At 71.4% G+C, this 57,671-nt stretch carries 43 protein-coding genes, 2 pseudogenes and 2 riboswitches (1 of these 47 running past the window's edge); of the genes and pseudogenes, 25 read left to right on the forward strand and 20 right to left on the reverse strand.

Going from position 1 to position 57,671, the window contains the following annotated elements; translation table 11 throughout:
- Nucleotides 1–148 precede the first annotated feature (148 nt).
- Nucleotides 149–2,638 carry a glycoside hydrolase family 78 protein gene (locus tag HNR61_RS44550; protein ID WP_182849204.1) on the reverse strand — a complete coding sequence of 830 codons (2,490 nt, stop codon included), beginning with the start codon at nt 2,636–2,638 and terminating at the stop codon, nt 149–151.
- 208 nt (nt 2,639–2,846) lie between these two features.
- Complete coding sequence (locus HNR61_RS44555) at nt 2,847–5,279, reverse strand: glycoside hydrolase family 3 N-terminal domain-containing protein (RefSeq protein WP_182849205.1); 2,433 nt, start codon at nt 5,277–5,279, stop codon at nt 2,847–2,849.
- A gap of 359 nt (nt 5,280–5,638) precedes the next feature.
- Between HNR61_RS44555 and HNR61_RS44560 the strand changes: the two genes are divergently transcribed.
- From HNR61_RS44560 to HNR61_RS44570, 3 genes are all read left to right on the forward strand, one after another.
- Nucleotides 5,639–6,376, forward strand: coding sequence for a TetR/AcrR family transcriptional regulator (locus HNR61_RS44560; protein WP_182849206.1), 738 nt, complete (start codon nt 5,639–5,641; stop codon nt 6,374–6,376).
- Nucleotides 6,377–6,839: 463 nt separating this feature from the next.
- On the forward strand, nt 6,840–8,012 hold the full coding sequence (locus HNR61_RS44565) for a glycoside hydrolase family 1 protein (protein ID WP_182849207.1): 1,173 nt from the start codon (nt 6,840–6,842) through the stop codon (nt 8,010–8,012).
- A gap of 280 nt (nt 8,013–8,292) precedes the next feature.
- Nucleotides 8,293–9,840 (forward strand): glycoside hydrolase family 43 protein, encoded by a 1,548-nt coding sequence (locus tag HNR61_RS44570; protein WP_182849208.1) that lies wholly within the window; start codon nt 8,293–8,295, stop codon nt 9,838–9,840.
- A gap of 35 nt (nt 9,841–9,875) precedes the next feature.
- On the opposite strand, the gene HNR61_RS44575 is transcribed toward HNR61_RS44570, so the two are convergent.
- The 4 genes from HNR61_RS44575 to HNR61_RS44590 form a co-directional block, all read right to left on the reverse strand.
- Nucleotides 9,876–10,313: a nitroreductase family deazaflavin-dependent oxidoreductase gene (locus tag HNR61_RS44575; RefSeq protein ID WP_182849209.1), complete on the reverse strand. Its 438-nt coding sequence runs from the start codon at nt 10,311–10,313 to the stop codon at nt 9,876–9,878.
- Nucleotides 10,314–10,366: 53 nt separating this feature from the next.
- The gene (locus HNR61_RS50345; protein ID WP_182849210.1) at nt 10,367–11,362 is read right to left on the reverse strand and encodes a LacI family DNA-binding transcriptional regulator; all 996 of its coding nucleotides are present in this window, start codon (nt 11,360–11,362) and stop codon (nt 10,367–10,369) included.
- 115 nt (nt 11,363–11,477) lie between these two features.
- Nucleotides 11,478–14,429, reverse strand: coding sequence for a glycoside hydrolase family 2 TIM barrel-domain containing protein (locus tag HNR61_RS44585; protein ID WP_220510553.1), 2,952 nt, complete (start codon nt 14,427–14,429; stop codon nt 11,478–11,480).
- A 52-nt stretch (nt 14,430–14,481) separates the two neighbouring features.
- A complete protein-coding gene (locus tag HNR61_RS44590) occupies nt 14,482–16,731 on the reverse strand; it encodes a glycoside hydrolase family 3 C-terminal domain-containing protein (protein WP_182849211.1) in 2,250 nt (749 codons plus the stop codon).
- A gap of 386 nt (nt 16,732–17,117) precedes the next feature.
- On the opposite strand from HNR61_RS44590, the gene HNR61_RS44595 reads away from it, so the two are divergent.
- The 3 genes from HNR61_RS44595 to HNR61_RS44605 all read left to right on the forward strand — a co-directional run bounded on the left by HNR61_RS44595 (nt 17,118) and on the right by HNR61_RS44605 (nt 21,601).
- Nucleotides 17,118–18,437, forward strand: coding sequence for an MFS transporter (locus tag HNR61_RS44595; RefSeq protein ID WP_220510554.1), 1,320 nt, complete (start codon nt 17,118–17,120; stop codon nt 18,435–18,437).
- A 684-nt stretch (nt 18,438–19,121) separates the two neighbouring features.
- Complete coding sequence (locus HNR61_RS50635) at nt 19,122–19,475, forward strand: glycoside hydrolase family 3 C-terminal domain-containing protein (RefSeq protein ID WP_182849212.1); 354 nt, start codon at nt 19,122–19,124, stop codon at nt 19,473–19,475.
- Between the two features lie 740 nt (nt 19,476–20,215).
- On the forward strand, nt 20,216–21,601 hold the full coding sequence (locus tag HNR61_RS44605) for a GH1 family beta-glucosidase (protein ID WP_312898402.1): 1,386 nt from the start codon (nt 20,216–20,218) through the stop codon (nt 21,599–21,601).
- Nucleotides 21,602–22,102: 501 nt separating this feature from the next.
- Here HNR61_RS44605 and HNR61_RS44610 read toward each other — a convergent pair.
- On the reverse strand, nt 22,103–22,786 hold the full coding sequence (locus HNR61_RS44610; RefSeq protein ID WP_182849214.1) for a GNAT family N-acetyltransferase: 684 nt from the start codon (nt 22,784–22,786) through the stop codon (nt 22,103–22,105).
- 178 nt (nt 22,787–22,964) lie between these two features.
- Nucleotides 22,965–24,095 carry an o-succinylbenzoate synthase gene (menC, locus tag HNR61_RS44615; protein WP_182849215.1) on the reverse strand — a complete coding sequence of 377 codons (1,131 nt, stop codon included), beginning with the start codon at nt 24,093–24,095 and terminating at the stop codon, nt 22,965–22,967.
- A gap of 140 nt (nt 24,096–24,235) precedes the next feature.
- Between menC and HNR61_RS44620 the strand changes: the two genes are divergently transcribed.
- Entirely contained in the window at nt 24,236–25,042 is an 807-nt protein-coding gene (locus tag HNR61_RS44620) for a nucleotidyltransferase domain-containing protein (protein WP_182849216.1), read from the forward strand.
- A gap of 203 nt (nt 25,043–25,245) precedes the next feature.
- On the forward strand, nt 25,246–25,737 hold the full coding sequence (locus HNR61_RS44625; protein ID WP_182849217.1) for a DUF4396 domain-containing protein: 492 nt from the start codon (nt 25,246–25,248) through the stop codon (nt 25,735–25,737).
- Between the two features lie 56 nt (nt 25,738–25,793).
- Here HNR61_RS44625 and HNR61_RS44630 read toward each other — a convergent pair.
- Nucleotides 25,794–26,090 (reverse strand): annotated as a pseudogene (locus HNR61_RS44630) (metal-sensitive transcriptional regulator).
- A gap of 173 nt (nt 26,091–26,263) precedes the next feature.
- Here HNR61_RS44630 and HNR61_RS44635 point away from each other — a divergent pair.
- On the forward strand, nt 26,264–27,436 hold the full coding sequence (locus tag HNR61_RS44635) for an NAD(P)/FAD-dependent oxidoreductase (RefSeq protein ID WP_182849218.1): 1,173 nt from the start codon (nt 26,264–26,266) through the stop codon (nt 27,434–27,436).
- A 135-nt stretch (nt 27,437–27,571) separates the two neighbouring features.
- Nucleotides 27,572–29,260 (forward strand): VanW family protein, encoded by a 1,689-nt coding sequence (locus HNR61_RS44640; protein WP_182849219.1) that lies wholly within the window; start codon nt 27,572–27,574, stop codon nt 29,258–29,260.
- A 30-nt stretch (nt 29,261–29,290) separates the two neighbouring features.
- Here HNR61_RS44640 and HNR61_RS44645 read toward each other — a convergent pair whose 3' ends face one another.
- Both HNR61_RS44645 and HNR61_RS44650 read right to left on the reverse strand, forming a co-directional pair.
- Complete coding sequence (locus HNR61_RS44645) at nt 29,291–29,965, reverse strand: hypothetical protein (protein ID WP_182849220.1); 675 nt, start codon at nt 29,963–29,965, stop codon at nt 29,291–29,293.
- A gap of 86 nt (nt 29,966–30,051) precedes the next feature.
- The gene (locus HNR61_RS44650) at nt 30,052–30,459 is read right to left on the reverse strand and encodes a nuclear transport factor 2 family protein (RefSeq protein ID WP_182849221.1); all 408 of its coding nucleotides are present in this window, start codon (nt 30,457–30,459) and stop codon (nt 30,052–30,054) included.
- A 1,471-nt stretch (nt 30,460–31,930) separates the two neighbouring features.
- Between HNR61_RS44650 and HNR61_RS44660 the strand changes: the two genes are divergently transcribed.
- Entirely contained in the window at nt 31,931–32,404 is a 474-nt protein-coding gene (locus HNR61_RS44660; RefSeq protein ID WP_182849223.1) for an NUDIX hydrolase, read from the forward strand.
- Nucleotides 32,405–32,417: 13 nt separating this feature from the next.
- Here HNR61_RS44660 and HNR61_RS44665 read toward each other — a convergent pair.
- The 4 genes and pseudogenes from HNR61_RS44665 to HNR61_RS44675 all read right to left on the reverse strand — a co-directional run bounded on the left by HNR61_RS44665 (nt 32,418) and on the right by HNR61_RS44675 (nt 35,690).
- A pseudogene (locus HNR61_RS44665) lies at nt 32,418–32,989 on the reverse strand (transposase family protein).
- A 1,175-nt stretch (nt 32,990–34,164) separates the two neighbouring features.
- Nucleotides 34,165–35,073, reverse strand: a complete 909-nt coding sequence (locus HNR61_RS44670; protein WP_182849225.1) for a F510_1955 family glycosylhydrolase — start codon at nt 35,071–35,073, stop codon at nt 34,165–34,167.
- Nucleotides 35,074–35,087: 14 nt separating this feature from the next.
- On the reverse strand, nt 35,088–35,219 hold the full coding sequence (locus HNR61_RS49735) for a hypothetical protein (RefSeq protein WP_281400753.1): 132 nt from the start codon (nt 35,217–35,219) through the stop codon (nt 35,088–35,090).
- Nucleotides 35,220–35,327: 108 nt separating this feature from the next.
- Nucleotides 35,328–35,690, reverse strand: coding sequence for a DUF6153 family protein (locus tag HNR61_RS44675; protein ID WP_182849226.1), 363 nt, complete (start codon nt 35,688–35,690; stop codon nt 35,328–35,330).
- 188 nt (nt 35,691–35,878) lie between these two features.
- On the opposite strand from HNR61_RS44675, the gene HNR61_RS44680 reads away from it, so the two are divergent.
- From HNR61_RS44680 to HNR61_RS44700, 5 genes are all read left to right on the forward strand, one after another.
- Nucleotides 35,879–36,259: a BlaI/MecI/CopY family transcriptional regulator gene (locus tag HNR61_RS44680; RefSeq protein ID WP_182849227.1), complete on the forward strand. Its 381-nt coding sequence runs from the start codon at nt 35,879–35,881 to the stop codon at nt 36,257–36,259.
- Between the two features lie 2 nt (nt 36,260–36,261).
- The gene (locus tag HNR61_RS44685; RefSeq protein ID WP_182849228.1) at nt 36,262–37,194 is read left to right on the forward strand and encodes a M48 family metalloprotease; all 933 of its coding nucleotides are present in this window, start codon (nt 36,262–36,264) and stop codon (nt 37,192–37,194) included.
- A gap of 141 nt (nt 37,195–37,335) precedes the next feature.
- Nucleotides 37,336–38,256 carry a C40 family peptidase gene (locus HNR61_RS44690; protein WP_182849229.1) on the forward strand — a complete coding sequence of 307 codons (921 nt, stop codon included), beginning with the start codon at nt 37,336–37,338 and terminating at the stop codon, nt 38,254–38,256.
- A gap of 868 nt (nt 38,257–39,124) precedes the next feature.
- Nucleotides 39,125–39,303: riboswitch (cyclic di-AMP (ydaO/yuaA leader) on the forward strand.
- Nucleotides 39,304–39,312: 9 nt separating this feature from the next.
- Nucleotides 39,313–39,978 carry a M15 family metallopeptidase gene (locus HNR61_RS50350; RefSeq protein ID WP_312898403.1) on the forward strand — a complete coding sequence of 222 codons (666 nt, stop codon included), beginning with the start codon at nt 39,313–39,315 and terminating at the stop codon, nt 39,976–39,978.
- A gap of 383 nt (nt 39,979–40,361) precedes the next feature.
- Nucleotides 40,362–40,507: riboswitch (cyclic di-AMP (ydaO/yuaA leader) on the forward strand.
- Nucleotides 40,508–41,536 (forward strand): CHAP domain-containing protein, encoded by a 1,029-nt coding sequence (locus HNR61_RS44700; protein WP_182849230.1) that lies wholly within the window; start codon nt 40,508–40,510, stop codon nt 41,534–41,536.
- 137 nt (nt 41,537–41,673) lie between these two features.
- Here the strand turns inward: HNR61_RS44700 and HNR61_RS44705 are convergent, their stop codons facing one another.
- The 3 genes from HNR61_RS44705 to HNR61_RS44715 form a co-directional block, all read right to left on the reverse strand.
- Nucleotides 41,674–42,378: a GAF and ANTAR domain-containing protein gene (locus HNR61_RS44705; protein WP_182849231.1), complete on the reverse strand. Its 705-nt coding sequence runs from the start codon at nt 42,376–42,378 to the stop codon at nt 41,674–41,676.
- 306 nt (nt 42,379–42,684) lie between these two features.
- Nucleotides 42,685–43,092: an STAS domain-containing protein gene (locus tag HNR61_RS44710; protein WP_182849232.1), complete on the reverse strand. Its 408-nt coding sequence runs from the start codon at nt 43,090–43,092 to the stop codon at nt 42,685–42,687.
- Nucleotides 43,093–43,516: 424 nt separating this feature from the next.
- A complete protein-coding gene (locus HNR61_RS44715; RefSeq protein WP_182849233.1) occupies nt 43,517–43,891 on the reverse strand; it encodes a BlaI/MecI/CopY family transcriptional regulator in 375 nt (124 codons plus the stop codon).
- A gap of 306 nt (nt 43,892–44,197) precedes the next feature.
- On the opposite strand from HNR61_RS44715, the gene HNR61_RS44720 reads away from it, so the two are divergent.
- Nucleotides 44,198–45,478, forward strand: coding sequence for an amidohydrolase family protein (locus HNR61_RS44720; protein WP_182849234.1), 1,281 nt, complete (start codon nt 44,198–44,200; stop codon nt 45,476–45,478).
- A 428-nt stretch (nt 45,479–45,906) separates the two neighbouring features.
- On the opposite strand, the gene pdxR is transcribed toward HNR61_RS44720, so the two are convergent.
- Entirely contained in the window at nt 45,907–47,301 is a 1,395-nt protein-coding gene (gene pdxR, locus HNR61_RS44725) for a MocR-like pyridoxine biosynthesis transcription factor PdxR (RefSeq protein ID WP_182849235.1), read from the reverse strand.
- Nucleotides 47,302–47,348: 47 nt separating this feature from the next.
- Here pdxR and HNR61_RS44730 point away from each other — a divergent pair, with 47 nt between their 5' ends.
- The 8 genes from HNR61_RS44730 to HNR61_RS50360 all read left to right on the forward strand — a co-directional run bounded on the left by HNR61_RS44730 (nt 47,349) and on the right by HNR61_RS50360 (nt 56,445).
- Nucleotides 47,349–48,524, forward strand: coding sequence for an MFS transporter (locus tag HNR61_RS44730; protein WP_182849236.1), 1,176 nt, complete (start codon nt 47,349–47,351; stop codon nt 48,522–48,524).
- 95 nt (nt 48,525–48,619) lie between these two features.
- On the forward strand, nt 48,620–49,243 hold the full coding sequence (locus HNR61_RS50355; RefSeq protein ID WP_182849237.1) for a TetR/AcrR family transcriptional regulator: 624 nt from the start codon (nt 48,620–48,622) through the stop codon (nt 49,241–49,243).
- Between the two features lie 705 nt (nt 49,244–49,948).
- The gene (locus HNR61_RS44740) at nt 49,949–51,298 is read left to right on the forward strand and encodes a Vgb family protein (protein ID WP_220510555.1); all 1,350 of its coding nucleotides are present in this window, start codon (nt 49,949–49,951) and stop codon (nt 51,296–51,298) included.
- Nucleotides 51,299–51,390: 92 nt separating this feature from the next.
- Nucleotides 51,391–53,478, forward strand: coding sequence for an ATP-binding protein (locus tag HNR61_RS44745; protein WP_182849238.1), 2,088 nt, complete (start codon nt 51,391–51,393; stop codon nt 53,476–53,478).
- Nucleotides 53,475–54,713, forward strand: coding sequence for an MFS transporter (locus tag HNR61_RS44750; RefSeq protein WP_344456577.1), 1,239 nt, complete (start codon nt 53,475–53,477; stop codon nt 54,711–54,713). The genes HNR61_RS44745 and HNR61_RS44750 overlap by 4 nt, the downstream gene beginning before the upstream one ends.
- Nucleotides 54,714–54,818: 105 nt before the next feature.
- Nucleotides 54,819–55,193: a group I truncated hemoglobin gene (locus HNR61_RS44755; RefSeq protein WP_182849240.1), complete on the forward strand. Its 375-nt coding sequence runs from the start codon at nt 54,819–54,821 to the stop codon at nt 55,191–55,193.
- Between the two features lie 389 nt (nt 55,194–55,582).
- Complete coding sequence (locus HNR61_RS44760) at nt 55,583–55,768, forward strand: YegP family protein (RefSeq protein ID WP_067819719.1); 186 nt, start codon at nt 55,583–55,585, stop codon at nt 55,766–55,768.
- Nucleotides 55,769–55,791: 23 nt separating this feature from the next.
- Nucleotides 55,792–56,445 (forward strand): phosphatase PAP2 family protein, encoded by a 654-nt coding sequence (locus HNR61_RS50360; RefSeq protein WP_312898404.1) that lies wholly within the window; start codon nt 55,792–55,794, stop codon nt 56,443–56,445.
- A 100-nt stretch (nt 56,446–56,545) separates the two neighbouring features.
- On the opposite strand, the gene HNR61_RS44770 is transcribed toward HNR61_RS50360, so the two are convergent.
- Nucleotides 56,546–57,671 carry the 3' portion of an NAD(P)/FAD-dependent oxidoreductase gene (locus tag HNR61_RS44770; protein ID WP_182849241.1) on the reverse strand. The gene runs 29 nt beyond the window's last position, so the window shows 1,126 of its 1,155 coding nt (coding positions 30–1,155); the start codon falls outside the window, past its right edge — the gene reads right to left on this strand; it ends in the stop codon at nt 56,546–56,548.

A 57,671-nucleotide genomic window follows, 5' to 3' on the forward strand; every position in this document is an offset into this window, starting at 1 on the left:
GGTGAGCTCATGACGACGCACCATGGCCACCATCACAACCCGGCCCACTGATCAACCTCAGCCAAACACCAAGATCTGCCGGACACGACCTAGCGTGACGGCAGCAGGGGTCGGCACTCAGGAGCATGGAGAGGCCCGGCAGTCCTGTTCAACGGGTTCCCTCTCCGCGGGCGAGGGCGGCGCTGAAGTCGGCTTTCAGCTCGTCCGACGCGCCGGGGAGGTATCCCAGGACGGTGTTGAGGGACACGCCCGCGGCCTCGGGGGCGGTGCCGTCGATCGGGATGCCCGGGAAGTGCCTGGTGAACACCTGGCTGAGGGCGTGCCACACGGCCGGATCCTCGGCGAGCGTTCGGAGCGGGGTGTCCAGGGTGTACTCGGGACGGGAGCCGTGACCGTCCGGCAGGTCGTACCGCCAGGAGTGGGTTCCGCCCGTCACGTCCACGACGAGGGAGCCGGGGTGCAGCGGGAGCACGACCTTCGCCTCGGTGCCGTCAGGGATCGTCGCCTCGACGCTCATACGCCGGTCGGTGATGCGCCAGGCCACTTCGACGCGGCCGTGCACCGTGTCGTGGCGAACGGTCGCGTGGGTGAGACCGCCACCGGGCCGGGGGGCGATGCTCATCCTTCGGTATCCGGGGTCGACGGCGCTGAGTCCGCCGACCACGCGGTGCAACCAGTCGGCGACGGCGCCGAAGGCGTAGTGGTTGAGCGAGGTCATGCCGGAGGGATTGAGCGTTCCGTCGGGGCGGATGGCGTCCCAGCGCTCCCAGATCGTCGTCGCGCCCATGGTGACCGGGTACAGGAACGACGGGCAGCCGGTTTCCAACAGGAGCAGATACGCCTCCTCCAGATGGCCGGTGTCGCTGAGCGCGTGCAGGACGAGCGGGGTCCCGGCGAAGCCGGTCGAGATCCGGTACCCGGCCTTGGCCACCAGCTCCGCCAGCAGGACACCGGCCCGGACCTTCTGGTCGGCGTCGAGGATGTCGAAGGTGATCGCCAGGGCGTAGGCCGTCGCCGTCTCACCGGCGACCCGTCCCGCCGGAGTGATGTACTCGCGGCGGAACGCCTCACGCACCCGCTCCGCCAGAGCGGTGAAATGCGCGGCGTCCTCGTCCTCGCCGAGCACGGCAGAGGTTTCGGCCATCTCCCGGGTGACCTTGCACAGGTACGCGGAGGCCACGAGGTGACGGTCGGTCTTACCGCCTGCGGCGTTGTCCATGGGGGCGTCGGGGTCCAGCCAGTCCCCGAACTGGAATCCGCTGCTCCAGAGCCCGTTCTCGTCCAGCCGCTCCTCGACGTCGCGGACGAACATGGTCATCGACGCATAGCTGCGGCGCAGGATCTCGACATCTCCGTACTCGCGGTACAGCGTCCAGGGCAGGCTCACCGCCGCGTCGCTCCAGAGCGCGGTCGGCGGTGACGGCGTGGACAGCACGTCGGGCACCACCCACGGGACGTAGCCCTTCGCCCGCTGCTCGGCCGCCAGGTCGGCCAGCCAGGAGCCGAGCACGCCCCGGACGTCGTACAGGAAGGCCGCGGTGGGCGCGAACGCGTTGAGGTCGCCGGTCCAGCCCAGCCGCTCGTCCCGCTGGGGGCAGTCGGTCGGCACGCCCACGAAGTTGCCCCGCATCGACCACACCACGTTGTCGTGCAGCTTGTTGACCAGCGGATGCGACGTCTCGAACCAGCCGGTGCGCGGCATGTCGCTGTGCACGACCACGGCGGTGACGTCCTCCCGGTCCAGGCCGCCGGGGTGGCCGTCCACCTGCACGTACCGGAAACCGTGGTAGGTGAACCTCGGCTCCCACACCTCCGTGGCCTCGCCGCGCGGGATGTAGCGATCGGTCGCCGCCGCGGTGCGCAGGGTCTCGGTGCCCAGTTCACCCTCGACGAGGACTTCCGCATGGCGGAGCGTGACGGTGCGGCCGGCTTCTCCGGTGACCGTCAGCCGCACCCAGCCGGAGATGTTCTGGCCGAAGTCCACGATCGTCTTACCGCTCGGGCTGGTCGAGATGTCGACCGGCGGCAGTTCCTCCACGCGCCGGATGGGGGGTGCGGAGCCGAGGACGAGCGTCGCCGGATCCCGGTCCAACGGCTCCGCCGGCGACCAGGAAGCGTCGTCGAATCCGGGCCGGTTCCACCCGTCCGGTTCCAGGCGCGCGTCGTAGGTCTCACCGTCGTACAGGCCGTTGACCAGAACCGCGCCGGTGCTGGTGGTGAAGCTCCGGTCCGTCCCGATGATCTCGGTGCGGTCGTCGTACTCCAGCTCGAGCTGGAGGAACAACGCGGGCCGGCCGGCGTAATGCTCGCGTTTGCCCTCCCAACCGAGACGGCCGACCGCCCATCCCTCGCCGACGACCGCTCCCAGCGCGTTCGCCCCGGGTGCGATCAGTTCCGTGACGTCGTAGCGGCTGACACTGAGCCGGTGGCGGTAGGACGTCCAGCCCGGCGCCAGGACCTCGTCCCCCACCCGGGTTCCGTTGACGTACGGCTCGACGATACCGAGCGCCGTCGCGTAGAGCGTGGCCCGCCGCGGCTGTCCGTCGCTGACGAACTCGCGCCGGAAGTACGGCGCCGCGCCCCCCGGCTCACCGGGTGCCGGAGCCGCGATGAAGCCTGCCTGCCAGGCATGTGACATGGTGACACTCCTTGATGCTGAGCGGACGGACATCACGGCGCTCCCGGGACCCAATCATTTTGATCACCGCGGACGGGGCGTGGACGTCCGCTCGCACGGAACCAGCCGTCGCCCGCGTCCGCCTCGACAGCACCCGGGCGCCTGGCCGACGCGTGGGTAGCGCGCGACGGCCGGGGCAGGCGCGGCCTCACTCGTCAGGTTTCGAGAATCAGGGCACGAGGAAGCGCTCGTGGGGCGGGACCTCGGTGAGCGCGCCCATGATGCGCGCGGACGTGCGGCACCGGATGTCGGACGAACTCGCTCCGATCATGAGCTGCACCTCCCCGGGTTCCAGCACGAGCCGTCCGGTGCGGTCGACGAGGGCCAGGGCGTTGATGGGGGCGGTCATGCGTACCCGGCGCGAGGCGCCGGCCGCGACGGCGACGCGGGCGAAGGCGAGGAGTTGCCGCGCGGGCCGGGTCGTGGAGGCCAGGACGTCTCGCGCGTAGAGCTGGACGACCTCCTCGCCGTCGCGGTCGCCGGTGTTGGTGATGGTGACGGTCAGTTCGACGACGTCTCCGGCTTGGAGTTCCGCTGTGGCCAGTTCGATGTCGCCGTACTCGAAATCGGTGTAGGTCAGGCCGTGGCCGAAGCAGAACAGCGGGCGGGCGGATCCATCGATGTAGCCCGCGGCGTCCGCGCCGCCGAGGCGGTCGTATCCGCTGCCGGCGCGCGCGCCATGGAAGACGGGGATCTGGCCCATCGACGCGGGGAAGGACACGGGGAGGCGGCCGCTCGGTGACGTCCTGCCGGTGATGATGTCGGCGATCACCTCCCCGGCGGCGGGGCCGAGCAACGGCGCCCACAGCACGGCGGCGGAATGCTCGGCGATCCGGCCGAGCAGGAGCGGGCGGCCGGAGACGACGACGGTGACGACGGGAGTCCCGGTGGCCGCGGCCGCCTGGATGAGGCGTTCCTGGTCGCCGGGCAGGCACAGGTCCTGGCGGTCGTATCCCTCTCCGGCGGTGATGCCGCCGACCCAGCCTGCGCGTTCTCCGACCACGACGACGGCGACGTCGGCCTGGACGGCGGCCTCAGCGGCCCGGTCGGCGTCCTCGGTGGAGGTGCCTTCCGGGCCGCCCGCCGCAGTGACGACCACGTCGGCGTCCGGCAGGGCTTCCTGGAGGGCCTGGGCGACGGAGCGGGATGCGGGCTCGGCCTCGCGGGCCATCTCCTCGAACCGGGTGGGGAATCCCGGGGTGGGGATGAGCCGCATGCCCATGGCGTCGTCCAGTCCGGCGCTCGCCGGATCATCGCCTTCACCGCCGACGGCGGTCGGGGGATCCGCAGCGATGTCGCCGGCCGCCGTCAGGTCGGCGATCAGCGTCTGGAGTTCGGCGACGGAGGTGTTGAGTTCGGCGGCGGCGACGCCGGAGTACCCGCCGTAGTGGATGCGCACCTCGGTGGCGGGCCCGCCGATCACCGCGATGCGCCGTGTCGTCGGCGCCAGCGGGAGTGCGCCGTTGTTGGTGAGCAGAACCGCGGCCTGTCCGGCCATGGCGCGCGAGGTCGCACGGTCGGCGTCGCGGTCCGGAACCGGGGCGCTCCACCCGGGATGGACGGTGACGCCGAACAGATCGTCCAGGAGCCCGAGGCGTTCCTTGAGTTCCAGGCAGCGTCGGGCGGCGCGGTCGAGAAGGGCGACGTCCAGCTTGCCGCTGCGAACCAGTTCTGGCAGGTGCGCGTAGCCGCGGGCGTCGGGGAACTCGATGTCGAGCCCGGCCTCGATGGCGAGACACGCGCCCTCGGGGAAGCCGTCCACGAGTCGGGTGCGCGAGAGCAGATGGTCGATCGAGCCGTAGTCGCTGACCACCGCGCCGTCGAAGCCGAGTTCGTCGCGCAGCAGCGCGGTGAGGATGTCGGGGTCGGCGACGACGGGAACACCGTCGATCTCGGAGTAGGAGTTCATGACCGTCGCGATCCCGGCTTCGCGGATGACCGCCTCGAAGGGACGGGAGTATTCCTCACGCAGCGTCCGTCGCCCGAGGTGCACCGCGGCCAGGTTCATGCCGGCCTGCGAGACCGAATAGCCCAGGAAGTGCTTCGCGCAGGCCGCCACACCACCGCGCAGGTCCTCGCCCTGCAAGCCGCGGACGAACGCGACCCCCATCGCGGCGGACAGATCGGGGTCTTCGCCGAAGGTCTCATGGACCCGGCCCCATCGCGGGTCGCGGGCCAGATCCAGCACCGGGGACAACGCGTGGCGCACGCCCGCCGAGAGCAGGTGATCCCGGGTGAGCTCGGCCATCTTCCGGATCAGCGCCGGATTCCAGGTCGCGGCCTGCGCGACAGCGGTGGGGTAGGCCGGAGCTCCGGGGATGACGGCGCCGTTGAGGGCTTCGAGGTGGACGAGCGCGGGGATCGGGATGCGGCTGGTTTCGGCGAGCACCTTCTGCAGCGTCGAGATGAAATCCGCCATCGCGTCGAGATCGGGGCACAGCGTCCAGCCCAGGCCCAGGTGACCCATCCCGTCCGGAGCCAGATCGATGAGGCACCCGGCGAGCGCGGTGCGGAGGTCCTGGCCCTTTTCGGAAGCAGCCTCCAGCCTGGGGCCGAGTTCGGACGCGCTCGGTCCGCTCAGCTGCGCGGCCTTCTCCTCCACGGTGAGCTCGTTCAGCAGGTCATCGACAGACTTCATGACAGGTCCTTGAGGTGAGGAGAAGGGCGGGAAGCCATCCGGGGACCGTGCTGCAGCGCAGACCACGCGGGCCGTCCGCCTGATTTAACGTAACTATTACGCTAAACATCGTCCGGATTCAAGATCCGTCGTCCGCGACCGGCGGGCGGCGGCGTCACCGCGGCTGCCGCGCTCAGCGGCCGGCCGTGCGGGCGCCCTGCGCGTTCGGGGCTCCGTGGCCTGCGGTGACGCCCCGCCGCTCCGGACATCGGGCGGTGGGCGATCCCTGTTCGACTATCCTTGAGAGGCTCGCGGCAGGTAATCGAGCGGTGAGAGGGACGTCAGTGACTCGGTCATCACCAGGCGCGCCCCCGCGCGGCCGCGGCCGCCCGGCCCGGTTGTCCCGCGACGAGATCATCGACGCCGCCGTGGCGCTGGTCTACGAGGACCCGCGGAGGCCACTGACGATCAAGCGGGTGGCGGCCGCCGTCGAGTCGGCCCCCATGGCGCTGTACAGGTATTTCCCGGACCGCGACGACCTCCTCCAGGCAGTCGCGGATCGGGTGGTGGCGGGCATGCGGTTCGACCGGCCGGCCGGCGCGACCTGGCAGGAACAGCTGCGCGACTGGATGCTGACGAGCATGCGGCACCTGCGGCCGTATCCGCAGTTGCTGCCCTATATCGCCGCCCCCAGCAAGGCGAACTGGCTGCCGTCGCTCATCGTGCTGACAGAGATGTTGCGGCCGCTGGCGCTCAGCGACGACGACCTGGCACTGGCGATCACGTTCATCAGCACGACGACCGTCGGCCATGCCACCCTGGCCTCCCGGGAGGCCCCGCCGGGCGAGCCCTATGCGGTCTTGCGCGAGGCGCTCCGCGAGGAAAGCGAGGAGGACCGCGCTCGCGTGGTTCCGGTCCTCGACTCGATGCCCAGAGCTTACGAGCGCCTCTACGACATGGTCATCGACAGCGCGATCGCCGCGGTCGAATCGTTGGGTGCCGGCTCGACGCGCGGTGCCCGCAGCGAGGCGGCGCAGAGCCGCCCGGCGCCGTTGGCACCGATCTTCAGGCCCCCGACGTAGCGCCCAAGGTCGGGGCCCTCCGGAACCGCGATCCCGTCCTTCATCGCGTACCTGCTACACAAAATGTCTCCCCCGTCCTTCGCCTCGTCGAAATCCGATGGTCCGGGCGGCAGAGGATCCAACAGACCGGGCGGAGTCTGCCCGGGTGGCGAACGGGGGCTCCGCGCCGACGCGATCCGTGGACACTCGCCCTGATCCAGGTCTGACAAGGACTTGCGCGGGCAAGTGGGACGCTCGTACCATTCGGCATATCAGAACTTGCGCGCGTAAGTGACGTCCTCGGTCACGCCCCTCACTCGCAAAAGCGCCGCGAGGGCCCCGCCTCACGCCGGTCGCACGGCTGAAGGCGGGACAGCGGATCGACGGATGAGAGAGCCGCCGCGGCCTCCAACATGACCTTGAGCCTGTTGTTCGTGCATCCGCCCACGCCGATCCCGAGGAACGCCCGAAGGAGAGCAGCACCATGCCCAGGACCTTCCCTCAGAGCTTTCTCTGGGGTGCGGCGACCGCCGCGCACCAGATCGAAGGAAACAACCTCAACAACGACTGGTGGCAGCTCGAGCACACCGCCGCCGAGTATGGCGTCCAGTTCAGCGGCGACGCCGTCGACAGCTACCACCGGTACGAGGAGGACATGACCCTCCTGGCGAATGCCGGCCTCAACGCCTACCGCTTCAGCATCGAATGGTCACGGATCGAGCCGAGCCCCGGAAAGTTCTCCCGAGCGGAACTGGCGCACTATCGCCGCATGATCGACACTGCGAACCGGATGGGCCTCACCCCTGTCGTCACCTTGCATCACTTCACTCACCCCATTTGGTTCGGCGAGAACGGGGCATGGCTCGCCAAGGACGCCGTCGAGGTCTTCACCCGTTATGTCGAGCAGGCGTGCGCGATCCTCGACGGGGTCGAGTGGGTGTGCACCATCAATGAACCGAACATCGTCGCGGTGAACCATGGGCAGCAGCGACGGATCGCCGAAGGCAAGGACTACCAGTTCGTCGGCGCCCAGCCTGACGCCGAGATCGGCGAGGCCCTCATCGCCGCTCACCGCGTCGTCGCGCCGCTGGTTCGCGAGGCGACCGGCGCGAAAGTCGGATGGACCGTGGCCAACCAGGCGCTCCTCCCCGCGCCGGGCGCCGAGGCCAGGCACGCCGAGGTGCAGCACCTGTGGGAGGACATGTACCTTGAGCCGGCACGCGACGACGACTTCGTCGGCGTGCAGTCCTACACCAGCCAGATGGTCACTGAGGACGGTGTCGTCCCGCACCCCGAGCACCCCGACAACACCCTGATGGGTTGGGCTTACCGGCCCGACGCGCTCGGCATCGCCCTGCGCCACACCCATGCCGTCGTCGGCGAGGTCCCGATCCTCGTCACCGAGAACGGCATCGCCACCGCCGACGACGACCGACGCGTCGCGTACACGACCGCAGCGCTGAACGGCCTGCTCGACGCTGTCGAGGACGGCATTGATGTGCGGGCCTACCTGCACTGGAGCCTGCTGGACAATTTCGAGTGGGGGCGCTGGGAGCCGACCTTCGGGCTCATCGCGGTCGACCGGACCACATTCGAACGCCACCCAAAACCCAGCCTCGCATGGCTCGGGCAGGTCGCGAAGGCGAACGCCCTCTGATCAGGGCGGCGAGGTGCGAACCATCGGTCACGCGCGTGCCCGGGGCCGCGACGGTGTCGACCGGTCCTTCGAAGTCGCTGTCCGCGTCGCCGACGGCGTACGCGCACGGATCGTCCCCGATGTGGTCATGAGATCTGCTCGGGATGAGTCTCCAGATCCGCGGGGAGGCCGCGAACCTCCGTGCCTCCTGGCCGTACCACACCAAGAAGCGCTACAAGGCCGCCGAGTTCGAGCCGCGCCCGTGACGCGCCGCCCAATGGCGGCTTAGGAGAGGAACAGGTTGACGACAACGCCCATCATCGCCGGGTTCTATCCCGACCCGTCCATCTGCCGAGCGGGAGACACCTACTATCTGGCGAACTCCAGCTTCGAATACCTACCCGGAGTTCCCATCCACCAGAGCACGGACCTGACCACGTGGACGCCGGTCACGAACGCGCTGCAACGGCCCGACCAGCTCAACCTCGACCTGGCGCCGCCGAGCACCGGTGTGTACGCCCCCACGCTTCGGTACCACGACGGGAAGTTCTGGCTCGTCACGACGAACGTGGTCGAGTTCCATCGGGGCCAGTTGATCGTATCCGCCGACGATCCGGCAGGACCGTGGTCGCCCGCCGTCCACGTTGAGGGCGCCGTCGGCATCGACCCGGACCTCGCCTGGGACGAGACCGGGACATGCCATCTGACGTGGGCGTCCGCGCTCCCGGACCGGCACGGCATCGCCAGTGCACCCCTCGATCTGGAGACGGGCACGCTCCTGTCTCCCCCGCGACTGCTCTGGCCGGGCACCGGGCTGGCCTATCCGGAAGGCCCGCACCTCTACCGGCGGGACGGGTGGTGGTACCTCATGCTCGCCGAGGGCGGCACGGAGCGCGGCCATGTGGTCACCATCGCACGGTCGCCTTCGCTGGACGAGCCGTTCGAGGCCGCACCGGCGAACCCCGTCCTCACTCATCGCAGCACCGGCCACCCCGTCCAGAACACCGGCCATGCCGACCTCGTCGAACTGGCCGATGGCTCATGGGCGATGGTGTATCTCGGCGTCCGCCCGCGTGGTCAGACCCCGATGTTCCACACCAACGGACGGGAGACCTTCATCGCGGGCGTGGAATGGATCGACGGCTGGCCCGTCGTTGACGAGGAGCGCTTCGAGGCGGCTCCGCAGGACCACTCCTTCGTCGATCGATTCGAGACCGCCGACCTCGACGACCGCTGGATCTCCCCCAATCGTCACCCTGGAACGTTCGCCCGGCACGAGGCGGCCGGCCGGCTGGTCCTCACCGCACCCTCGGACCACGCCCCGCGGCCGATGCTGGTCGCGCGCGCACGCGACCTCGAGTGGACCGCCGAGGCTCGCCTCGACACCTCCGCCGGCACCGGCCGGTTCCTCGTGCGCGTCGATCGGGATCACTGGTACGGGTTGACCGCGAGCGCCGAGCACGTCGAGGCGAGCGTGGTGATCGGACCGGCCACCACGACTCTCGCCCGGGTCACTGTGCCTTCTGGCCAGGGGGTGACGCTGCGCATCTCGGCTCGCGAACCCGAGGTGACTCCGCCCATCCCGCGACACGAGCCCGACATCATCGAACTGTCGGTCGTGGCTCCCGACGGGACGTCGCAGGTGCTCGGAACGGTCGACGGACGCTATCTGTCGACGGAGGTGGCCGGTGGGTTCACCGGTCGCACGTTCGGCGTCGAGCCCGTCGCGGGAAGCATTTCGGTGCAGGAAATCTCGTACCGCCCCCATCCACCGGCCGCCGGCCGGTCCGGTGCGCTCACGCCTGACGCGGGCCAGGGCACGGAAAACACCGGAGGTTTCCAGCCCTGACCGGAGTCAGCCCTCACTCAAGGGCGATGCGGCGGTCAGGAAGACGGTTCGAGAACGACCACCGGGATGTCGCGATCGGTCTTCCGGCGGTACTCGTTGTAGTCGGGCCAGACCTCTACGGCCATGGCCCACCATTTCTCGCGTTCCTCGCCCTCGACGCGGCGCGCGACGTAGTCGCGGACGACTGCGCCGTCCTGCAAGGAGACGTGCGGGTCGGCCATGATGTTGGGGTACCAGGAGGGGTGGGTGGGGGCTCCGCCCTGGGAGGCGACGACGGCGTAGCGGGTGCCGTCGGTGACCCGCATCAGCGGAGTTTTCCTGATCTTCCCAGACTTCGCGCCCCTGGTCGTGAGGATGATGACGGGCTTGCCCCGCAGGGTGCCGCCTTCCACGCCGTCGCTGCGCTCATACAGCTCCACCTGCTCGGCGACCGGGGCGTAGGGGCTCGGTTCGTACTCTTCTGGCAGTGGCATTCCAGCTCCTGGTGTTCTGGCGATGACCTGGTGGGAATCGCAGCCGCGCCGCCTCATCGCCCGGTGGATTCCCGGGGGACGACGCGGGCGTGGAGGTCGGGGGCGGCCTCCGGCAGCGGCTCGTCCCGCGCGGTGCGGAGGGCGAGGTCGGCCAGGTGGCGCCCCAGCCCGACGCTGTCGATGCTCACGCTGGACAGGGACGGGTAGAGCATGCCCGCCAGCGGGGTGTCGTCATGCCCGATGACGGCCAGGTCCGCGGGTACGGACAGGCCGGCGCGCAGCGCGGCGGCGACGATCATCGCGGCGATGTCGTCGTTGAAGGCGGCGACGCCGGTGACGCCCTCGTGGTGCCATGCCCGTACGGCTTCGGCGATGCTGTCGTCGCCGTGCTCCACTGACCGGATGTCCAGGACGTCGAGGCCGAGCCGGTCCGCGGCCTGCCGCGCCGCCGCCGCGCGCCCCTGCGACATCAGTGCGACGCGCCGGTCGCTGCTCGCCGCGAAACCGACTCTGCGGTGGCCTCGCTCGTGCAGGTGCTCGATCTGCAGGCGGGTGCCCGCGGTGAGCGTGGGGGAGGCCAGGAAGGAGCGCTGCCGCCGGGGCGCGGGCAGGATCCTGGTGATGCCGCTGGCGCGCATGGAGGCGCGCTCGGCGTCGGTGATGGGCGTCCAGGCGATGACGACGTCGGGGTTGAGCGACTCCCAGAGCGGCCGGGCGTGCCCGCCCTCGTGCCTGGTGTAGGTCACCAGGGAGTAGCCGGCGTCGTCGAGCACCTGGGAGGCCGCCTCCAGGTTCCGGCGCAGGCCGTACTCCAGAGGCCAGTCCGGCAGCACCAACAGGATGATCATGCTGCGGCCGCTGGCCAGGGCCTGGGCCGCCCGGTGCGGCCGGTAGCCCAGGCGCTCGGCCTCGGCCAGGACCCGCTCGCGGGTGGCGGCGGGGATGGTCTGGCCCGGGGTGTTGTTGAGCACGTATCCCACGGTGGCGCGGGACAGTCCCAGCGCTCGGGCGACGTCCGCCGCGGTGACACGCTTTGTTCGCTCAGCCACTGAATCTCCACCCCGGGACCGCTCGCATGGCTTGCGCGCGCAAGCAATCTCACTATCTCACAGCGTGGCCGACGGCGGCGGTGACGCCGCCGTGCTGGAGGTCCCCTTCCGCGTGTCAGCGGCCTGCTCCGGTGAGCGTCAGCCGCCATCGCCAGGCGTGTTCACTGCGGGAAGGCCGATGGGCGGGCCGGGTGTCGGGGCCGAGGAAGCCGGTGCCGACACCCCGGTGGGCGATGTCGAGGTGGACGATGGTCCTGCGGTTCGGCCGCAGCTCCCACCAGTGCGCGGCCGCCTCCAGCTCGCTCACCGTGTACCGGCTCACGTTCATGTGCAGCGGTGTGGCGTGACGGGTGCGGACGGTCCCGGCCGGGCCGGACAGCAGGAGTTCGGTGACCTCGCCGCGGGTGCCGTTCTCCTGCGGTCTCAGGTACGGCACGGCGAGTTCGTCGATGGGGCTCTCCCACGCGCCGAGCAGGGCCGAGGCACGCCGGTCGGGGTAGTTCTCCCACGGCCCCAGTCCGACCCAGCGGGCCTGGTCGAAGCCGTCGGTGAGCTCGAACTCCATGCCCACGCGCAGACCGTCGCCGATGCCGTCGGGCAGGGTCACCTTCTCGTCGAGCAGGTAGTCCCCGTCGGCCAGCGGCGTGACGGTCCGGGTGTGCACGATCTCGTCACCGAAGGCCGCGGCGTAACGGGTGATGACGACGGCTCCGTCGGTCTTGACGTCCAGCGGGGTGAGCTGGAAGAAACCCGAGCGGACGAAGCGGTTGTCCAGCGCGAACGCCGCGTCGTTGTCGGTGAGGGCTCGCCACAGGCAAAGCGCCGGGGGGCGGCGCAGCAGTGGGTGGCGCAGCTCCCCGTCCATGCCGCCGATGCCGCGGGGCAGTCGCGGCAGCGGACGGGGGAAGCGGACCTGGTGGACGGCGACCTCCGTGCCGGCCGGGGCCCACAGCGCGTCATGGCGGGTGCGCACGGTCACGGTGAGCGCCAGGGCCGTGCCGAGCCTCGCCCGGATCGCCTCGGGGAGGCTGATCGTGGCCTCCTGACCCGGGGCGGCCGGCGGCGCCGGGAGCGTGACCGCGCCTGCGGGCCCGGCCTCGGTTTCCACCCGTAGCTCCAGGTCGTAGCCGCCAAGATCGGCGAAGGTCTGCCGGTTGAGCAGCCGCAGCGTGCCGGTCTCGGCGTCCTCGGCTCCGGAGGTGATGCGAATCGGGCAGAACAGGCCGCGCGCCTCGTACAGCGCCGGCTTCGGGGTGAGGTCGGGGAAGACCAGGCCGTTGAGGAAGTCGACGCCGTCGTTGGGCTCGTCGCCGAAGTCGCCGCCGTAGCGGTGGCGGCCGTCGCCGTCGAGGTCGAGGGCGTGGTCCTTGAACTCCCAGATGAAGCCGCCCTGCAGGCCCGGCAGGTTCTCGAACAGCTCCCAGTAGTCGGCCAGGCCGCCGGTGCCGTTGCCCTGGGAGTGGGCGTACTCGCACACGATGACCGGACGGTCGGCGCGCGGGTCGGCGGAGAACGCCTGAAGCGCCTCGAAGGAGGGGTACATCGGGCACACCAGGTCGGTGGCGGCGTGCCCGGCGTGCCAGTCGTGCGCGATGGCGCCCTCGTAGTGCAGCGGCCGGGTCCCGTCGAAGCGGCGCACCCAGGCCGCGGCCGCGTCGTGGTTGGCCCCGTAGCCGGTCTCGTTGCCGAGCGACCAGACGATCACCGACGGGTGGTTGCGGTCGCGCAGCACCATCCGGGAGATCCGTTCCAGGAACTCCGGCAGGTAGCGCGGATCGTGGGCGAGGGTCGAGGTGAACGCGTGCCCTTCGATGTCGGCCTCGTCGACGACGTAGAAGCCGATCTCGTCGCACAGGTCGAGGAAGGCCGGGTCGTTGGGGTAGTGCGAGGTGCGGATCGCGTTGATGTTGAACCGCTTGAGCAGCGAGAGCTCGGCCAGCATGAGCTCCCGGGAGATGACCCGTCCGGTACGCGGGTCGACGTCGTGCCGGTTGACGCCCTGGATGAGGACGCGCCGACCGTTGACCAGCAGGTCGCGTCCCTCGATCCGGACCCGGCGGAACCCGACCCGCAACCGGGTCTCGTCGACGGCCTCGCCCTCCGGAGACAGCAGCCGCACGCGCAGATCCTCCAGGTGCGGGGTCTCCGCCGTCCACGGGGCGACGTCGAGGCCGTCCAGGACGAACGCCGCGGTGCCCGCCGGCGCCTGCGGCCCCGTCACCTGTTTCATGAGGTCGGCGGCGGGGACGAGTTCCTCGGGGAGGGGCGCCTGCGCCGCGTTCATGCTGAGCAGATCCATCACGCCGTCGGGAAGACCGAGTGGTTCTGGCCGCGTCGACCGGTCACGATTCGGCCGCGGGAGGGAGGGCGCGGGAACGCGGGGGGTGACCGGTCGCGTCTCGGTGCGGCCGAGAACGTCGATCCGCACCGACCAGTCGACCTCGTCGAGATGGTCCAGTCCCACGGTGGAGACGGTCACCTCCAGCCGTCCGCGGCCGGAGGCCGGCTCGTAGTCGGCGACCGTGGCCACATCGGCGAGCCGTACATCCGGCACGGTGTACAGGAAGACCGGGCGGGACAGCCCCGACTGCCACCACTGATCCTGGTCCTCCAGATAGCTGGCGGCCGACCATTTGGTGACCGCGAGCTCAAGCGTGTTGGATCCGGCGACGAGTTCGCCGGTGACGTCGAACTCCGCGGCCAGGTGCGAGTCGGTGCTGACCCCGACCCGTGCGCCGTTGAGCGAGACCGTCAACAGCCCCTCGGCGGCGCCCACATGCAGGATGGCCCTGCGCCCCGGCCGCGGGGACCAGTCGAACGTGCGCCGGTAGACGCCGACGGGGTTGCGGGCGGGGACCGCCGGCGGCACCTCCCGGAACGGCATCACGACGTTGGTGTAGTGCGGCCGGTCCTCGCGCTCGTGCATCGTCCACAGGCTCGGGACGGCGACGGTCTTCCAGGCGGTGCCGTCCGCTTCGTGCGGTGAGCGCCGGAGCTGGAAGTCCCACTCGCCGTCGAGATCGATGTCCGGGGTGCGGCGCAGCGCGTGCATGGGCAGGCGGTTCACGGATTCCTCTTCACTGACGGGACGGCGGACGGCCTTGACGTCGGCAGGACACTCAGCCGGACCGGCTGATCTCGATCAGCTCTTCGAGCCAGCCGGCCGGCAGGGCGTCGCCGGTGAAGGTGATCATTTGGCTCATCGGCACGCCGGCGGCCATCTTCAGCCAGTCGGGGTGCTGCGCGGCGATCTTCGCGTCCTCCTTGGTCATGTCCCGCATGCGTTCGCTCAGCTTCCGCATCAGGGCGGGCCCGGCGATCGGGTGGTCGAGCCAGTCCCCGAAGGTGGAGTCCATCGAAAGCGGGGTGAGGCCCTTGTCACCGGTCAGGCTGATCGCCGCCTCGGCGAGGACGTGGTGCGCGTCGGCGCCGATCTGGACGCGGTACTCCCCGGGGCCGACGGCCCACCGGGAGGCGGTGATGTCGTAGTAGGCGAAGGATCGCCGGTCCAGGTCGAGGACGACCGTGCGGGACTCTCCCGGCTCCAGCGCGATCTTGGTGAAGGCCCGCAGCTCACGGGCGGGGCGGCGGACCTTCCCCGCGGTGGTGGCGACGTACACCTGCACCACGTGTTTGCCGGCGCGGGTGCCGGTGTTGGTCACGGTGACCGACACTCTGGCGGTGTCGTCCCCGGTCGGGGTCACGGTGAGCTCGTCAGTGCTGAAGGTGGTGTAGGACAGGCCGTGCCCGAACGGGTAACCCACCGGCCGGTCGGCGCTGGTGTAGTAGCGGTAGCCGACCATGACGCCCTCGCCGTACCGGACGTGCCCCGCCTCGCCTGGGAAGTTGAGGTAGCTCGGGTTGTCCTGCAGGCGCAGCGGGACCGTCTCTGCGAGATGCCCCGACGGGTTGACCACTCCGTACAGGACGTCCGCGAGCGCGCCGCCGCCGGCCTGGCCCAGGAGCGTGCCGTCGACGATCGCGTCCACCTCGTCGTGCCAGCCCTCCAGCGACATCACGCCGCCGTGGGAGAGCACCACGACCGTGCGGAGCGCGGCCCGCGCGACCTCATGGATCAGCTCCACCTGCTCCGCGGGCAACTCGATGGTCTCGCGGTCGTAGCCTTCGGACTCCTGGTTGTCGCTCAGCCCCGCGAAGACCACCGCCACCTGCGCGTTGGAGGCGACCGTGACCGCCTCCTCCCGCAGTGCTCCGGCGTCCCCCGAGCCGTCGGCCGTGAATCCCTGTGCGTGGGTCACCGACTGGCCGCGGTCCGCGGCGTGCTTGGCGATCTCGTCCAGGGGCGTGTCCACCCGCGTGGGGTTGACGCGTGAGCTGCCGCCACCCTGGAATCTCGGCGTGGTCGCGAACGCCCCGATCACGGCCACGGTGGTGACGTCCTCCAGCGGAAGCACCTCGCCGTCGTTCTTGAGCAGCACCACGCAGTCGGCCGCCAGCGTCCGCGCCAGCGCGTGGCCGCCGTCCACGTCCAGGTCACCGGTGGCCGGCGTGACCCGGCCGGCGAGTGCGACGACCCGCGCAACGGCCTGGTCGACCAACGCCTCGTCCAGCTCACCGGCCCGCACCGCGGCCACGACCTGGGCGTCGGTCACCCCGCCGTCGCCGGGCATCTCCAGGTCCAGGCCGGCCGCCAGCGCCGCGACGCGGTCGTGCACCGCGCCCCAGTCCGAGATCACCGCACCGGTGAATCCCCACTCCTGGCGCAGCACCTCGGTCAGCAGCCACCGGTTCTCCGTCGCGTGGACACCGTTGATCTTGTTGTAGGAGGCCATCACGGTCGCCGGCCGCGCTTCGGTCACGATCCGCTCGAACGCCGGCAGATAGATCTCCCGCAGCGTCCGCTCGTCGACGTCCGCGCTGATCCGCGTCCGGTCGGTCTCCTGGTTGTTGGCCGCGAAGTGCTTGACCGACGCGCCCGGCCCCTCGCCCTGCAGTCCGCGCACGTGGGCCGCGCCGAGCACGCCGGACAGCAGGGGGTCCTCCGAGTAGTACTCGAAGTTCCGCCCGCACAGCGGCGACCGCTTGATGTTCACGCCCGGTCCCAGCACCACGGTGACGCCCAGCGCCCGAGCCTCACGCCCGAGCGCGGCGCCCAGCGCGGCGGCCACCTCGGGGTCCCAGCTCGCCCCCACCGCCACCGCCGGCGGGAAGCACGTCGCCGGCACACTGCCGTAGATGTCGGCGGTATCCGTTCTGTCTTCCAGGTAACGGAGACCGTGCGGGCCGTCGTAGAGCAGCACCTCCGGGAGTCCTGCGTCCGGCAGCGGCTCCGTCGACCACATGTCCCGCCCCGACAGCAGGGACGCCTTCCGCTCCAGCGACAGCGAGCCGAGGTCCAGCGAGGGCATGGTGGGGGATCCTTCCGGGGGTCGGGCCCGTGAGCAGCCGATCGGTCTGCGACCGGGCATGGGCCGTGTGCGTGGCGAAGCGGTGCCGGCGGTCGATATGTCCGACCGGGCGAAATGCCCATCTCGCGGAGAGAGGGCGCCTCACCGTAGGCAGGTTCAACTTTCGCGCGCAAGTACTTGCGCGCGAAAGTTCCGGTGTCTACCGTACCCACAAGCTTGCGCGCGTAAGTGGCGTCGGTCACATACAGGTCGGTGGTGAGGGCCGGCCTACCCGGCAGAAGCGGCGGCCGCGGTGCCAGCGGCGATCAACCACCCCTATCGCCCCACCCCAGGAGACCCCACATGACCTCGTCCGGAGACCTGCCCGGTTTGCCCATGGAGGCATCGTGACGACCCCGAACCCTCCTGCCGAGCCGCCGGAAGCCGCCGCCGAGGCCCTCCTCGCCGGCCGCGAGGAGCTCATCGGGAGCGCCGCGCCGTCGGAGAACCCGCCTCGAGTCGGCGCCTGGGCCATCACGGTCTACGCGCTGACGATGTTCGGCTTCCAGCTGACGTTGCTGCTGCCGGCTCTGTTCAGCCTCGCCTACAAAGTGCAGCTGATCGATCCGGCGAACAAGGACGCGAGCCTGGGTTTCGTCATCGGCCTCGGCGGGCTGTTCAGCCTCCTCGTGAGCCTGCCCGCGGGCGTGCTGAGCGACGGCACCCGGCTGGGGTGGGGGCGCCGCAGGCCCTTCCTCGTGGCGGGCCTCGTGCTGTCGGCTCTCGGCGCGCTGATCATCGCCGTCGCCCCGACGGTCATGGTCATGCTGTTCGGCTATCTCGTCACGGCAGTGGCCACCGCCACGATCGGCACCGCCATCAACCCCTTCCTCGCCGAACAGGTACCGGTGGAGCAGCGCGGAACGGTGGGGGCACTCAGTGGAGTGGCCGCCGCGTTCGCGGGCGTCGGGTCCACGCTGCTCGGCAGCTTCCTCACCGGAAGCATCTACCTGCTGTTCCTGACCCCGGTGGCCGTCCTCGGCGTCATGACGCTGCTGTACCTGCTGGTGATCCCCGATCGGCCGGCGCCCGAGGACGTGCGGGTCGGATCGATCCTCGACGTGTTCAGGAACATGTGGTTCAACCCGCTCAAGCACCCCGACTTCGCGCTGGTCTGGGTCGGGAAATTCTGCCTGTCGTTCGGGTCCACGTTCTTCAGCACCTACCAGCTGTACCTTGTGCAGGACCGCTTGGGCTACGCCCCCGAGCAGGCAGGACGTCAGCTCGCGGCCGTCGGCGGGCTCAGCCTGCTGGCGCTGGTCGGCTGCTCGATCGCCGGTGGGACGCTCTCCGACCGGTTCAAGCGCCGAAAGCCGTTCATCTACCTCGCGACCGGGCTCATCGTGGCCGGTCTCGCGGTCGCCGCGAGCGCATCCTCGATCCTGTTCTTCGCCGTCGGCGGGGTGCTGCTGTCGGCGGGCACCGGCGTGTTCACCTCGGTGGACCTCGCCCTCGCCTCAGAGGTCCTGCCCGAGAAGGACAAGGCGGGCAAGTACATGAGCATCTACTACCTCTCCTCCACGGTCGTGGGCGGCCTCGCCCCGCTGCTCGCCCCGGTGATCCTGGGGCTCGGCGATGGAGGGAGCTACGGCGTTCTGTTGTTGTCAGGCGCGATCCTTGGACTCGGTGCGGCGTTGACCACGGCGAACATCCGCGGCGTGCGCTGATTCGGATGCCTTGCAGCCGGAAAGCCGGTGACAGCAGAGCAGCAGCACCCCGCTGCCCTTGACGGCATCACGCTGCACTACACCGAGCACGGCACCGTGCACAGCGACGCAGCCGTGCGTCCAGGCTGTGCGCGCCGGGGCACACCGGACCTGCGGTGAGCACGGCCCTGCGCATGAAGTTCGAGCTGGGGCTGTTCGATCGGCCCTACGTTGACCTGGACGCGGTGCCGGAGACCCTCCACTCCGCGGAGATCCGCGGTCTCGCTCGCAGGATCACCGAGCGGGCGGGGCGCCCTACTCCGCAACGAGCCGGTGGACGGCGTCCCCCGCCTTCCGCTCGCCCGGACACCGCGACGATCGCGATGATCGGTCCGAACACCGACCACCTGCTGGGACAGCTGGACAACTACAGCCATCCGGTACTCGACGGCATGACGAAGCGGTTCGCGCTCGCCGGACGCCCACCAACCCACGCGAACAAAGTCGCCGAATTCGCCAGCTCGACGGGATCCGCGCCCAAGCCCACGGCGCGACGGTGCCACACGAGCCCGGATGTCCCGTGCAGTACGAGGACCGCTCGGACATTCCCGCGACCGTCGAAGCGGCGAGATCCGTGGTCGCCGTCGGAGACCAAGCGGGTGTCAACGGTTTCGGCGCCGTCGGTGAGGGCCCGAACAACATCACGTGCGGACTGCCCGGCGTTCAACGAAAACTGGGCGGGCGGTACTGGCCACGGGCACGCCGACCGTCGTCACGCTCACCCACGGCCGGCCCCGCTCGCTGAGGTGGACGGCCGACTCCGTTCCTGCGAACGTGACGAGCCGGTTCGGCGGGGAGGGGTCTGGAAGTGCCGCCGCCGTGCTCTTCGGTGGCGTCAATCCCGCCGGCCAGCCCAACTGGCGGGCGACGCAGACTCCCCATACGTCGAAGGACGCGCGGCGACCACGTTCCCGTTCGGACACGGTCGCCTCAGGCCGGCGTTCAACTCCCTGGCCGCCCTGGAACAGGACCGGCCGCTTCCGATCGATCACATCATGATCCACCGGAAACGACCCAGCCCTCGAGCGCTGGCCCCAATCCGGCGAGGCGTGAGAGCGGTCAAGCCGAATCAAAATGTATCACTTGTTCTAATTTCACTGTAGTGTCTGATGCCGTTCACCAATTCGGGGGACAGGGAGCGGCCACCGGAGGGCGAGTGATCCACAGGCCGTCGCCTAGCCGACCGCATGAGTGCGCCCGCGCCCGGAGAGAGATGACGGAAACTTCGAGTAACGACTGGCGGCCCCCAGCCGACCCGACCGTTTCCGCGGTATGCACTGGCAACGGTGCGTCAGCCCGGACGCCCGAGGTCCTTACACGACACCCCCGTCGGTCTAACGATCGTGGGTACGGCAGCCAGCCCGACGGCCTCCTCCTTGGCGCCCAGATCGATGTCGCAGGCAAACGTCGCCGCGGCGAGCGGACGCGTCGGAACGTCACCGAGAGCGAGCGACGGCCGAGGCAGGCAGAGCTTCCGCTCGCCCATTCACGTGACTTCGAGCTGCCGGGCTCCGAGAACACCTGGGACGTCATGGAAGTGCTGATGCGGCTCCGGTCGGATGGCGATCGGGCACGCCGACCTGGCCAGCGGCGATGTAGCCGAGCCCGCCCGTATCACGACCTTGGCGGTATCGAGGTGCTCCTCGCACACGGCCTCTGGTGCCGTATGGGCCACTCCGCCGCCGACATCACTGGACCGGGGGTCACCGATGGCGGTAACCGCCCACGAAGGAGCGAGCGTGACCAGCAGGAACGACTTCCCGCCGGGTTTCGTCTGGGGCGCCGCGACGGCGGCGTACCAGGTCGAGGGGTCAGTGACGGCGGACGGCCGCGGTCCGAGCATCTGGGACACCTACGCGCACACCCCCGGCCGGATCGCCGACGGGAGCACCGGAGACGTCGCCGACGACCACTACCGGTTGTTCGCCGAGGACATCAGGCTGCTGGCCGGCCTCGGGTTGAATGCCTACCGGTTCTCCATCGCGTGGCCGCGGATCGTTCCCGAGGGTACGGGCCCGACGAACCCCGCCGGACTCGCCTTCTACCGCCGACTCGCCGAGACCTGCCTGGAACACGGCGTGACACCATACGCGACCCTCTATCACTGGGACCTCCCCCAACCACTTGAGGACGCCGGCGGATGGATGGTGCGCGACACGGCCGAGCGGTTCCGTGACTACACGGCGGTGACGCACGATGCCCTGTCGGACGTGATCAAGCACTGGATGACGCTCAACGAGCCCTGGTGCTCGGCGCTCAACGGCTACGGCGACGGTGCCCTCGCGCCCGGCCGATGCGAGGGTGCGAACGCTTTGAAGGCGGTGCATCACCTCCTGCTCGGCCACGGGATGGCGCTGGAGGCGATCCGATCGTCGGAAGGGTCCTACGGGATCGCGCTCAACCTCGCGCCGGTCCACGCCGCGTCGGGCTCCCCCGCGGACCGTGAAGCCGCGCGAAGGGTGGACGGGCTGCAGAACCGCCTGTTCCTTGAACCTCTGCTGTTCGGCAAGTACCCCGCCGACGTCCTTGAGGACACCGGCATGGCGGCGTGGTTCGCACAGCACGAGGACGACCTGCCGTTGATCTCGGCGCCGCTGGACTTCATGGGAGTGAACTACTACTTCCCGACAACGGTCACCGCCCCGGAGGGACCGTTCTCGGATCCGAGCAAGCCCAGCACTCAGCCGGGCAGTGAGAACGTGACCGCCATCGACACCGGCCTCCCCCGCACACATATGGGCTGGCCGATCCAGGCGACCGGGCTACGCGACATCCTCGTCACCATCAACAGCCTGGCACCCGACCTGCCGCTGTACATCACGGAGAACGGAGCGGCCTTCCCCGATGCGCCGACCGCGGACGGGACGGTCGAGGACGACGGGCGGCAACGCTATCTAAAGCAGCACATCGAGGTCGTCCGGCAGATCGTGGCCGAGGGCCTGCCGCTGAAGGGCTACTTCGTCTGGAGCCTGCTGGACAACTTCGAATGGGCCTGGGGCTTCAGCCGCCGCTTCGGAATCGTCTACGTGGACTACGCGACGCAGACTCGAACCGTCAAGAACAGCGGCCGCTGGTTGCAGCGCTTCCTTACCAGCGACGCGCCGTTCGACAGCTACACGGGGTAAACGCGAGGTTCTGCTCCTCAGCAGGAGGGACTCCTGCCCGCCTCCGTCCTTCGGCGCGTCCATGGTGTGGCCCGACGCGCGATGACCAAGGAGGATCCCGAAACACGGAGAGGCAGCATGACCTGCGGGAACCGGACTGCGGATCATGTGGCCGGGTGCGCGAGGACGGGATACCGGACACTGCTGATGCAGTAGCAGAATCCAAGAGCACCGGACATACGCAGCCCGCCGGATGAGAAGTCCGACGGGCTACGTGTTCGCGTCAGGCGGGGCGGAGGGCGGGCTTCGTCGTTTGGGCGATCAGGTGGCCGGTGATGATCGTCTGGAGTTCGGCGATGCGGGCCTGGGCTTCGGCGAGCTCGCGTTCCAGGTCGGTGGTGTTGTTCTGGTCGTCCTGTGGCGCGGCTTGGGCGGCGCGGATCTCGTCGAGGGCGGCCGGGACGTCCGGGCACGCGGCGGTCCGCGCGCCGGACTGGAGGGTCGCACCCGGCGCCGGCGCCGTCAGGGCGTTCGGAAGCCGCGGAACGTCACCCGCTTTCGGACCCGGAAGCCCAGCCGTTCATAAACCGCGATCGCACCAACGTTGGCTGCGGCGACATGGAGGAACGGGCGTTCGCCGCGAGCGGCGATACGTGCGGCCAGAGCACGCACCAGGCGGGTGGCATGGCCCCGTCCGCGGACCTCGGGGGCGGTGCAGACCGCGCTGATCTCGGTCCACCCCGGCGGGCGGAGCCGCTCGCCCGCCATGGCCACCAACGTGCCGTTCTCGCGGATGCCCAGGTAGGTGCCCAGTTCGTGGGTGCGGGGCCAGAACGGTCCCGGTTGCGTCCGCGCGGCGAGCTCGAGCATCTCGGGCACATCGTCGGCGCCCAGTTCGACCACTCCCGGGACAGGCTCGGCGTCGGCGGGACCGATCATCTGGACGCCGTCGAGGGTGAAGACCGGCTCCCAGTCCGCCGGCGGGATCGCCGGGTGGCTGAACAGGTCGGCGAGTTCACCACGGCCGAGCAGCCGGGCGAGGTCGGCCCACTCCGCGGGGTCCGGGTCGGCCGACACCGCGGCGAAGGTCGCGACCTGCGGCAGGTAAACGGCCACCTGGCCGAGCCGGCGGGCCAGGTGGCGGTGATGGCCCCGGAGCGACTCACCGACCGGATCGTCGAGTGCGGCGGCGTCGCGGTCGACCATTACGTGGTGCCTCTCATGTCGGGAGTCCTGGCCCGAACGCGAGCTTCAAGCCACGGTGGCCGAGCGCGACGGGCGACTCCACATGGTGCCCGAACCGCGCCACCACCCCGTCCTCGCCCCAGCGGACCGGTGCCGCTTCCCCAGCTTCTTCCCTCGTCCCCGTGCCGCGCCCAGGGGGCTAGGACGCGGGCCGACCCGCTTTCCGGTCGCCGACGCCGAGCCACTCGGACGCGAGGGTCAGCTCGTCGAGGACCTCCTTGACCGGGGCGGCGCCGATGCCGGGTCCGGTGGGCACCGTCAGGTGCCCGTCGGCGTAGTCGAGCGGCTCGGTGACGTCGGTGGCGAAGTAGCGCTCGGCGGCGCAGGTATCGGCGGGGAGCGTGAAGCCGGGAAGGGCGGCCAGCGCGAGGTTGGCCGCCCGGCCGATGCCGCTTTCGAGCATGTCGCCGCACCAGACGGCCACCCCGTGGGCCTGGCACAGGTCGTGGATACGGCGGGCCTCCAGGTAGCCGCCGACCCTGCCGGGCTTGACGTTGACGATGGCGGCGGCGCCGAGGGAGATGGCGGCCGCGGCCTGGGCGGCCGACTCGATCGACTCGTCCAGGCAGATCGGGGTCGCCAGCCGCCGGGACAGCCGGGCGTGCCCGAGCAGGTCGCCGGGGGCCAGTGGTTGCTCGATCAGCGCGAGTTCGAAGGCGTCGAGTCCGGCCAGATGCCGGGCGTCGGCCGGGGTGTAGGCGCCGTTGGCGTCCACCTGGAGCATCAGGTCGTCGCCGAAGCGTTCGCGGACGGCGCGCACGGGCTCGATGTCCCATCCCGGCTCGATCTTGAGCTTGATCCGCACATAGCCCTGGGCGAGGTACCCGGCGACCGCGTCCAGCAGCTCTGGAACCGATCCCATGATCCCGACCGAGACGCCGCAGGCGACGCGCTGTCGCGCCGCTCCCAGGTACCGGCCCAGCGAGTCGCCGCGGGCGCGCAGTTGCGCGTCCAGGACCGCCGTTTCCAGCGCCGCCTTGGCCATCGGATGCCCTCTGAACGGCGCGAGCGCCGGGGCGACGCCGTGCGCGTCCACGCTTGGCGGCAGCGCCGGTACCAGGAACCGCCGCAGGAGGTCGGCCGCCCCGTCCACGTACTCGGCGCTGTAACGCGGTTCGGGCAGGGCCACGCATTCGCCCCAGCCCTCGGCGTCCGACGTCACCACCCTGACCAGCAGGACATCGCGGGCGCAGAACACCCCGACGGAGGCACGGAACGGCTCTTTCAGGGGCAAGGCGACCTTGCGGATCTCGATCGCTTCGATCGTCACGGCGCCCCACCCCACATATCGTTGACTCAGTCAAACATAAGCGCCCGCCCCAACGGGAGCAAGGGAGAACGAACCCAGCCGTTCCAGCGGTCCAGCGGTCCAGCGTCACAGGGGCAGAAGGAGCGCGGCACAGTGACTCCATGAACGAACGAGGACTGGACCGCGACGGGACGATCGCACGCGAAGGCGCGCTGGACCGCGTGCCCGCGGTGTTCGTCCCCGTCGTCGATGCGGCCCGCGCCCATATCACCGCGACGTTCGGCGGAACGCGCCTGCACAGCGCATATCTCTACGGCAGCATCCCCCGTGGCACCGCCACCCCCGGAGTCTCCGACCTCGACCTCCAGCTCGCCCTCCACGACGAGCCCACCGAAGCCGACCGCGCCGATGCCAAGGTGATCGAGGATGCGCTCGACCGCGCGTTCCCGCAGATCGACGGCGTCGGGATCCTGCTGACCAGTACGCGGGTCCTGCTCAGCGACCTCGAACGTCACGACGGCGGATTCTTCATCGCCTGCCTCTGCACCCCGCTGCTGGGCCCAGACCTCGCGGAAGAACTGCCCCGGTACCGCCCCACGGCCCTGCTCGCGCGGGAGACCAACGGCGACCTCGCCCGTGTGCTTCCACGCTGGCGCGCCAGAGCAACCGAAGCCGCCACGGACGCCGATCGCCGGATCCTCAGCCGTTCGGTCGGCCGTCGCATCGTCCGCACGGGATTCACTCTGATCATGCCCCGATGGGGCGGCTGGACCAGCGACCTCGACCGGTCCGCCGAGCTGTTCGGCCGCTACTACCCTGAGCGCTTCGAGCAAATGCGCACCGCCGCGGCCGTTGGTCGTGCGCCCTCGTCTGATCCGGTGGTGCTCGGAACGCTCCTCAACGACCTCGGCCCTTGGCTCGCAGCCGAATACACAGCCGTGCACGGCGAGAAGGCCCCGCGCCCCTGACCGGCAGCCGGGCCGCGCGGGCACGCTCGTGCCCGCCGTCGACCGCGTCCTCGACCTGGACGAAATCGTGAAGGCACCCCCGCATGCCGCCCTCCGATCGGCAACTCCTACATAGCGTAGGATCTCGTCCACCTTCCACGATCCCGACCTCCGGGGCCCTCTCAGAGGCCGGGCATCCCCGACGGCGACGACCGAGGTTGGCGATGGCGACGCACGAGCACCACTCCCCCGGGCACCACGCGCACGAGCGCGGCGGCCCGGTGACCTGGAGGACGGCCGCGCAGGCGACCGCACACTGCCTCACCGGCTGCGCGATCGGCGAGGTGCTGGGCATGGTCATCGGAACGGCGCTGGGCCTGCACGACCTCGCGACCATCGCGCTGGCGGTGGCCCTGGCCTTCGTGTTCGGTTACGCGCTGACCATGCGCGGGGTTCTGCGCGCGGGACTGCCCTTCCGGTCGGCACTGAAGGTCGCGCTGGCGGCCGACACGGTGTCGATCCTCGTGATGGAGATCATCGACAACGGCATCATGCTCGTGGTGCCCGGCGCGATGGCCGCGGGCCTGACGAGCGCGCTGTTCTGGGGGGCGCTGGCGTTCGCGCTGCTCGTCGCGTTCCTGCTGACGACCCCGATCAACAAGTGGATGATCGGGCGGGGCAAGGGCCACGCGGTGGTGCACCAGTACCACCACTGAGTTCCCGCGGCGCCCGGACGCCCGCCGCGCAGGCCGCTACCGGCCCGGCCCCGTTCTCACCTCATCAGGCAGCCGACGGTCGCCATCATCTCCTCCGCCATCGCCTCCGACCCGCCGTCGAGCGCTCCCCTGTGCATGCAGTGCCGCACGTGGTCGTCCAGCAGCCCGAGTGCCACCTTGTTCAGCGCGGCCTGGATGGCCTAGATCTGGGTGAGCACATCGATGCAGTAGCGGTCGTCCTCCACCATGGCCCCGACGCCGCGCACCTGACCCTCGATCCTGCGCAGCCGTCCGCCCAACTGCTCTTTCGTCGCGCTGTAGCCCCGTGACGGGGACTGCTTCTCCCTCTCCATGGAGCCACGGTACATAAACCCCGTAGGGGTATACCAGTGCGATGCGCCACTCCCCCGCACACCCCCATGGGGGCCAAAGGAAGCCGACATCCGCAATGAGACACCGATCACAGTGCGATTTATACCCTACGGGGGTACTGTATGCCGCCACGGACCCCCGGAAGGAGACGGCAATGCCATCGTTGGACCGCATCGTGATCGTCGGCGCTTCGCTCGCGGGACTGCGCGCCGCCCAGGCCCTGCGCGAGGAGGGCTTCACCGGCGACCTCACCCTGGTCGGCGCCGAGCCGCACCTGCCCTACAACCGCCCGCCGCTGTCCAAGAGCCTGCTGACCGGCGACGACGACGTGACGCTGCCGGGCGACGGGTTCGACGCCCGCTGGATGGGCGGCCGCCGCGCCGTGGCGCTGGACCGCGTCGCCCGCACCGTCACCCTCGACGACGGAGCCGACCTGCCCTACGACGGCCTGGTGATCGCCACCGGAGCGCGCCCTCGCCACCTCCCCGGCGGGCAGGGCACCCACGAGGGCGTCCACGTCCTGCGCACGCTGGACGACGGCCTGGCCCTGCGCGCCGCGCTGAACCGGGGACCGGCCCGGGTGGTGGTCATCGGCGCCGGCTTCATCGGAGGCGAGGTCGCCTCGACGGCCAGGTCGCTGGGGCTGGACGCCACCCTCGTCGAAGCCGGCCCGCTTCCCATGGGCGGGCTGCTCGGCGAGACGACCGGCCGGTGGCTGGCCGACCACCATCGGCGGAACGGCGTCGAGCTGATCACCGGGGCCCGGGTGGCGGCCGTGGCGGACGGCGCCGTGCGGCTGGCCGACGGGCGTTCGATCCCGGCCGGGCTCGTCGTGGTCGCGACGGGCGTCACCCCTGAGGTCGGCTGGCTGGAAGGCAGCGGGCTCAAGGTCGACGACGGCGTGCTGACCGACGCGGCACTGTTCGCCCAGGGCGCCTCCGACATCGTCGCGGCGGGGGACGTCGCGCGCTGGCCGCATCCCCTGTTCGGCGGCGCGCTCGTCCGCGTCGAGCACTGGGCCAACGCCAACGACCAGGGCGCCCGGGCCGCCCGCAACCTGCTGCGCGGGCCCGGCGACGCGGAGCCGCACGCCGAGGTTCCGGGTCTCGGCACGCGGGTGCACGGCACGCGCCTCCAGTGGGCGGGTTTCCCGAGCATGGCCGATGAGGCGCTCGTCGCGGCGGGCGATCCGGCCGACGACAAGTTCTCCGTCGCCTTCCTCCGGGACGGCGTGGTGGTCGGCGGTGTCGCCGTGAACTACCCCAAGGAGGCGATCCGGCTCCGCAAGGCCGTCGCCGCCCGGGAGGCGAGCGCTTCGCCCGCCTGACGCCCCGTTCAGCCCCCGGTCTCACCGGAACGACCAAGAGCCGTCGAGGCCGGGGAACGACCGTCCGCAGACTTCTCCGACCAGCACTTATCGCACATCTACTAGCATTCGTGGTAGCTCCTGAGGAAAGGCGCGATGCCGGTGAAGCCGTCCCTGCCCCGCTCCGCCGGGGCACGGCTGGCCGTCGCGGCGGCCGGGCTTCTCGGCCTGTCCGCTCTCCTCTACCTCGCGGCGTTCCTGTACGCGGGGACCCAGGTGCCGCGGGGCACCACCGTCTCGGGGGTGGACATCGGCGGGATGTCCCCGAAGAGCGCGGCGGCGAAGCTCGACCGCGACCTTGGCGAGCGTTCGCGTCGGCCGATGACGCTCCGCGCCGGTTCGCGGTCCGCCACGCTGGACCCGCGGCAGGCCGGGCTGTCGCTGGACTCCCGCGCCACCGTCGATGCCGCGATGCGCGGCCGCCACACCGTCCCGGCCCTGGTGGAGAGCATGACCGGAGGCCGTGACGTGGAGCCCCGCGTCCGCGTGGACCGAGCGCGCCTGGACGCGGCCGTCACGCGTCTCGGCAAGATCTTCGGCAGGCCCGCCCGGGAAGGGCGGGTCGTCTTCGAAGGCACGACCCCTGTCGCCGTGCCGCCCCGCGACGGCACCGGCGTGGACCCGTCGCTGGCGGCCCAACGCGTCCGGTCCGCCTTCCCCAGCCGGACCGAGGTGGAGCTTCCCCACGGGCCGCTGAGGCCGCGGACCACCGAGGCGACCGTCCGGCAGGCCGCCGCGGGTCCCGCGCGCACCGCGGTGTCCGCCCCCATCGTCATCTCCGCCGAAGGCGAGCGCGTCAGCGTGGCCCCGGCCGCGTTCGCCCCGCACCTCACGTTCCGGGCCGACGCGCGAGGCGGGCTCCAGCCGGACTTCGACACCGGGAGGCTGGTGGCCGCGCTGGGTCCTCGCCTGCGCACGCTCCAGCGACCCGCCAGGGACGCCACCTACACCGTCAGGAACGGCGTGCCGCGGCTGTCCCCCTCCCGCGACGGCAAGAGGATCGACCTGCGGGCGCTGGACGCGGCCCTGCCCGCCGCGACGACCGGCCACCGGCCGCGGGAGGTCGCGGCGCGCCTGGTGCCGGCCAGGCCGCGGGTCACCACCGAGGCGGCGCGGAGGCTGGGCATCAGGGAGAGGATCAGCACGTTCACGACGCGGTTCCCCTGCTGCGCGCCCCGGGTCAGGAACATCCAGACCATCTCCAGGATCCTGGACGGCCGCATCGTCAGGCCCGGCGAGACCTTCTCCCTGAACGGGACCGTCGGCAGGCGCGACCGGGCCCGCGGGTTCGTCGAGGCGCCCATGATCCTCAACGGCCGTTTCGTCAACGACGTCGGCGGCGGGGTCTCGCAGTTCACCACCACGATGTTCAACGCCGTCTTCTTCGGTGGCCTGGAGGACGTCCAGCACACCCCGCACTCGTTCCACATCTCCCGCTATCCCGCCGGGCGCGAGTCCACCGTCTCCTATCCCCAGCCGGACTTCCGGTGGCGGAACGACTCCCCCTACGGGGTCCTCATCGACACCTCCTTCACCGGCACGTCCGTCACCGTGACGTTCTGGAGCACCCGGCGGTACGAGATCCGGTCCCAGAGCTCCGCGCGCTACGCGGTCCGGGGCTTCGAGTCCAGGACCGAGTCCGGGCCCGGGTGCATCCCGATGCCCGGCGCCGAGGGCTTCAAGATCGACGTATGGCGGATCTTCAAGCGGGACGGGAAGGTCGTCCGCCGCCAGAAGTTCCACACCACCTACCTGCCCGAACCTCGCGTCACCTGCGGAGGCTGACCCCGCCGGCCCGGTCCTCGCCGGGGACGTTCAGACCTTGGCGGTCACCGTCTCGATCACCGCCGGGATGACCTGCTTCTCGATGACCCTGTTCTTGCGCGGGGTGTCCTCCCGCTCCACGCCGTCGATGTTGACGTACCAGGACATGGACGGGATCGTGAACATCAGCGGCCCCCGGCGGCAGGTGACGGCGGGCACGTCGTTCTTGGCGGTACGGCTCCCGAAGCACGCGTCGGCGCCCGCGGCGTTCAGATCCTCGACGACGGCCGAGCGCGAGGCCCCCTTCCTGGCCCCGTCGAAGAACCTCGTCACCAGCGCGGGATCGCCGACGGCGTCGATGCCGATCGATATGTCGTTGCCGAAGGGGCGTCCGCTGGGGCTGGGAAGCTTGACCTCGTAGGTGCACTTGCCGCTGTCCGCCCGGCCCGCGCCGTCCGGACCGAGCGCGCCGGCCTCGCCGACGGTGACCCACTCCGCCGTGCGCCGAAGGTTCGTGGCCTGCGGCAGGAACGCCTTGATCTCCTTCTCGCCGAGCAGGTCACAGGCGTCGGGCCACCGCGCGGGGTTGACCGCCCGGCGCGGCTGCCAGGTGATGCCGAGCTTTCGGGCCTCCGGCTGCGCCTCCTTCACCGTGACGGAGTTGCTGAGGACCCCGCAGGCCGTCAGCGCGACGCACGCCGCCGTCACCATGACACTCGCACGCAACGCCGTCATCCTCGCCCCCCTCGTCGACGCCGCGACGTCGTTCCCGGCTCCCGCGCCGAGCCGGCCGCCCGGCGGGTGCGACCAAGCTACCGGTCTTCGTCCAGTTGCCTGGTGAGCTGATCGATCCGCTGGATCCGGCCGTCCGGCGCCAGGCGGCCGAACATGTGCACCTCCGCCACGAAGGTCCTGCCCTTCCGCAACCTGGTCCGCAGCGTCCAGCGGGCGGCTATCCGGTCCTCGCGGACCAGCGCCTCGTGGATCTCGATGCCGGACCGGTCTCCGGCCGCCATCGCCGCCCTGTCGACGTTCTTGCGGACGGGACGGACATGCTCGATCATCCGCTGCCGGTCGATGACGAGCCCGTCGTTGCGGTACTGGAAGTCCGGGACGAAGTACCGGTCGAGGATCACACCGGGCTCCTCCTCGGACAGGGCCATGTCCCGCGTGTAGGCGACGAGGAAGTCGACGAGGTCGCGTTCGGAACTGATGCCCATGACACCCCTTAGGAGTACAACGTACGCTTACACGAGACCAAGGTACGCCACCTCCGTAGGGTTCATCCACCCCGATGCCGTGACTCATTCGGCGATCGTTCGTTGATCGGATCGCGCCGGTCCCCACCGGGCCACCGCTTCCTGACGAGTCACGGAAGTGGTTCCACCTGCGCCGACACGACCTCAACGGCAGGCGACAGCGCAGGATGACCGGCCGACTCGCATGCACCGCTGGATGGTCGAGCGCACAGTGTCGTGGCCGAACGACCTTCGCCGCCTGCACCGCCGACATGAACGCCAGGCCGCACAGCTCCTGGCCTTCGTCGGCATCGCCACAGCTCTCACCTGCCATCACCAACTCACCAGATGAGCTACGACCCAAGAGGCGGGCTTCAATTCCCAACAGCCTCACAGCGGAGTTTCCCAGCAGGCGCGCAGGACCTTCCACACAGATGCTGACTATGCTGGCGCAGCTCAGGGCACTGATCATTGATCCGACCGGGTCTCATGGAACTGGCAGAACCGAGCGGTGGACTATCTCGCTTGCCAGTATGACGGCGTGGCCGGGTAGCGAAGCTCAGAAGACCTTGGTTGCAGGTCAGGACGCGGGCCTGGCGCTTTTGCCTGTCGGTTCTGGACCCCACAGCGGCGGGCTGGGCTTGAGCTTGACGCCCTTGCGCAATGACTCCTCCGTGATCCGCCAAGTGGAACCTTGACACAGTGGCGGACCGTAGGTGGCGGCGCGACCGTCCTCGGTCTCGACGTGGAGATATTTTTCGTTGGGAGCGGAGGTGGGTCCGCACTGATCTCCCAGAAAACGTTCTCCTCCGCCAGGAGAAGTCTCCCAGTCGCGAGTTCGGGTGCCGGGCGGGCATGTGACTCCCGTCGTCCAACACCACCCATCACCACCGCCGGGCGGACGCCTATGGATCCTGACGCGTACGACGTGTTGGCTTTCATTGACCACAGTGAAGGAAACCTCGCTGCCATCGCGGTCGCCGTGGTGTCCCAACCACATGAGGGAGAGAACGTAGGCTGGGATTGAAAGGAACAACAGGGCAACGATCACGCATCCGAAGGTCGGCAGGTCCTGGCGCATGAGGCCACTCCCGATGACGTGACGAACCTAGAGGCTTTGCGTCTGCCAGGAACCGTCCGTGTTGCGTTTGGGCTAAATGCTAGTACTAGGTTCTGTTTTCAAATAGATGCAGTCGGTTGGCGCGGCAACGAACTTTGACGATGTGGTTCATCACCCGTGAGCCTTTTCAGCCTGGTTGTCCTGGTCGCAGGGTGGTTGCGGATGGCTGGGCGTTGAGTGAGGCGCCCCGGGTTCTGTGAAGCCCGCGAAGTTCTCGTCGGTGGGCTGGCAGGCTTTCTGTCAGCCTGGTGAGGCTGATGGGCCGGGTCTTGGAGGTCGTGGCCAGGGTTTCCGGGCCTGTTCTAGGGGGTCTGGGATGCGGGGAGGTAGGGGATGAGTTTCCGGCTGGCGGCGTATGCCGTTTGTATCAAGGACGGGCGTGTGCTGCTCACCCGTCATGTGCCGCCGAAGGGCGAGTCCGTCTGGACTCTTCCGGGCGGCAGGGTCGAGCACGCCGAGGACCCGTTCGATGCGGTGATCCGGGAGGTCGCTGAGGAGACCGGCTGCGATGCGGTGGTCGAACGCCTGCTGGGTGTGGACTCCAGGGTCATCCCCCCGGCTGAGCGCACCGTCCCCGGTGGACCCGAGCACCACAATGTCGGCATCTTCTACCAGGTGCGCATCACCGGTGGCCAGCTCCGGCCTGAGCCGAACGGCCAGACCGCTGAACCGACCTGGACCAGGATGCCCGAGGTCGCTTTCCTGCGGCGGTCATCCCTGGTTGACATCGGCATCGCCCTGGCACAAAGTCTCCCGGCAACCGGGCATGTCGCTGCTGTTTCGATCGGCGGCCTGATCCAGCACTGAGGTGATTCCATCCTCATCGGCCCTGGTATTCGAGGGTGAGGATTGCTTGGACGACGGCGGTCGGGCGGCTGGGTGAGCAGCGGGCCTTGGCGTGGTACCGGTTGAACAGCCTTTTTGCGTTTCCCCATCTTGCGGCGCTTCTTGCGCTTGCAAGGGGGTGCCGATCGCGCCACCTGCACCGACATAGCCCTTGTCGGCGTAGCAGGCGATCGCGCAGAAGGCCAGGTGGTCGATGATGCCGTGCTGGCGGGCCGCGGTCAGGTCGTGGACCGGGTCCGGCAGCGCGGGCGAGGCCCAGATGAGTTCGCCGTGCGGATCGGTGAGGAACTGGATGTTCACCCCGTGGCGGCGGTGCTTTCCCGGGTAGTACAACCGGTCGTTCGCGCCCGACAGCCGGTCGATCGCCGCGAGGGTTCCCTCCAGGACGAGGAAGGCCTTGCCTCGCGCGGTCCGCAGTGCTTGGCGCAGGTCGGGGGCCAGCCGGCGCCACCGTGAGCCGGTCCGGCGCCGGTGGTCGCGGATCAGGTCGGCCACGAAGGTGCGGGCCGAGGGGGACAGATCAAGCGCGGCGCGATAGAACAGCATCAAAGCTCCTGGTGGTCAAGGTGGTCGCAAACCTCGACACACCAGGAGCTCTGTTGGTTACCGGACCCGCCGCGCAGGCCGCGACCAGCCCGTGACCAGCAAGATCAAGATAGAATCGGCCCCGTGAGTTGACGGATGCCGAATGGGAGTTGCTGGAGCCGCTGCCCCGGCAGCGGATGGGACGGCCCCGCAGTGATGACCGGCGGGTGCTCAAGCGGAATCGTGAGGAAGCCGAGCACGGGGTGCCCAGGCGGAGGGTGCCCGAACGGTGGGGGGTCCTGGGCCAGCCCGCACACCCGGTTTCGCCGGTGGGCCGTCGATGACACCTTCACAGCCATGCCGCAGGCCACCCGGGCTCCCCGGCGCATCAAAAGAAGGTGCCGCCACCAGGCAGCCGGGCAATCGCGACGCGGGCTGACCAGCAGGATCCACCTGACCTGTGACGGGCAAATGGCCGGACGCCCGACATGTCGGCCTCGGCGACCTAGAAGACCTCCCCTTACAGGACCACCCGCGCCTACAGTCCGGCGGGTGCCTCCATGTGGTGATGCTCGTGAGCGTCACCGTGGTCCATGGAGTGATTGTGCACCCCGTCCTGGGTACCGGCGGCAGGCTTGCAGTCTTGCGAGGACGCGCGGGCAGGGCAGCAACGGCGTCGTCGTGCGCGGCCTCGGCCGGAGTGCCGGTTTCGTCGAGCTGCACGCGAGCCAAGGATCTGCCGTGTCATTCCAGATCCCGGGATCGCCCGCGTGAGGTCAGGTCCCGGCTCTCCGCAAACGATGAGCAGGCCACCGACCACCGATGAAGTGGCGGGAGACCAGTCGCGGCGGCGGATGCCCTCCTCCGCGCGGAGCCGTAAACGGGTGGCGCTGGCGCTCCACCGCGAAGGGCCCGCGACGGTGAACCACGCGAGCCGCTCCCTCCGGTCCACCGCAACGCGCCTTCACGCAGGGCGTGGACGAGGAGCACCATCGTCACCGCGTACCAGCGCACGTGGTAGCGGAACACGGCGTGCTCCTGCGCCGTCCGCCCGCCAGGAACGACAGGGTGTCGACGGCGGCGAGCACGGCCAGGAAGTCCCCATCGAACGCCTTCCGGAAACCGGTGGACCCCTTTGCTCGATCTGAGATCACACCCAGCCCCCGGCGTTTCGTAACGGGACGGTGGCCGCCCGGCTACCGTGTCGTCGGCCGGTACAGGAGGGTGAAGTCGTGTCCGCCGTTCCGCGACTCGTACAGGGTGCCTTCGTCGACGGCGGCGAGCAGTCTCCGGTCGTCCACGGCGGTGAACGCGGACACCTGCGCGCCTGGAACACGTCCGCGCGCCTGCCACCCGCTCCCGTCGGGGCTGCTGGCGTACGTCCGCCCCTCCGGGTCGACGCCGACCAGCCCGCCGCCGGTCACGTCCAGGTGGGTGAGGACGGGCGTCCAGGCCGCGGCCTTGAAGGTGGTCCCGCCGTCATCGCTGACCTGGATGCCCTGCGGTGTCGTCGCGTACACCCGGTCCGGCTGGTCCCGCCCGGCGGCCAGGTCGACAGCCTCCAGCCGGGCGCCCAGCACCCAGGTGCGCCCCTGGTCCCCGCTGCGCCGCACATGCCCGGTCTGGTTGTCGTGGACGTACAGGTTCTTCCCGGCGGGCTGGATGGAGTGGAAGTCGGCCCTCCCTTGGTCCGACACGGCGGTCCAGGTGTTCCCGGCGTCTTCGGACCGGATCAGGCCCAGGTGCGGGGCCATCCCCTTGGAGATCTCGGCGGCGGCCGGGTGGCCGCTGGCCAGGAACGTCCTCGGGCCGATGACGGCGAAGCCCATCGTGTCCTGGACGCGCCCGGCGACCCGGACGGCCTGCTCGGGGCCCGCGACCCGGAAGACCCCGTGGTGGGCGCCGACGTAGACCGCGCCGTCCGCCGGGTCCACGCCGATTCCGTGGACATGGCCGAAACCCTGGCTGACGGCGGACTGCGTCGGCGCGGGATGTTTCTTGTCGCCCGCGCAGGCGGCGAGTCCCAGCGACGCCAGGATCGTGATCGCCGTGCCGGAGGCGAGGCGCGTCCGGGGGAACGCCCCGGAACGTCGTGGCCGGAACATCGCGGTTCCTCCGTTCATGCCTGGTGGTCGACGTCGGGCGTGCCGTCCGGCGGCATCCGCACGGCGTCCTTGCGGATTCCGGACGGCGTGAGCGCGGCCGGCTCTCCGGCGGCCGGCAGGCCGGCGCAGAAGTCGATGGTGTGCATGTCGAATAACGCCTCACACGTCAGTCATGCGAACGGGAACAGAGCATGGCCGGATGAGGTGACGTCCCGCAGACCGGCGGGGCAAGGCCTCACCCGGCGGTAAGCGCTCTAGACCCGTAGGACGACGGCGCGGGTGAGGAGCGGTCGGACAGGCGGCGGCCCGCGCGGCGTCGTCGCGGCCGGGCAGCGGCTTCCGGTCCTCCGGCGCGGCCGTGCCGGCGCGTGGCGCGGCAGGAGGGCGCAGCCGATCGCGACGAGCGCCGCGAAGCAGACCGTGAAGGGGTCGGACGAGCCCACGCCGCCGTCCTCGTGACCGGCCGCGTGCCCATGCGTCTCGAACGCCGCCGAGGGCGTGAGGTTCGGGTGCTCCACCGCGTGTGAGTGACCGGCGCGGGCGCGGTCGGCGGCCGGGTCCTCGTGCCCGGAGCGCCCGAGGGTGTGCATCGCCGCAACGCCCAGGAGCAGGGCCAAGAGCGGCAGCAGACGCGGCAGGAGACCCGCCGTACCCTCCCGCTGACCGCTCACCTGACCCTCCGCCGGGTGCCGTCCGACCGGACCCTCCCAGGGTATCCACCCCTCACCGAGCGCGGACGGCGGTCCCGAGGTCGGCTCCCCGCCGGCCACCTGGGCCACAATGGCAGGGAACGGAAGGGGATGAAGTGGCCGAACCGGGCGGAGCCCTCGAACGGGCGATCATGGATGTGCTGTGGTCGGCGCCGGAGCCGCTGCGCGTCCGGGAGCTGCTCAACCGCCTCAACCGCACCAGCGACAGGCCGTGGGCGTACAACACCGTGCAGACGGTCGCCGAGCGCCTGACCTCCAAGGGGCTGCTGCGCCGCACCCCCGACGCCAACGCCTTCCGCTACTTCCCGGCCCGCACGCGCGAGGAGCACACGGTCGCGGTGATGATGGAGGCGCTGGCCGACGCCCCCGACCAGGGAGTGATCCTCACCCGGTTCGCCGAGAGCATGGACCCCGCCGGCGCGCGGCGGCTGCTGGACGCCCTGCGCGACCGCGCCGCGGACCGGCCGGACTCCTGAGCATGGCCGTTCTCGCCGTCACGCTGGTCATCGCGGCCGTGGTCCTGGGCGCCGTCGCCGGTGCCGTGCTGGACCGGGCGCGATGGGCGGTGCGCCGGCCCGCCGTCGCCCTGGCCTGCTGGGCGGGGGCCCTCACCGGGACGGTCGCGTCGTTGGCGGGGTTCCTGCTGCTGGCGGCGGTGTGGCCGCCCGCCCCCGGCCACGGCCTGCTCGACCGGCTGCACGACTGCCTTCCCGGCCACGCCCACGCGGGCCTGCCCTGGGCTTCCGTCGCGGGGGTCGCGTTGCTGGGCCTGTGCGGTGTGCGGCTCCGGCACGGCCTGCCGCGCCTGCGCCGCACGCTGGGCCGCCGCAGGCGGCACCGGGAGATGCTGAACCTGGTCGCCCGCGAGGACGGCGGGCACCCCGACGTGCTGCTCCTCGACCATCCGCTGCCGGTCGCCTACTGCCTGCCCTCCCCCCACCGGCCGATCGTCGTCAGCTCCGGCGCCAGGGAACGGCTGGACGCCGACCAGCTGGCCGCCGTCCTGGCGCACGAGCGGGCGCATCTGCGTCAGCGCCACCACCTGCTGCTGCTGTTCACCGACCTCGTTCATTCGCTGCTGCCCTGGTCGCCCACCGCGCGGAGGGCCCGCGTGAGCGTTCCGCCGTTGTTGGAGATGGCGGCCGACGACGCGGCGGCCCGCCGCTGCGGGACGGAGGCGCTGGCGGAGGCGCTGCGGCAGCTCGCCCTGCTGCCCGGACCGGCGGGCGCCCTGGCCGCCGCCCCCTCCCGGGACCGGCAGCTCGGCCTGCGTCTGGCCCGGCTCGCCGCGGAGGGCGGACGACCGCGCCGCGGGTTCGGCGCGATCGGCGTCGCCGCGGCCCTCTGCGCCGCGGCCGGCCCGTTGGCGCTGACCCTGCTGGCCCTGCTCGCCTCCCCGTTCATCTGCTGAAACAAGAGTGACGTTTGAGAAAGAACGCACTCCAGTGACATGCTCCCGCCGATCTCCTGCGATCCGTAGGAGATCCGGCGTCGGGCCGCGCCCGGACGCCTTCGCCTGCCATGTCTCGGCCCCCGATGTCACCGAGCGCCCGTGAGCCGTCCCCGCCGACCGGCTCGGCGGGCGGAACAGGAGCCCTCCACCGACCAGCTCAGGGCACGCGCGGAGAAGCTCGGCGGGCGGTGCAACGGGCTGAAGGTCCAACTGGAGCAGGCCCAGCACGCCGCCAGGTCCGCCGACGCCACCGCCCGCCGCCGGGAGCAGGCCCTGCGTGCGGCGCGGGAGGAGGTCAAACGCCTCGCGGCCACGAGCTACATGTCCGGCGGCCAGGACCCGATGGTCTCGCTGTTCGCCTCCGGCGATCCCCAGAGCGTCCTGGACCAGACCTCGGCGATGCGGTTCTTCACCCGGCAGAGCAGCGACCGCGCCCAAGCCCTGCTGCAGACGCTGCAATCGGCGCAGCGGGCCCGCAAGACCGCCGAGGAGCGCGCCGCCCAGGTCCGGCAACTCCGCTCCGACCTCGAACGACAACGCAAGAAGACCCAGCGGCTCTACGAGAGGGTGCGCGGCACGCTGCTCAAGCGGGCGCCCGAGAAGACCGGTGACCTGCCGCCGGTCTCGGGTTCGGGCAGGGCGGCCCAGTCGGTCCGCTTCGCGCTAAGACAGATCGGCATCCCCTACTCCTGGGGCGGCGGCGGCCCGAACGGCCGCACGTACGGGGTGGCGCAGGGCCGCAACACCAGGGACTTCGACTGCTCGGGCCTGACGCTGTACGCCTACGTCCAGGTGGGCGTCATGCTGCCGCGCTACACCGGCGCCCAGTGGAAGGCCGGCGTCCAGGTCCCCCACGGCCGGCTCCGCCCCGGCGACCCGGTGTCCTTCCACGCCGACCTGCACCACATGGGCCTGTACGTCGGCGACGGCAAGATGGCGCACGCCCCGCAGGCCGGGGACCACGTCAAGATCAGCCCCATCGCGGGCCGCCCCTGGGCCGGGGCCGTCCGCGTGGCCTGAACCCGCCCCGCCGTCGCACACCCCTCTTCCCCGCTTTCGTGCGGAAGCTCGACGCTTCCACGAGCCGGTTGCGATGGAGCGGCACGGCGGCGGCTACAGCCGGGTCCCGGTGGTCACGCTGCCGTTGAGTACTGGCACCGATGTGGCGACCGAGACCTCGGACCCGCCCCTGGTGCGCGGAAACCTGCGGACCACCGCCGGACTGCTCAACCCCATGATCGCCGGGCCGGACGTGCCTCTGTCCGCTGCGGAGAAGAGTCACAAGGAACCCGCGGCCTCGCTAAGCCCTGTCCGGTGGACCGGGGGATCAACGGGCTCGACGGTGAGAACCATTCACCGCCGGCCACGCGTCACTTGAGCGGGGGCTGCGGAGGAACGCACGGGTGGGAACGATGCGTTGGGCTCGGCGGACATGGCAGGAGACCGGCACAACGCTGCGCACTCTCGCGATCGTGCTGTGGAGTGTCGGTGCGTTGCTGCTCGTGTTCGGCTGGTGGGGTGACATCGTCGGGTTCTGGGAAGAGCCTTCACCGTGCCGCTCGACGAGGGATCCCAGGGTCGGTTCTCTCCATTGGCCAGACAGCACAGAACGTCGATCCCAAGGCTCGTCTCATGTGTCGCTTTCGGCACATGCGTCGCAATACTTAACCGTCGAGAACCAAACAAGATCACGTCTCTCCCGGAGAGGATCAGGGGCCGGAACACAAGGCGAGAACGGATCCTCCGTCGCGACTTGGCAGGTCATTTGCCTTTCTTTGACGCTTTGGTACTCTCCGGACCACGTCGACACCCCTCGGGGGTCGGCGCCCATCCGAATGCGTCCGCATGCTCCCGGAACCGGTCACGGCAGTGGCCTGCTTCCCGGTGAGTTCGGACGACGCCGAGTCCGCGCACGGCGCGGAGCCGGGGAACCAGTGCGAGGGCGTCCCGTTGGCCGCCACTCGCAGGGGTGAATCGGCGCTCAGTTCTGTTCTCCCCAGAGCGCCGTAGGGCGACTTCCACGTCCGAATCCGTCAGCTAACCCGGTAGGCGACATGGAAGACAGGAGAAGACGCCGTGACAGTGCGGCATCCGAGAAAGGGCAGGCTCGCAGGGGCGATCACCAGCACCATCCTTGCGGGCGTCCTCGCGGGAACCCTGGGTGCGACCTCGGGGTTCAGCGACGACGAGGACTCCACGACGACCACGGCCGGGCCGCTGGTGCTGGCCGCCGGGCAAGCCGGGTCCCCGGCGGGTTCCACCGGCGCGGCCCGATCCGCCGACGAAACCAAGGCACCGCCCAGGTGCAACGCGGCGCGGGGGAAACGGGCCAGCAAATATCCGAACGGCCAGATCCCGGCCCGCCACCTGTGTCCGCTACCGCAGCGCGGCCTGCTTCTACGGGCGGACGCGGCCCTCGCCTTCTACGAACTCAATGCGGTCTACAAGCGCCGCTTCGGCACTGACGCCTGCCTGGACGACGCCTACCGCAGCCTCGCCGAGCAACGGCGGCTCTCCAGCAGCATGCCCTCGGGCATGGCCGCTCGGCCCGGCTTCAGCGAGCACGGCCTCGGCATCGCCGTGGACTTCTGCGGCGGTGTCCGGAACGAGGGATCGCCCCAGTTCGCGTGGCTGCGCGCCAACGCGGGCACGTATGGCTGGTTCCGTCCCGACCGGGCTTACAGCAACCCGTACGAGCCCTGGCACTGGGAGTTCGACCCGGGCCGAGGAAAGCGCCGGTAGATCCGGGAAGGGACGGCGAAGACCGGATCGGATCCATAGGGCACGGGCGTGAGGAGCCCCGGCTGCCACGGTCGAAGGGAAAACACCTGTCCGAAGTCATCGCCACGGAATCAGGGAGCGACAAGAACTACTACTCCTCTTAGTAGAGAGTCCGGCAACGGTGAGGGCCAGCCAACGGCGCCTCATCGTCACCGCCGCCTGCACCGAAGACTTGATCTACCCGGTGACCTGGGTAGACAGCCATCAGTCGTCCACCAGCCCTCGAACGACATCTCCCAAGGTAGATCATTTATGTCGTTTCATGAATAGAACTTGGTCATTGCCCGAATCATCTACTACATTGCCTCGTAATCGGTCCGTGACCAGCTCCCCGCTCGGGGGGCGCGGATCGTCCGCCGAGTCCCGATGGCGCGTCGCGCCTCCATGGGAGCCGGGGACCCACGTTCCTGGGGTGAATCCGCTCCGCGCGGTAGGGCTGCTCCTGGCCCGAACCCGTCAGCTAACCCGGTAGGCGGTCCAAGGAGAGCTGATGGATCCCGTAGGCGAAAAGCTGCTTGAAATAGCCAAGAAAGAGCTCGGGTACCGCGAGAAAGCCGGCGGCTACACCAAGTACGGCGAGTGGTACGGCAAGACGTTCGAGGGCGGCGACGACTACTACACGACCGCTCCGTGGTGCGACATGTTCCTCGCCTGGGCCGCCAACCAGGCGAAGGTGGAGGACTGGGCGGGCGAGTTCGCCGCCACGATCAGCCACGCCAGGTGGTTCCAGCGGAACGACGCCTGGGGCACCGAGCCCGAACCCGGGGCCGTGGTGTTCTTCGCCTGGTCAGGGTCCAAGGACACCGGCGCGATCCAGCACGTCGGGCTGGTGGAGAGCGTCAAGGGTTCCACCCTGCACACGATCGAGGCGAACACCGACGGCGTCCACCTCAGGCGCAAGGTGCGGGACTTCGACAGCGTGGTCGGTTACGGCTACCCCGGCAAGGTGAAGGTCGAGGGCAAGTCGTTCCCGTGGCTGACGGCCGCGCGCACCGAGAAGAGCCATACCCCCAAGCACGCGGCTCCGGCTCCCCGCACCCTGCCCGAAGCCGACCGGTCCGGTGACATGGTCACCGTCGGCCGGACCGGTCACAACGACGGCGGGATCCCCCTCCTCCAGCAGGAGACGCTGCTCGGGGGTCTGCTCGCGGTCGTGCTCTGCGGGACCGTCGTGCTCGCCGTGGGCAAAGCCGCCGCGGCCCGGGTGCCGACCAGTGCGCCGATACGCGTCCGCAAGCGAGGCAGGCACCACCGGGTGCCGGTCACGCTGCCCGCGGGCATCAGGCCCGCCGACCTGGACGCGGCCGACGCCGGAACGCTCGTCATGCCCGCCGTGTCGGCGGCGGTGGCGGCGGAGGTCGAGGACCGTGAGTTCTGGAGCCGGGTCACTCCCCTGCAGCAGGACGAGGACCTGGCGTTCTGGGATTCGCTGCACGCCGACCTCGCGTCCCTCCGATCGGGTGGCCTGCCGCTCGTCCCCGCTGACGACCTCGGCCGGGATGACGTGGGGCACGGATAGCGGCGGAACGAGAGCCACCTCGAAGAGCATGGGCGGGTCGGCGCCGGCGGGGATCCGTCTCGCGGTCGCCCACCTCCTCGTGGCGCGCACGCGTGAGCCGTGCGCGTGGACGGCCGCGCGACGCCCGGGAGAGGTGGTCAGGGGCGGCGGGGCAGTTCGCCGGTGGTGGTGAGGTGTTCGGCGAGTTCGCGGAGTTTGACGTTGCTGTCCTGGGAAGTGCGCGCCAGCAGCGCGAACGCCTGGCGGCTCGTGAGCTTGTGGCGTTCCATCAGGATGCCCACCGCCTCGCCGATCACCTGGCGGGAGACGACCGCCGCCCGCAGGGTCTGGTCGGCGCGCGCGGCCGCCAGCGCGACCGAGGCGTGACAGGCCAGCAGCTCGGCGGTGCGCGCCGACCCGGCGGTCAGCCCGCCGGGCCGGCGCGCGTACAGGTTCAGCGCTCCCAGGTTCGGCAGGCCGGGCACCTGACGCGGGTCGTTGCGGGGGGCGTGGCCGTCGGGGAGCAGCAACACCGCCATCACCGATCCCACGCCCAGCGCGCGGGCGCGCGGGACGAACCGCGGCCAGTGGTCCCCGGCGCGGGCCAGGTCGGGGACCTGCAGGGCAGGTGTGCCGTCGCGGGCGGCCTCGAAGCACGGCCCTTCCCGCAGGTCGGCCTGGAGACGCTCGATGTCGCGGGCCAGCGGGCCGGAGACCGCCAGCGGCCGGGCGCGGCCGCGGTGCACCGCGGTGATGCTGGCGTCGGTGCAGCCGTCCACCAGCTCGGTCGAGGCCGCCACGATCCGGTCCAGGGTCGCCTGAACCGAGGAGCGCCCCTGCAGATCACGGGCCAGGCGAGCCATCGCCGTCGCCAGATCGGGCGCCGGTTCACGCGTCGGCGTAACGGCCGGGTCGGGCGGTGGGTACCGGCGGGAGGGCCTGTCCTGGTCCACGGGGATCACTCGCCTTGCGTGATCTCGCATGCGGCGCGCGCGCCGTCTTTTCGGTCACTCTCCTTGGTTCCCAGTCAAACAGCCGCGTCCCCTTTGAGCCAGGTGTTGGGAGAGGAGGTCAGGACGGTGTCGCCGGGTCCCCGGGAACCCGCTCGCGTCAGGGGGCTTCCGTAGTCGGCGACACACCCGCTGACCGGACCAGGAACGGGCCGCGCCTCACCGGACCTCCCGTTCCCCGTCCTCTCGCAGGACGCTGCCTCCCGTGCCGCTCATGTCCGACGACGCGCCGCCGCCCTCGGTGGAGGCGTCGGTGGGAATGACCGGCAAAGTGGAACGCACAGGGATGAAGCGGTCCAAGCCGGTGGTGGTCAGCAGCAGGGTCACGCGCTTGCTCGGGTTCACCAGCATCAGCTGGCCGCCGCCCGCGTGCAGGCGCTTCCACCACCGGATCACGACGTTCAGGCCCGAGGAGTCCATGAAGGCCAGCCGCGACAGCTCCAGCGCCACCTGCGTGCCGGTCGCCGCGGCGCGGACCAGCTCCTGCTCCAGGGTCTGCACGGTGGCCAGATCCAGGTCCCCGGCCACCTGGAGCACCGTCCAGTCACCGTGTCGCGCGGCACGCACCTGGAACCCCGACCGGTGTCCCCACTGGTGTCCCGGTTCGCGCACTGCCATTGTTCCGCCCCCGTTCTCCCGCTGGCGACTGGGACATTACCCGCCTTCCACCCGCCATTGTGGCTAAGACGCCTCCAAAGCGCCTTTGGTTCACGTCCATGTCTGCACTGGATGCTCTGCCCTCATGCGGGCAAAACATCCGGCCGTCCTCCCATATCCGCTGGTGGCGTACGGGGAAACGGAGCAGTACGGGGGGCGGCGAGGCGGCCTCCGCAGGGGGCGGGCGGGGAGGCGCGGCAGCCGGCGGTGCCGTTCAACGAAGCCGGGCTGTCAGCGTCGCCCGGTCGTGTCGCCGGCCGCGATGTCGTCGGACCTCAAGCGCGCGGGGCCGCGAGTACCGACAGCACGCGGATCGAGCGCCGAGGCGTCGCGGTCACTCGTCGGTGTCCTGCGGCACGATCCTCAGGGCGGCGCGGAGCGCCCGGGCCTCGGACGGTGAGAGGTCGGAGAGGAAGTGCACCAGGGCGGCGGCCTGGTTCTCGCTGGTGGCCAGCGCCTCGCGCATGAGCTTGGCGGTGTAGCCCTCCCTGCTGGCCACCGGCTCGTACTCGAAGGCCCGCCCCACCTTCTCGCGGCGCAGCCATCCCTTCTTGTGAAGGTTGTCCATCACCGTCATGACGGTGGTGTAGGCGATCGTCCGGTCCTTCTCGAGATCCTCCAGGACGGCGCGCACGTTGACCGGACGGCCGTAGGTCCACATGCGCTCCATGACGGCGGCCTCGAGCTCACCGAACCGGGACAGCGCCATGCCTCACCTGGCCTCTCCGACCGAACAGCACGCCTACTACCGGCCATAGTAAACAGCGGCCAAGCCGGCGCGGCCCTGCACCGTCACATCTCTCGGCACTCTGGGTGCGGACCGAAAGCGGCTCTCGCCAGCCTCTCTTACTATGCATGGTAGTAACGTCGCTGGTTGAGCTCGTTGAGGCGGCGTCCTGACAGGTCGCGGCGCCCGTCCTCGTCCGAGGGCGGGTCCCGACGGCAGACTTGGGTCACGCCGACAGCGACGAAAGTCGATTACGTCGTGTTCTCCTTCTCCATACCGTCAGGGCGCATGAGCCATCGAGCATCGCGTCGTCGCGTCCTGTCCCTGGTCCCCGGCCTGGCCGTCGCCGCCGTCGCCGTTCCCTCGGCCGCGGCGGCCGGGACGGGCGGGAGCTTCGTCATCCGGGACGTCCGGATCTTCGACGGCCGCCAGGTGACGGGGCGCGGCTCGGTGCTCGTCGCCGGCGGGCGGATCGTCGCCGTCGGCGACCTGTCCCCGTCGTCTCGCCACCGGGTCCACGACGGCGAGGGACGGACGCTGCTGCCCGGGCTGATCGACTGTCACGTCCACTCGTTCGAGGGCAGCCGGGCGGACGCGCTGCGGTTCGGGGTCACCACCGAGCTCGACATGTTCTCCGATCCGTCGGTGCTGGCCGACGCCCGGCGGCGGCGCCGTTCGGTGGCCAGGACCGACCAGGCGGACCTGTGGTCGGCGGGCGTCGGCGTCACCGTGCCGGGCGGCCACCCCCTCCGGCCGGGCTGGGAGTTCCCGCGCGTGACCGCCGACACCGACATCGAACGGTTCGTCGCCGACCGGGTCGCCGAGGGCTCCGACTACGTGAAGGTGATCCTGGAGAACGGGGGCCCGCCGCCCAGGCCGGCCCTGCCCACCCTGACGACCGACCAGTTCCGGAGGGTGATCGCCGCCGCGCACCGGCACCGTCGTCGCGCGGTGGTGCACGCCGAGAAGCTCTCCCTCGCGCTGACCGCCGTCCGGGCCGCCGCCGACGGCCTCGTGCACGTCTTCTGGGACACCGAGGGAGGCCCCGACGACATCGCGGAGATCCGCCGTGGCGGAGCCTTCGTCGTGCCGACCCTTTCGGTCGTCGACCGGGGCATCGGCGCCAGGGATCTGCTGGCCGACGCCCGGGTCACGCCCTGGCTCAGCGGAGCGCAGCGGTACCTGCTCGAACAGCGGCCCGAGGACCGGCCGGGCCGGCCCGACTTCCTGAAGGTCGGCTCGGCGAACGTCCGTCGGCTGCACGCGGCGGGGGTGCCGATCCTGGCCGGCACCGACGCGCCGATCCGCGCGAACGCCAACGGCGTCAGCATGCTGGCCGAACTCGCCCATCTGGTCCGCGCCGGTCTCAGTCCTCGCGCGGCCCTCGCCGCGGCGACCTCGGCACCGGCCCGCGAGTTCGGCCTGACCGACCGCGGCCGCATCGCCCCCGGCCTGCGCGCCGACCTTCTCCTGGTGGACGGCGACCCCACCACCGACATCACCGACCTGCGCGCCATCACCGCCATCTGGAAGAACGGCCACCCGGTCGATCGCACGCCACCGGAGTGACGTCCGGGCGGCACGCCTGCACCGACCCCGGCGGACTCCCCCGGCGTGGCCGCCCCCTGGGTGGTGGCCGCAGCGGTCCTCATCGGCTGCGGCCACCGCCTGGAACCGGCGCGCGCGGTCCGCTGGGCGACGGCGAACGCCTCCCGCTCCGGCGGCCACCTCACCGCCATGACCACCATGGCCGGTTGGCGCGCCCCGCCGACCCGCGCCACCTCCCGGACGGAGCCCGGCTCACCCCCTACACCCGCGCGCCGCGACACGTCGTCATCTCCTACGGCCTTCCAGTGCCTGACCCGGCACCCGGTCCAGCAGGCGGTCGTGTTCCCGGCCCTCCCGGTAGAGGCCGTCCGGGTGCGTCGCGAGTCGCTGGTCCACCGCGTTCCTCCCTCCGTTGATCCTGTCGGCCACGGCGGACCGGGCTCCGCCGGTCAACCGGGCAGGACGGCGCGCAGCACCGTCGCGAGGGCGTCGAGCGCCGCCGGGTAGGCGTGCTCCGGCGGCCGCGCGTAGCCGATGATCAGCCCCTGCGGGTTGTTCTCCCCGACGGTGTGCCAGCGGTCGCCGAGGTGCCCCAGCGCCAGGCCGTGCCGCGCGGCCGCGGCGAGGACGTCCCGTTCGGCCGGGCCGTCCGGGTGGAGCGGCACGAGGGCCTGCAGTCCCGCGGCGATGCCCTGCGCGGACAGGCCGGACGGCGCCAGGGCCGCGACCAGCCGGTCCCGGCGCCGCCGGTAGCGCAGCCGGGACGCGCGGATGTGCCGGTCGTAGGCGTGACCGGCGATGAAGTCGGCGAGGGTGAGCTGGCCGAGCCCCTCGGTGTGGTGGTCGCTCAGCCGCTTGGCCTCGACGACCGGTTCGAGCAGGCGCGGCGGCAGCACCATCCACGCCAGCCGCAGGACCGGGCCGAGGGTCTTGGAGGCGGTGCCGAGGTAGGCGACGTGGTCGGGCGCGGTGCCCTGGACGGCGCCGACGGGCTGGCGGTCGTAGCGGAACTCGCCGTCGTAGTCGTTCTCGATGATCAGGCCGCCGGTGTCGCGGGCCCAGGTGACGAGGGCCCGGCGGCGGCAGGGGTGCAGGGTGCGCCCGGTCGGGTACTGGTGGGCCGGGGTCACCTCGACGGCGGTCACGCTCCCGGTGAGCAGGTCGGTGCGCGCGCCGCGGTCGTCCACGGGCAGCGGGGCGACGTGCGCGCCGGCGTGCCGGACGATGTCGCGGTGGAGCCCGACGCCCGGGTCCTCCATCGCGACCACGCCACCGGTCACGCGGGCGAGCAGCCCCAGGGCCTGGGAGTACCCGTTGGTGATCACGATCTGGCCGGGCCGGGCGAGCACGCCGCGGGTCCGCCCGAGGTACTCGGCGAGCGCGGCGCGCAGCTCGGGCCGTCCGCGCGGATCGCCGTAGCCGAACGCGTCGGCGGGCGCGGCGGTGAGCGCGCGGCGGGCCGACAGCAGCCACGCCGCCCTCGGGAACGCGGACACGTCGGGGCTGCCCGGGCGCAGGTCGTGGCGCGGGCGGTCCGGCGGCGCCGGAGGTTCGGCGCCGTCGCCGTGCGGGCGCGGGAGGCGGGCCACCGTCGTGCCCGCGCCCTGGCGGGCGGTGAGGTAGCCCTCCGCGATGAGCTGGTCGTAGGCGGCGCGGACCGTTCCACGCGACAGCCCCAGCTCGTCGGCGAGCCGGCGGGTGGCGGGCAGCCGGGCGCCCGGCGCGAGCCGCCCGTCCTGAACGGCGTCGCGCAGCGCCTTCTCCAGGCCCGCCCGGCGTCCGGGAACCGTCGGGTCGATCTCCAGGTGCAGGTCGAGTCCGGAATTGGGCCACTGATCCGCCATACTGTTGGATCTTAGCCCTGACCCAATCGGCGCCTAGCGTCGCTCCGGTGACAACGCTTCCCCAGAGCCGCCGGACGATCTGGCTCCTCGCGGCCGTGTACGGCCTGACGATCGCCAACCTCTACTACTGCCAGCCGCTGCTCCCGCAGATCTCCCGGTCCTACGGGGCGGACGCCGCGGTGGGGGCCCTGACCACCGCGGGACAGCTCGGGTACGCGCTGGCGCTCGTGCTGGTCGTGCCGCTGGGCGACATCGTGCGGCGCCGTCCCCTGGTGGTCCTGCTGCTGTGCGCGGACGCGGCGGCGCTCGGCCTGACCGCCGCCGCCCCGCCGGTCGAGGTGCTGCTCGTCGCGGGCGCGGTGATCGGGCTGACCAGCGCGGGCGTGGTGAACGTCCTCGTCGCGTACGCCGCCGGGCTCGCCGGTGAGGGCACGCGCGGCCGGGTCGTCGGGACGGTGCTGAGCGGCGGGCTGGCGGGGATCCTGCTCTCCCGGACCGTCGCGGGCCTGGCCGCGGAGGCGGTGGGATGGCAGGCGCTGTTCGGGGCGGCGGCGGTGGTCACGCTGGCGCTGGCGGGCGTCCTGGCGCGCGCCATGCTCCCGGCCCCGCCCGAGACCGCGATGGGGTACGGCGGGCAGCTGCGGGCGACGGTGCGGCTGGCGGCGCGGGAGCCGGTGCTACGGCGGCGTTCGGTCATCGGCGCCTGCGCGTTCGCGGGGTTCACCGTCTTCTGGGCGACCGTGGCGTTCCTGCTGGCGGCGGCCCCCTACCGCTACGGCGAGGCGCGGATCGGGCTGTTCGCGCTGGTCGGCGCGGCGGGCGCGCTCGCGGCGCGACCGGTCGGGCGGGCCGCCGACCGGGGGCGGCGACGTCCCCTGACGTGGGGGCTGCTCGCGCTGGGCACCGCCGCGTTCGCGATGGCCGGGGCGGGCGGCGGCGGGCGCCTGGGCTGGCTGATCGTGGGGATGCTGGCGCTGGACGTCGCCGTCCACGGCACGCACCTGGTGAACCTGAGCGTGGTGTACGGCCTGGTGAACGGTGCCCGGTCCCGGGTCGCGTCGGCGTACATGACGGTCTACACCCTCGGGGGCGTCGCCGGTTCCGCGGGCGGGACGGCCGCCTACCGGTTCGGCGGGTGGACGGCCGCGTGCGCCCTCGGCGCGGCCTTCATGCTCGCCGGACTGGCCGTGGCGGCGGGCGGCGCCCGGTCGGGAAGGCGGTGAAGGCGCCGTCGCCAGGTGGTCGCCACGGCTTGCGCGGCGCAACGTCGCAGGCCATGCGCGGGCTCGCGCGAACAGGGTGAAGTACGGTCTGGCAGGTGACGAACCAGAGGAAGCCGCGGGGTCCGTACCGCAAGAGCGCGGAGCGGCGGGAGCAGATCCTCCAGGCCGCCTACGAGGCCATCGACGAGTACGGGGAACGGGCCTCCCTCCAGGACATCGCCGATCGGGTCGGGGTGACGCAGCCGGCGCTGACGTACTACTTCCCCACCCGCGACGACCTGCTGCTCGCGGTCCTGGAGCGGCGGGACGTGCTGGGCAGGGAGCTGGCCGGCGGCGCCCGGCGCGACCGGACCATGATCGACAGCATGGTCGCCGGCACCCGTCACACCACCGGCCACCCCGGGCTGACCAAGCTGTGCGTCACGCTCTCCGCGGCGGCCACCGATCCGCAGAGCCCCGCGCACGGCTACTTCAACGAGCGCTACCGGCGCCTCACGGCCGAGGTCGCGCGGGACCTGGAGGAAAGGCAGCGGACCGGCGAGCTCCGGGCCGACGAACCCGCCGACCACCTGGCCAGGGTGCTGCTGGCAGTGCTGGACGGCCTGCAGATCCAGTGGATGCACGACTCCACGGTGGACATGGCCGCGATCGTCGAGACGTTCGCGCGGATCCTGGCTCCCCTGGCCGGCGCCGGGAACGCGGAGGAACCGGCCGGCTGACCGCGCGCTTCCCCGGGGTCCCCATCCGTCGGCCCTGGCCGGGCCCGGCCATGACGCCGCCGCGCCAGGGCGGCGCCGGCGGTCCCGTTCGGCCTCCTCCGCGCGAGGTCAGGCGCGCCGCGCCCCGGTACGGCGGACGAGGTGACCGAGCGGCGGTCGCGGGGGACGGCATGATCACTCTGGTCGCGAAAATTTTTGAACTTTAGATTTTCGCTGCCGTGACGGCGTGGCCGGACGGCTCCGGGATCCTGTCCGGGCGGCTGCCGGTGTACGGCCGAGGAGGCGTCCCCCTGCTGCGCGCCTGGGCGCAGGGCCCCAGGGCCCTGCACGGCTTCTACACCCACGGCTTCCCCAACCTCTTCCAGCTCGGTCCGCTACAGAACGCCGCCTCGGTGAACTTCACCCATGTCCTGGACGAACAGGCCCGGCACGTCGCCGAGGTCGTCGCCGAGGCCCGCGGACGCCGGGCCCGGTACGTCGAACCGACCTCCGAGGCGCAGGACCGATGGCTGGCCTCTCTCCGGGAGAACGCCCTCGACCTGCACGCGTTCCAGGCCGAGTGCACGTCCGGCTACTACAACAACGAGGGCATGGCGCGACCGCGGAACGAGACCTACGCCGACGGGCCGGTCGCCTTCTCCAACCTGCTGAGGCGCTGGCGCGCCGGCGGCGGCATGGACGCGGTGCTGGTGGGGCGGAGGAGGCATGACGGCGCCGCGTCCCAACCGCTTCGACGCGACCGGCGCCCGGACCGTCACCAGCACCCGGTGGCGGGCCGGGCGGCTCAACCCGCCGAACCGGCTGTGGGGTTCCAACGGCGTCGCCTTCGGCCCGGACGGGCGCCTGTACGTCGCCCAGTTCCTCGCCGGGCAGATCAGCGCCGTCGACACCGCCACCGGAGGGGTGGAGGTGGTCGTGCCGGCCGGCGGCCCGGTGCGGTCGCCCGACGACCTCGCCTTCGGCGCGGACGGATCGATGTACATCGCCGACCTGGTGCCGGGCAGGGTGTGGCGGCGCGGCCCCGAGGGCGGGTACACGCTGGTCTCGGACGAGGTGAAGGTGCCCAACGGCATCACCTGCGTCGGCGACCGGCTCTTCGTCAACGAGCTGCACCCCGACGGGCGCACCCGCGACGTCGTCCCCCGCGGCCTCGACGGTCCCTACGGCGTGACGGTCGGCCTCGGCGGCACGGTGTACGTCGGCGACCACTACCGGTTGGCGGACCCGACGCCCTCCGGCGAGGACGACGTCGCCTCCCTCACCCTGCTGCCGCCCTTCGTGCACGGGGTGGCCGCCGCGGACGGTCTCGTGCATCTCACCTCGCAGTACGGCGAGGTCCACACCCACGACCCCGGCCGCGGGACCACCCGCAGGCGGGCGGCCGCGCTCGACCGTCCGGTCGGCATCACCGTGGGGCCGGACGGCGCGCTCGTCGTCGCCGAGGCGGGCGCCGGCCGGGTCGTGGCCATCGGCGACGACGACGTCCTCACCGTGCTCGCCGAGGGACTCGACCATCCCGTGGACGTGGCGTTCGACGCTCTGGGGCGCTGCCATGTGAGCGACGACCGGCGCGGGGCGGTGCTCCGGATCGAGGAGGACGGGACGGCGAAGGTCGTCGCGGACGGGCTCGGCGCGCCGCAGGGACCGGCCGTCCGCGGCGACGAGCTGTTCACGGTGGAGGTCGGGCACCGGCGGCTGCTGAGCGTCTCGCTGACCACGGGCGAGACCAGGGTGGACGCCGAGGACCTGCCGGTCGGGTCTCCCCCGGCACCGCTCCCGGCACTGAGCCCGCGCTGTTCACCCACGGCATGCCCGGCCTGCCGCGCCCGTTCGCCGGCCTCGCCGTCGCCCCCGACGGCTCCCTGCTCCTGTCGGCCAACGGTGAGGGCAGCGTGTGGCGGTTGGAGGCGTGACCGGCGGCGCGGACGGGTTCCCGAACAGGCCGCCGCCCGACGGAAGCAGGACGGTCCCCGCCCCCGCGCCTTTACCGAACGTTGCCGAAATACCCCGCAACGTGACCGGTGCTTGCCTAGGCTGGTGCGGTCTAGGCATTAACCGATCACGGAGATCCCATGGCGGAACCCCCCGTGCGCCGATCCGGCAACCTCCCTACGGAACTGACCAGTTTCGTAGGCCGACGCGCGGAGGTGCGCGCTGTCCGGGACCTGCTGAGGTCGTCCCGGCTGGTGACGTTGACCGGTGTCGGCGGGGTGGGCAAGACCCGGTTGGCCACGCAGGCGGCGTCCGGCCTGCACGAACGGTTCCCCGACGGCGTCTGGCAGGTCCCCTTGTCGGGGTTGCAGGACCCGGTCCTGCTCGCGCACACCGTCGCTTCCACGCTGGAGGTGAACGAGCAGACCGCGCGGCCTCCCGTCGAGCTGCTCGCCGGACATCTGGCGGGAAAACGCCTGTTGCTGATCCTCGACACCTGCGAGCACCTGCTCGCCGGCTGCGAGGAACTGGCGGGCGAGCTGCTCATCCAATGCCGTCACCTGAGCATCCTCGCCACCAGCAGGATTCCCCTGGGAGCGCAGGGCGAACGCGTCTACGCCGTCATGCCGCTGCCGTTGCCGGGTGACCGCGGCGCGAAGGCACCGGTCCCCGCCCACGAGCCGGTGACCGGCGTGGACGCGGTCGCGCTCTTCGCCGACCGGGCGGCCGAGGCGGTGCCGGGGTTCGTCCTGGACCCCGGCGACCTGGAAACCGTGACGCGCCTGTGCACCCTGCTGGACGGCCTGCCGCTGGCGATCGAGCTGGCCGCGGCACGGCTGCGGCACCTGACGTCCAAGGAGATCGAGGCCGCGCTGGACGACCGGTTCGGGCTGCTGACCGCCGACTACACGCCGCTCCCCCGGCACCAGACGATGCGGTCGGCGATCGGCTGGAGCCACGAGCTGTGCGAACCCGTCGAACGGCTCCTGTGGGCGCGGCTGTCGGTGCTGGTCGGCGACTACTCCCTGGACCTGGCCAAGGAGGTCTGCGGCGCCGCGCCGCTGTCGCCCGCGCGGGTCGCCGAGCTCCTGCCGAGGCTGGTGGAACAGTCCGTCATGCAGCGCGAGGGCGCCGGGTTCCGGATGCTGGACACCATCCGCGAGTACGGGCTGGAGCGGCTGCGCGACCTGGGAGAGGAGAACGTCGTCCGGCGGCGCCACCGGGACGCGTGCCTGCGGCTGGCCAGGCGCGCCGAGGCGGAGTGGTCCGGTCCGGATCAGCTCGGGTGGACCGGGCGGGTCATCGCCGAGTTCCCCAACCTCCGGGTGGCGCTGGACCACTGCCTGGAGATGGGGTCGGCCAAGGCGCTGGAGCTGTCGGCCGCGCTGTGGCCGCTGTGGAGCGCCTGCGGTTACCACCGGGAGGGGCGCTACTACCTGCGGCGCGCCCTGGAGCAGGGCATCGGGCCCGGCCCGGAGCTCGCCAAGGCCCTGTGGGTGTCCACGTGGGTGGACGTCGAGCACTACGAGGCGGAGGTGGCCTCCGCCCGGCTCGACCTGGCGCGCCGCGCGGCACAGGCGTCGGGGGACGCGACCGCCCTGGCCTACGTCGGTCACATGGCCGGGCTCACCGCGTTCGTCAGGGGCGACGACGCCACCGCCGTGGACCTGCTCGCGGACACGCTCGCCGCGCACCGGCCGGCGCTGGAGGCGGCCGGGCCGGGCCCGCTGCTGACCATGGCGCAGCTGGGGGTCTCGCTGGCGAGGCTCGGCCGCGCCGACGCGGTGCGGACGCTCCGGGACTGCGTGCGGCAGTGCCGTCGGCGCGGTGAGCTGTGGGCCCGCTCGATCGCCCACTACGGCCTGGCCCTCGACGCGTGGCGGCGCGGCGACCTCGCCGGCGCCGACGCCCACAACCGGGAGTCGCTGCGGATCAAACGGCGCTTCGGGGACGTCGCGGGCGCGGCGCTGGGCATCGAGCTGCGGGCCTGGTGCGCGGCCGCCTCCGGCCGGGGCGAGGTCGCGGCGCGTCTGCTCGGCGGCGTCGACCGGCTGTGCCTGACGACGGGGATGCGGATCGACCAGGTGCCGTTCTGGGTCGCCGGGCACCGCGAGTGCGAACGGGCCGCCCGCGAGCTCCTCGGCGACGACGGGTTCGACGAGGCCTTCCAGCAGGGCCGCGGCCTGGAGCTGGACGACGCCTACGGTTACGCGCTCGGTGAGGGCCCCGGAGCGCGTGCGCACCGTCCGGGGCCGTCGGCGCACGGAGCCGACCCGGCCGCGGGGTCTCGGGAGACACGCTGAGCAGCAGTCGGGGCCCGCGGCCGGAAGAGCCCGCACGGCCGGTCCGGAGCGGCTGGATCGCCGCGTTCACCCTCGCCAACCTGGGCCTGTGGATGGGCCACTACGCCCCGCTGGCGGTGCTGCTCCCGGTCCGGTTCCAGGAGATCGCGCCGGACGCCAAGGAGACCGCGTTCGCGCTGGTCAGCGGGTCGGGTGCGGTCGTCGCGATGGTCGTCGGCCCGGTGGCCGGGGCGCTGTCGGACCGCACGGCCGGACGGCTCGGCCGCCACCCCTGGACGCTGGGCGGCGCGGCGCTGGCGGCCGCGGCGCTGGTGTTCCTCGCCGGGCAGCGGACCGCGGCCGGAACGCTCGTGGGGTGGTGCGCCGCCCAGGCCGGGCTCAACACCATGCAGGCGAGCCTCACCGCGGAGCAGGCCGACCAGGTCCCGGTCCGCCAGCGCGCGACCGTCGCGGGGTGGATGGGCATCACCGCCGGGAGCGCGCTGCTGCCGGTCTTCGCCGTGACGCGGGTCGTCTCCGGGACCGGCCCCGCGTTCCTGCTCACCGGCGCGGTGGTGCTGCTGTCCGCCGCCGTCTTCGCGCTGCTGACGTTCCGCCCGTCCGCGGCTCCGCGAAGACCCCCGCCGCCGGAGCCGGGCCGTCCCGGCCGGCTCCACCGCGCCGACTTCCTGTGGGCCTGGACCAGCCGCGCCCTCTTTTTCACCGGATGGTCGCTGGCCACGGTCTACGTGCTCTACTACCTCGTCGACGAGGTCCGCTACGAGCGGCGCTTCCCCGGCAAGACCGGAGCGGACGGGGTACTGGAGGTCTCCGTGGTCTTCACCGCGGTCCTCGTCGTCTCGACGCTCCTCAGCGGCGTCGTCTCCGACCGCACGGGACGCCGCAGGGGGATGGCCGTCGGCGGCAGCGCCGTGGTGACCGCGGGGATCATGGTGTGGGCCCTGTGGCCGAGCTGGCCCGCCGTGCTCGTCGGCACCGCGCTGCTGGCCGTCGGGCACGGCGCGTTCCTGTCGGTGGACCAGGCCCTGGTGACCCAGGTGCTGCCGGCCGCCGCCCACCGCGCCCGCGACCTGGGGGTCGTCAACATCTCCTACACCGGGCCGCAGACCCTGGCCCCCCTCGTCGCCGGTCCGGTCGTCACCTCGCTGGGCGGATACGAGACCCTGTTCGTCGTCGCCGCGGTCCTGACGCTGCTCGCGGGACTGACCGTCCGGAACGTGCGCGGCGTCGGCTGACCCGCGTCCGCGCCGACCGGTTCGCGCGTACCGTAATCGAACGATCACCCAGCGGCATTATCCTACGAGGGTCCTTCCGGCGGCGATCCCCCCTGAGAGGCCCCGATGAGCCTCTACGAGCAGATCGGCGGCGCCGAGACCATCGCCGCCCTCGTGCCCCGTCTCTACGCGCGCGTCCTGACCGACCACAGGCTGGTCTCCCACTTCCGGGGCAGGGACATGGGCTGGCTCGCCTACCATCAGGCCCAGTTCCTCACCGCGCTGCTGGGCGGCCCGCACACCTACGAGGCGCGCGGCCTCAGGGAGACGCATCTGCTGATCCACATCACCGACCCGGAGTTCGACGCGTTCATCGAGCACCTGGAGGCGGCCGCGGGCTCCCTGGGGATCGATCCCCGCATCCTCACGGTGCTCTGCGAACACCTCCAGGAACGACGCGAAGCCGTGGTCGCCCTCCCCGCCCGCCGCCCGGCGGACTAGGCGGTGTTTCAAAGCCCTGGCCCACGGCGCTCGCCTGGCGGCTCGCACCTCACCAGGGCTTGGCGAGCGCGACATCGCTTCGCGATCTGACCCGCGGGCCCTCGCCTCCGGCGTCGGGCCCGCAGGTCAGGTAACGCGCTCGCGTGCGCGGCTGAGGCCCACTTTGAAACAGGCCCTAGGCGGTCTTCCGAAAGCCCCGGCCCCCGGCGCCCACTCGGCGACCGCAGCCGGTATCGGCGCTTCGACGGGTGACTCCGGTGGGGTCACCGACCGGAGCGGGTCGGTGGGAAGTGGGAGGTGTGAACGGGACATGCGGGGGCACACAGTGCCGGTGACGTCACGATGTGTCCGTGATGTCGAGTACGTCCCGTGATGAAGGGAGAGGGTCGGTGGCTGGCAAGTTCGTGCTCAAGAAGGGCGGAACCGGCAAGTTCCACTTCAATCTGGTCGCCTCGAACGGCCAGGTGATCGCGACCAGCGAGAGCTACGAGAGCAAGGCCGCGGCGTTGAACGGGATCGAGTCGGTGCGCAAGAACGCCACCGACGCGAAGCTGGAGGACCAGACCGCCTCCTGAACGGCGACCGCGGAGAACACGGGGTGGCCGCGCCCGATCGCGCGGGCGCCGTCGAGGTGTCGAGGGGGGAGATGCTGGACAGGCGACCGCGGGCGGACGATCAGCACGGGGCCCGGGCCTGGCAGGCGATGATCGGCGCCTGCCAGGCGGCCCGTGGCCGGGTGCGGCGTCTGGACGGCCGGATGCTGGAATGGGTGGTGGCCCACCCCGATCCGATGCTGGACCGGTGGATGCCGAGGTTGTCGCGCGCCACCGACCATCTGGTGGCGTGGTGGGCGGTGGCCGCCGTGATGGCCGCCGCCGGCGGCCGGCAGAGCCGCGAGGCGGCGCGTTGGGGCCTGGTGGCGATGCTGCTGACCAGACCGGTGTGCAACGCGGCCGTCAAGAACCTCATCGGCCGCTCCCGCCCGCCGGAGCGGATCCGGCGGCGACGTCCGGGCCGGGTGCCCGAGTCGGGCTCCTTCCCCTCGGGGCATACCGCCGCGGCGACGGCGTTCGTCACCGCCGCGGCACTGGCCGCCCCGCGGGTGGGACCTCCGTTGGGAGTCCTGGCCGTTGGGGTCGCGTACGCGCGGGTGTACACCGCGGCCCACTACCCCAGCGACGTGGCCGCCGGAGCTCTGCTCGGCGTCACCGTGGCCTTGACCCTCCACCTCCCACTGCGTGCCGACGAATGACCGGACGACCACTCCGCATGCTCGCAGCGCTGGTGGTGGCCGTCGGTTGGCCGCGCGGGGTAGTGCGGCGGCCCGTTCGGTGGGCCGCCGCGTTCCGGGGTCACGCGACGGGAGCGGTCGTCTCCTCGTCGCGGGGGAAGAAGGGGAGGTCGAGGTAGACGTGGTCGGCGGCGGCGAGGATCTCCGCGGCGTCGTCGACCGGCGGATGGATCGCCTGGTTGATCCGCTGCTTGATGGCCGCGCCGTCGGCGCCCGAGGCCATCACCCTGCGGCCCCAGCCCCGGGTGAAGATCGCACCGGCGCCGCCCAGGTCCAGGCAGGTGACGTACGGGCCGGGGGTGAAGTCGCGCAGCGGCCTCCCGAGCAGGTCGGCCGCCGCGTTGTACCCGGCGACCTTGCCGAGGGGGACGGCGTGCTGGCAGGCCTGCATGACCGTGTGGTCGGCGTCGAACGCCGCCGCGGCCGTGTCCCCGGCGGCGAACACCTCGGGAAGGGCGCGCAGCCGCCGGTCGACCGGCACCCGGCCGAGATGGTCGAGTTCGGCGGAGATCTGCCGGGTCAGTTCGCTGGCCCTCATGCCCACCGACCAGACCACCGCGTCCGCCTCGACCCTGGTGCCGTCGGACAGGACGGCGTACCCGTCGCCGACCTCGGTCACCGTCGTTCCGAGGCGGCGCGCGACGCCCAGCTCGTCCAGCGCCGCCTCGATCTCCGCGCGCGGGCCCGGTCCGAGCGGTTCCGCCACCGTGTCCGCCCGGTCCACCAGCAGCACCCGGCCCCGGGCGGCCAGGGCGGTCGCGGCCTCCAGCCCGACGAACCCGGCGCCCACGACCACGGTGGTGCAGTCCTCGCGGTCGCGCAGATGGTCGGTGAGCCGCCGCGCCCCGTCCAGGGTGTCGATGTCGAAGAGCCGTTCGGCGCCGGGCAGGTCCCGGGGCCGGACGAGCGCGCTGCCCGCCGCCAGCACCAGGCGGTCGTAGCCGACCTCCCGGCCGTCGGCCACCACCACGCGGCGGCCGGTGTCGATCGTGCTCACCGAGGCCCGCAGGTGCTCCACGCCGATCGGCCCGAGGATCCTGCGCAGCTCCACCGTGGCCCGGTCCGGCTCCGGCTCGTACAGGCGCGGCCGCAGCACCAGGTGCTCGTTCGGCGCGACGAGCGTGACGCGCAGGTCCGCGTCCCCGCGCGCCAGTGCCGCTCCCGCCGCGCTCCACACGCCCGCGAAC

The sequence above is a fragment of the Actinomadura kijaniata genome (genome assembly GCF_014138665.1).
Taxonomy (GTDB): domain Bacteria; phylum Actinomycetota; class Actinomycetes; order Streptosporangiales; family Streptosporangiaceae; genus Spirillospora; species Spirillospora kijaniata.

Bases quoted from the DNA above. Each gene is read 5' to 3' on its own strand.
- HNR61_RS44550 (WP_182849204.1), bottom strand. From the start codon at position 2,638: ATGTCACATGCCTGGCAGGCAGGCTTCATCGCGGCTCCGGCACCCGGT.
- HNR61_RS44565 (WP_182849207.1), top strand. From the start codon at position 6,840: ATGCCCAGGACCTTCCCTCAGAGCTTTCTCTGGGGTGCGGCGACCGCC.
- HNR61_RS44575 (WP_182849209.1), bottom strand. From the start codon at position 10,313: ATGCCACTGCCAGAAGAGTACGAACCGAGCCCCTACGCCCCGGTCGCC.
- HNR61_RS44590 (WP_182849211.1), bottom strand. From the start codon at position 16,731: ATGCCCTCGCTGGACCTCGGCTCGCTGTCGCTGGAGCGGAAGGCGTCC.
- HNR61_RS44610 (WP_182849214.1), bottom strand. From the start codon at position 22,786: ATGGTCGACCGCGACGCCGCCGCACTCGACGATCCGGTCGGTGAGTCG.
- HNR61_RS44620 (WP_182849216.1), top strand. From the start codon at position 24,236: ATGAACGAACGAGGACTGGACCGCGACGGGACGATCGCACGCGAAGGC.
- HNR61_RS44625 (WP_182849217.1), top strand. From the start codon at position 25,246: ATGGCGACGCACGAGCACCACTCCCCCGGGCACCACGCGCACGAGCGC.
- HNR61_RS44635 (WP_182849218.1), top strand. From the start codon at position 26,264: ATGCCATCGTTGGACCGCATCGTGATCGTCGGCGCTTCGCTCGCGGGA.
- HNR61_RS44640 (WP_182849219.1), top strand. From the start codon at position 27,572: ATGCCGGTGAAGCCGTCCCTGCCCCGCTCCGCCGGGGCACGGCTGGCC.
- HNR61_RS44650 (WP_182849221.1), bottom strand. From the start codon at position 30,459: ATGGGCATCAGTTCCGAACGCGACCTCGTCGACTTCCTCGTCGCCTAC.
- HNR61_RS44660 (WP_182849223.1), top strand. From the start codon at position 31,931: ATGAGTTTCCGGCTGGCGGCGTATGCCGTTTGTATCAAGGACGGGCGT.
- HNR61_RS44670 (WP_182849225.1), bottom strand. From the start codon at position 35,073: ATGTTCCGGCCACGACGTTCCGGGGCGTTCCCCCGGACGCGCCTCGCC.
- HNR61_RS49735 (WP_281400753.1), bottom strand. From the start codon at position 35,219: ATGCACACCATCGACTTCTGCGCCGGCCTGCCGGCCGCCGGAGAGCCG.
- HNR61_RS44685 (WP_182849228.1), top strand. From the start codon at position 36,262: ATGGCCGTTCTCGCCGTCACGCTGGTCATCGCGGCCGTGGTCCTGGGC.
- HNR61_RS44700 (WP_182849230.1), top strand. From the start codon at position 40,508: ATGGATCCCGTAGGCGAAAAGCTGCTTGAAATAGCCAAGAAAGAGCTC.
- HNR61_RS44705 (WP_182849231.1), bottom strand. From the start codon at position 42,378: ATGGCTCGCCTGGCCCGTGATCTGCAGGGGCGCTCCTCGGTTCAGGCG.
- HNR61_RS44715 (WP_182849233.1), bottom strand. From the start codon at position 43,891: ATGGCGCTGTCCCGGTTCGGTGAGCTCGAGGCCGCCGTCATGGAGCGC.
- HNR61_RS44720 (WP_182849234.1), top strand. From the start codon at position 44,198: ATGAGCCATCGAGCATCGCGTCGTCGCGTCCTGTCCCTGGTCCCCGGC.
- pdxR (WP_182849235.1), bottom strand. From the start codon at position 47,301: ATGGCGGATCAGTGGCCCAATTCCGGACTCGACCTGCACCTGGAGATC.
- HNR61_RS44740 (WP_220510555.1), top strand. From the start codon at position 49,949: ATGACGGCGCCGCGTCCCAACCGCTTCGACGCGACCGGCGCCCGGACC.
- HNR61_RS44755 (WP_182849240.1), top strand. From the start codon at position 54,819: ATGAGCCTCTACGAGCAGATCGGCGGCGCCGAGACCATCGCCGCCCTC.